This window comes from Enterococcus sp. 5B3_DIV0040, from assembly GCF_002140755.1.
GTDB classification, from domain to species: Bacteria; Bacillota; Bacilli; order Lactobacillales; family Enterococcaceae; genus Enterococcus_D; species Enterococcus_D casseliflavus.
In genome coordinates this window covers 1,663,573-1,721,243 of the sequence record NZ_NGLC01000001.1, presented here as the reverse complement: position 1 = coordinate 1,721,243, position 57,671 = coordinate 1,663,573, and the positions used below count along the sequence as shown (strand labels likewise).

Below are 57,671 nucleotides of genomic sequence, written 5' to 3'. Positions count from 1 at the left end.
TGAAGCGCACCATTTAAACCCGATTTTTCAAATCGGCAAAGGCGGCTTGAATGACGCGATGATGGCGCAAATTGAAGAAGCGCTAGAAAAACGAGAATTGATCAAAGTCTCATTGCTCCAAAATACCGATGAGGTTGCTGACGAAGCAGCTGAAACGATCCGTGAGAAAGTCGGCTGTGAAGTGGTACAGATCATCGGACGAGTGATCGTTTTATTCAAACCGTCAAGCAAAGAAAAATACCAAACGATTTCAAGCAAAGTTCGTTCAATTTAGGAGGGAGAAGGCATGCAAGGACAAACATTTGGAAAGGTACAAACGGTTTTAGAGACACAAACACAAGAACTTGTACCGAAAAAGCAAGTGGGCATTCTTGGTGGGAATTTTAATCCAGTACACTACGCACATCTGGTTATGGGTGAGCAAGTAGGGCAAGCATTAGGGCTGGATAAAGTTTATTTCATGCCTGAGTATTTACCGCCTCATGTTGATGAGAAAAAGACGATCCCAGCTGAGCACCGCTTGGCGATGTTGGAGTTGGCGATCGCCGATAATCCGCGATTTGCTGTAGAGACCATTGAGTTGGAACGAAAAGGTAAGAGTTATACGGTTGATACGATGCGGGAATTGACAGCTAAGAATCCAGATACCAATTATTATTTTATCATTGGCGGGGATATGGTGAACTATTTACCAAAATGGCATCAAATCGATGAGCTGATGGAATTGGTGACTTTTGTGGGGGTTCGTCGTCCAGAAGTGCCGATCGATAGCCCATACCCGATTATTTGGATCGATATCCCGCTAATGGATGTCAGCTCAACAACAATTCGTAAAAAAGTGCAACAAGGTTGTTCGGTTCGCTACTTATTGCCAGATAATGTGTTACACTATATTCAAGAAAAGGGGTTGTACTTGGATGAAGAGTGAACACTACACACAAGCAGAACGGGAACTTTTGATGCAAAAGGTCCAAATGCAGATGAGTCAAAAGCGCTTTGAGCATGTGTTAGGTGTCGAAAAAACGGCCGTTGCCCTTGCGGAAAAATATGGTGCTTCACCGGTCAAAGCCAGCATCGCCGCCTTGACGCATGATTATGCGAAAGAACGCAGCGATGAAGAATTTCAATTAGTCATTCGTAGAGACGGATTCGACTTGGATCTCTTGAACTGGAACAATGCCATCTGGCATGGACTTGTCGGTGCTGATTTCGTTCAACGAGAATTAGAAATCGATGACGAAGAAATCTTACAAGCGATCCGTTTGCACACCACCGGAGCTGCTAAGATGAGCCTGTTAGATAAAATCATCTATGTGGCAGATTATATCGAACCCGGACGTACGTTTCCTGGAGTCGTTGAAGCCAGAGAGATCGCAATGATTGACTTAGATGCCGCTGTTGCTTACGAAACGAAACATACCTTGCTTCATTTGATCGAAACAGAAGCAGTTATTTACCCAAAAACGATCGAAACCTACAATTTTTGGGTAGCCAAATATAGGAGGGAATTACCATAGATAGTCAGAAAATATTAGAAATTGCTGTAAAAGCCGCCGATTCAAAACATGCCGAAGATATTATGGCATTAGATGTGCGGGAAATCTCTTTGCTAGCAGATTACTTTGTGATCTGTTCAGGAAATAGCGAACGTCAAATCAATGCGATCATTGATGAAGTCATCGATAAAGAAGAAGAAAATCAAGTATCTGTTCGTCGTGTCGAAGGAAAAGATGGTGGAAAATGGGTCTTGATCGACTTAGGTGACGTGATCGTTCACGTATTCAGTGCCTCAGAACGTGCTTTTTACAACCTAGAAAAATTATGGTCTGATGCGCCGCTTGTGGATCTTAATGAATGGGTCGTGGCGTAATGGCTTACGAAACCTTCGCATTTGTCTATGACGAAGTAATGGATTCCAGTCTCTATAAAAAGTGGCTGGATTTTTCTTGTCGTCATTTAGGAAAAAGAAAACAGCTGTTAGAATTGGCTTGTGGAACTGGTGCGTTAGCCGTTGAGTTTGCCAAGGCTGGTTTTGACGTGACTGGGTTAGATCTTTCAGAAGAGATGCTGATGATCGCTAGTCAACGGGCTGAAAAAGAAGAGGCGGCTGTGCAATTTGTTGCGGGTGACATGCTGGATCTCGTAGATGTTGGCACCTATCAAGCAATTACCTGCTATTCTGACTCCCTTTGCTACATGGAAGACGAGCAGAGTGTGCAGCAAGTGTTTGATGGTGTTTACAGTTGTTTAGAAGAAGATGGCGTCTTTTTATTTGATGTGCATTCCTTATATCAAATCGATGAAGTCTTTCCTGATTATAGCTATCATTACCAAACCGATGAATTTGCCTTTCTTTGGGAAAGCTATCAAGGCGAAAAAGACCATAGCATTGAACACTTCTTGACCTTTTTTGTTGCACAAGAGAATGGGTTGTTTGAACGCTTAGATGAGCTTCATCAAGAAAGAACCTATCCTCTTGAAAGCTATTTAAGAATGTTAGAAAATGCTGGTTTTGCTAATGTTGAATGCTATGCTGATTTTATCGATACGAAGCCAAATGAAAAAAGCCGTCGCTGGTTTTTTGTCTGCCATAAGTAACCGTTATGTAAAACAGGAGGGATGTCGATGAAGGCTTGCGGACTAGTCGTAGAATACAATCCTTTTCACCATGGACACCAATACCATGTGGAAAAAGCACGGCAAGTAACGAATGCTGATGTCGTCGTTGCGGTGATGAGTGGAAATTTTTTACAGCGTGGCGAACCATCAATCATCGATAAATGGCAGCGAGCTCAAGCAGCACTACAACATGGGGTAGACTTGATCGTCGAATTGCCCCCCGCTTGGGCCGTCCACTCTGCTGATTTTTTTGCATCGGGAGCGATTAGGATTCTGCAGGATCTGCAATGTGAGTTGTTATGCTTTGGCACAGATACGAAACACCCCTTCGACTATGCCAAGTTTGCTCACTTTGAAAAAGAAAATCAACTAATGATCGATGACGCATTTCAACGCTTAGCTAGGCAAAATGCTACCTATAGTCAAAAAATGAGTGCGGTCCTCAGTGAGCTATATCCTGAGTACCATGCAGAAAAAGACCAGCCCAATCATCTGTTGGGTATGGCGTATGCACGGGAAGTGCTGCATTATGAAAAACCAATGCGCTTGGTCCCCATCCAACGCGTTGCGGCGTCTTATCATTCAGAACAATTCGATCATCCCACGATCGCCAGTGCAACAGCCATTCGCCAAGCAATCAAACAAGGTGCAGCTGTTGCGGATTTTGTTCCTGAAGCAACACAAACCTTTCTTTCACAAGCAACAGTCGATTGGGAAGCCTTTTGGCCGTATCTTCAATACCAGATCATCTCTGCCCCAATCGAAAAATTAGCTGCTATTTACCAGATGGAAGAAGGATTAGAATATCGACTAAAACAATATGTGACGGCGGCGGATTCTTTTGCAGATTTTATCAAGTTGTTAAAGACGAAACGTTATACCCAAACGCGGCTGCAGCGTCTTGCTTGTTATGTATTGTTCCAAGTGACAAAAGCTGAAATGAAGGAAGCTCAAGAACATTCCTTTATTCGAGTCTTAGGGTATACGAAGCAAGGGCAGCACTATTTAAAAGAGATCAAAAAAGAGCTGACCCTGCCGCTGATCGCTAAATTTGGTAAGCAAGAAGCACAGCGCTATGGCTTGTCATTGCGGATCGACCAGATCTATCAGCAAGGGAATCCTCAAATCACAGAACAAAATTTTCGAAGAATTCCGCTTTTTATTGATAAATAAGTGAAAATTACTTCACAGAACGCCATTTGACAAGTATAATGAATAAGGATTTTTAAAAACAAGAAAGCGAAGTGAAATCATGGGTCGTAAATGGGCAAATATCGTAGCGAAAAAAACTGCTAAAGATGCAAACAATAGCCGAGTTTATGCAAAATTTGGAATCGAAATCTACGCAGCAGCAAAATCGGGTGATCCTGATCCTCACGCGAACCAAAAATTACGCTTTGTTATCGAACGTGCGAAAACCTACAATGTGCCAAAACACATTATTGACCGTGCGATTGAAAAAGCCAAAGGTTCTGGCGATGAACAATACTCAGAACTTCGATACGAAGGATTTGGACCAAATGGATCAATGGTGATCGTCGATACGTTGACAAATAACGTCAACCGTACCGCAGCCGATGTTCGGGCCGCTTTTGGTAAAAACGGCGGGAATATGGGTGTTTCAGGGGCCGTTGCTTATATGTTTGATAACACGGCACTCTTTGGCTTTGCCGGTGACGATGCGGATGAAATCTTAGAATACTTGATGGACAAAGAGATCGATGTTCGTGATGTTGTTGAAGAAGATGGACAAATCATCGTTCACGGTGAACCAAGTGACTTCCATGCCATTCAAGAAGCCTTGAAAGAAAAAGGAATCACTGAATTCTCAATTGCAGAAATGCAAATGATTCCTCAAAATGAAGTAACCTTGACGGGTGACGATCTAGAAAAATTCGAAAAAATGATCGATGTGTTAGAAGATCTTGAAGACGTACAAAACGTCTATCACAATGTGGCAGACGCGGAAGAATAAGTGTCACTTGGCAGCCTAGAGACAATCTGGCTGCCATTTTTTTAGTATGTTTTTTTATGTAGAGGCTTTGTCGCTTATGCAAGAGAAATAATGAAGCGGTAGCGTTGCTCATTTAATGAAAATTCTTCTGTGTTGATCATCTTTTCAGTTGGTTTCTATACATTTTATGTGTTATGATTTACTACATAAGCAAACAAATCGTTAGGGGGGCAGACATGGAAGAAAAAATCGTTTTAGAGCCATTTAATCGAATCTTAAGTGGTTTTGAAAAGCTAGCAGAAGTGTCTGTATCGATTTCTGACTGCTCGGCTCTTTGTCGGAAATATCAAAAGTATGGGGTGGAAGGGTATCGTCTAGGTGATTATCGCGGCTCTTCTTATTTGAATCGTTATTTAAATGTCGTCGTTGATCGCGCACCCTTATTAATATATAAAGAGCGATTCTTGATTCCTTTAGTCTTTCGCATGTCGGAATACTCTGAACGGCTCTTTATCGATGAGTATCGAATGGAAGGGTTCTTCTTGCTGTTGGATTGGCTTTTAGAGCACCGACCAGAAAAAGCAATTATTGATTATAAACGAACGCGTGCTTTGCCTCATAAAAAAGAATTTGTCATCGACAGTTCCTATGTACTTTTTCGATTGACAGAAATTCTAGATGGCGCTGGCTTTCCTCTTAGTCGCTTTACGACGATTGAAGAATTTAGTGAGTGGAATCGTACCCATCGCTTGATCGATAACGGCAGTATTGGACGACATACAAAATTATTCGTTCCAGAAGATCCCGAACACGTTTCTGAGCTGCAAATGATTTTAACCATCGTAGGGATGCGCTATCCAGAAACCCGTTTATTTATTGGCGAGTTAAAAGGCTAAAAAAACATCACGATCGGCTTGTTTCCTTTGGGAACTCGCCGAAAGTGATGTTTTTTGTTATCCGATCGTTGATGCTTCTTGGAACTGATAAGTGGTAGGATCAGCTTTTGCTAGCAGCGGCAATTCCTCTTGGGTGAGGACGGTCAACTGATGCATCGCCCGTGTCGCCATTGTATAAAAAATCAATTGGTCTTGTTCAGTCACGAAAGTGGCACCTGGTGTCCAGACAAATACTTGGTCAAACTCTAGCCCTTTTGCTAAAAAGGCCGGGAAGATCATCACATTGCGTTTCATGAAGTCTTCTTCAGAGGTGATCAGCTGCACTTGTTCCTGCATTGTTTCCGCCAGCTGGGCATATAACTGCTGGCAATCCTTTGCGGTTTTACAAATGATCGCGGTGCGCCAACGCTGATTCTCAGCTGCGTCACGAATACTGGTTTCTAGGAAAGCCAGATTTTCAGTTGCAGTTCCTTTAACAATTGTTGGTACCGCCCCTTTACGAGCCGTCAATTCCACTTGATCACTACCAACTAAAAATTGATTGGCGAAATCTGTGATTTCCTTAGTCGAACGATAGCTGGTTTTCAATTGATAACGTTTCACACTTTCGTGGGGGAATAATTCTGCTAATGCCCCGACGATCGTTTCATTGCCATACACTTTTTGATTCAAATCGCCGCACAGGGTGATGCCAGCCTTTGGATAAAGCTGACGCAGTAGAGCCACTTGTGCTGGTGGAAAATCCTGCATTTCATCGATAAAGATAAACCGAGCTTTTTCTTCGACATGAACAGGATAAAGCTGTTTGATCAGTAAGAAAAACAAAACGGCGTCTTCTTGTTTGATCTGTCTTTGGCGCATGCCTTGTCGAATATAGGCAATACTTTGCTGCCAAGCCGCAGGCTCGATGCCAGTTTCTTTGACTGCAGCAGACTCAACCGATTGTAAAAAGTGTAAGTATTGCTTGGCTTGGTTGATAAACTGAAAGTTTTTCACTCCCCGCGTCAAGGAACGGAACTTCTTGCGGACGATCTGCTGTCTAAGTTTCTTCCGCAAACGGCGTTCGTTTTCTTCGCTGTATTCTTGATGAGGATCATTGGCAAATACTTGTTGCAATTGTTCTTCGGTCGCTTCTTTGACCCAGTCTTTTTTGGCTTCATCTTTTTCCAAGCCGCCGATTTTTTTTAATAATTTCGTTTGAAGCAGTTGGGTTCTTTGGTAAATCGGCAGTTCGTTATTGGTTTCTTGATACCAGCGGCGAATCTGTTCTTTTGTCAAATAGGTTTGCCCTTGGATTTTTAGATCACGGAACAAGGGACCGATCGGTGCAATCGAACGGACATAACGGTTGATTTTTTCCACCAAGAAAAGACTACTTTTGATTTTTTCAATGGCATCATCGTCGCCACTTAAAAAGGTTTCTTCTTGTTGGGTTTCTTTCGTCACTTCATAGCCAGTCAGAATCAATTGGATAAAGTGGTGGAAGGTTCTTGTGGGCACTTCACTTTCACCTAAAGAAGGCAGGACCATGGAAATATAGTCAGAAAACAAATGATTGGGTGAAAACAGCAAGACTTGTTTTTCGTCCAACCATTTGCGATTCCGATAAAGTAAAAAGGCGACCCGCTGCAACAAAGCAGAGGTTTTCCCACTTCCAGCAATTCCTTCGATCAGTAAGAATTTATTGGTGGTATCACGAATGATTTGATTCTGTGCTTTTTGGATCGTCGAAACGATGTTACGCATTTGAGAAGAAGAGGCTTCATCCAATATTTCCAACAAAAATTCGTCATTGATGATCTCCGAAGTATCGACCATCGACAAGATTTCACCATTTTGAATTTTAAATTGGCGTTTCAAAAGCAATTCTACCGTAAACCGATCAGTGTCTGTTTCGTAGAAGGTTTCACCAAGCTCTCCTTCATAATAAAGATTGGCGATCGGTGCGCGCCAGTCAATGACGATCGTTTCTTCATCTTTGTCTCGCAATGAAGCGATCCCCAAATAGAGGGTCTCGGTTTCTTGTTCTTCTTTGAAATCGATTCGAGCAAAATACGGATTGCCCGCCATCGTTGTTAAGATTTTGACGCGTTTTTCTTGTGATTCTGCGGTTTGGTATTTTATCAGCAATTCTTGTTCATGCTGCTGGTACTCGATAACTGATTCATAAAAGGCTTCACTGTCGCCCCCGCGAATTTTCTTATCGGCGATTTCTTTTAATTGATCATCCATTTTAGCGGCTAACTCTTGTTTTTGCTGCGAAAGGATCGCTTGTTCTCTGTGGATCAGAGCAATGGTTTCATTAACATGTTGTTGTTCTTTTTGACGTTCGTTCACGAAGGATCCTCCTTAAAAAATTGCGACATAAAATTATAGCATATTTTCCCTGCGAATGTCGTGGAAAAAAAGAAACTATGCTAATATTTATAAAAAGAGCTTAGGTGTTCAAAAACGAAACGAAAAAGAGGTGGAGACGGTGAGGGAAGAAGCAGAATTGCACCAATTGATCCTGTCTGTGGGGCAACGTGTTGGGGCACGTGCCATCGGTTTATCTGGTTCACGGACCGATCCACAGGCGCCAAAAGATTTTTTACAAGACTTTGATGTGGTTTACGTAATGGATGATATTCAGCCCTTGGTCGATGATCCTTCATGGTTAGAAGCCTTTGGACCGATCATGATCAAGCAAACACCGGAAGCTAGCACCATCTATCCGCCGAGTCTGGGCGGGTGTTTTACGTACTTGATGCATTTTTTAGACGGAGTAAGAATCGATCTCATGCTATGTCCTCTTGCACTGGTCGATCGTCTGGCTAACGAACCAGGCTTGCAGCCGCTGCTTGATCCAGACCAAATACTAAGTTTTGCTAATCAAGCAAATCATTCGCATTACTGGATCAAGCGCCCGACCCAAGCCGCTTTTCAGGAACACTGCAACGAATTTTGGTGGGTAAGCACGTATGTCGTGAAAGGGCTGCTTCGAAAGCAGCTGATTTATGCTGCGGATCATTTATACACTATTTGTTGGCAAGAATTGTTATGGATTGAAGATTTGTTCGTTGCCAAAGCTCAGCAATTTCAGGTGAGTACAGGGAAAAATCATAAATACCTACAGTCGTTTCTAACGGAAAAGGAGTGGCGGGAATTGACCTCATTGCTTGATTTTTCCACGATCACTGCCTGCGGTCAGTCCCTCTTGAAGATGCAAAAACGTTTTGATAAGCAAGCAAAGAACATCAGCGAGAAATTAGGGCTGGCCTATGATTGGCAAGAAGCTGAGAATGTCCAAACATATACGAAGTATTGGAGTGAAAAAAATTGGCAGATGAAACCAGAGAATCAAAAATAAAAGACTGTCAGATTCAGGCGTTTTGGCAGCGGTTTTTAAAAGAAAATCCAAGAAATCAATCTCCTTTGACCTATGAAGATGCTTGGTCCTTTGGCGATACACCACAAATGGCCGATGAACTGGCAGCACTGGTTTTAGCTGGCAAAAAGACGGCAACGACATCTGCCGCTGCGCTCTATGAAATCGAGCAAGAAGCATTGCCGCAATCAGGAACCTATAGTGTCCTTTTAAATGGGTCGGATGTACCAAAAGCTGTTCTTTACTTAGAGTCAGTGTCGATCGTGCCTTTTGATGAGGTGACAGCAGACTTTGCCTTTTTAGAAGGCGAAGGAGATCGCACTTTGGCTTATTGGCGCCGTGTTCATGAAGCTTTTTTTCGACAAGCTTATGCCTCAGCGGGGTTGTCTTTTCACGATCAAATGCTGTGTGTTTGCGAAAAGTTTTGTGTCGTTTATCAGGAAGAATAAAGTCATGGTTTTCTTTGGAAACCAAGGTAATAGTTTTTGTCTTTTTGAAAAAGGTGTATAATCAAAAGCAAACAAAGGAGGAAGTCGTATGCCATTTATCCATGTCGAACTAGTTGAAGGACGTTCGCAAGAGCAACTGACGAATATGATGAAAGAAATCACTGAGGCGGTCCATAAAAATACAGGCGCCCCTAAAGAGCATATCCATGTTATCATCAATGAAATGAAGCAAGGAACCTATGCTGTGAATGGCGATTGGAAATAATTCTCTTGCTTTTTTATCAAGAGAGTGGTTTAATTGAGCCATAATCGATCAATAAAAAAGACACCTGAATTTGAGAGTCTTCGATAAGAGAGGGAAATCTTGGCTGAAAATTTCCTAGAAGAAAACCAAAGGATGACCACTTTTTTAAGACCTCTGTTGAAACGGAGGCGGTTGAACCGTTATCTCATGAAGAGGAAAACAGACTTTTTCTGTTTTTGAAGAATAGGTGGAACCACGAGTGATCGTCCTAGTATCGTAACCGATACTAGGACTTTTTTTATTGATTGAAATCATCAAAGGAGGACATTCATATGTCATTATTTATTACATTTCCTGATGGCGCAAAAAAAGAATTTGCTGTTGGGGTAACAACCAAAGAGATTGCTGAAAGTATCTCGAAAAGTCTTGCAAAGAAAGCCTTAGCTGGAAAAGTCAATGGACAACTGATCGATCTTTCACGTCCGATCGAAGAAGATGCAACGATTGAGATCGTGACACCCGATCATGAAGACGCCTTAGGCTTACTTCGTCATTCGACAGCTCATTTAATGGCTCAAGCCATGTGCAGACTCTATCCATCGATCCATTTTGGGGTAGGACCTGCAATTGATTCTGGTTTTTACTATGACACAGACAATGGGGAAAACCCAGTAACTGCAGAAGATCTACCAGCAATCGAAGCAGAGATGATGAAGATCATCAAAGAAAATCTGCCAATCGAACGCCGCGTGTTAACAAAAGAAGAAGCGTTGACCCTTTTTGCCGAAGATCCATACAAAGTAGAGTTGATCACTGAATTACCAGCTGATGAAACGATTACTGCCTATCAGCAAGGTGAATTTGTCGATCTTTGCCGCGGTCCTCACGTCCCATCAACTGGTCGTATCCAAGTGTACAAATTATTATCAGTGGCAGGTGCTTACTGGCGTGGAAGCTCTGACAACCAGATGATGCAACGGGTATATGGAACAGCCTTTTTCGATAAAAAAGACTTGAAGGAATTTATCCGTTTACGGGAAGAAGCAAAAGAACGCGATCATCGCAAATTAGGAAAAGAATTAGAATTGTTTATGTTATCACCTGAAGTCGGCGCTGGTTTGCCTTTCTGGCTGCCAAAAGGAGCTACGATCCGTCGTACGATCGAACGGTATATCGTGGACAAAGAAATCAGCTTAGGGTACCAACATGTGTATACACCAATCATGGCAAACGTGGATCTATACAAAACCTCAGGGCACTGGGATCATTACCATGAAGACATGTTCCCGCCAATGGATATGGGGGATGGGGAAATGTTAGTATTGCGACCAATGAACTGTCCGCATCATATGATGGTTTATAAAAATGACATTCATTCGTATCGTGAGCTACCGATTCGGATCGCTGAATTAGGCATGATGCACCGCTATGAAAAATCAGGGGCATTATCTGGATTGCAACGGGTTCGGGAAATGACTTTAAACGATGGGCATACATTCGTCCGTCCGGATCAAATCAAAGAAGAATTCAAACGGACACTTGATTTAATGATCGGTGTTTATGAAGACTTTAATATCACCGATTATCGTTTCCGTCTAAGTTATCGTGATCCACAAAACAAAGACAAATATTTTGATGACGATGCAATGTGGGAAAATGCGCAAACGATGCTAAAAGCCGCTATGGATGAATTAGAATTGGATTATTTTGAAGCAGAAGGCGAAGCAGCTTTCTATGGACCAAAACTAGATGTCCAAGTGAAAACAGCTTTAGGCATGGAGGAAACCTTGTCAACGATCCAATTAGATTTCTTGTTGCCTGAACGGTTTGACCTAACGTATGTTGGTGAAGATGGTGAAAACAACCACCGTCCAGTGGTGATCCACCGCGGCATCGTTTCAACGATGGAACGCTTTGTGGCTTATCTAACGGAAGCCTATAAAGGCGCATTCCCAACTTGGTTGGCGCCGATCCAAGCATCGATCATTCCAGTTTCAGTCGAAGCTCACAGTGACTATGCTTACGAAATCAAAGAACGCTTGCAGGCACAAGGACTGCGGGTAGAAGTGGATGACCGCAACGAAAAAATGGGGTATAAGATCCGCGCATCACAAACCCAAAAAATTCCTTACCAAATCGTTGTTGGGGATCAAGAAGTCAATGACGCGACAGTCAATATCCGTCGCTACGGCAGCAAAGAGACCCAAGTCGAAGAATTGAATCTGTTTGTTGATGCAATGGCTGCAGAAGTAAAAAACTATAGTCGAAAATAGTTTTATGATGGATGAAGCGAAAAAGCACCTTCTTTAAGACGGTGCTTTTTTGTCTAAATTCATAAAAATAAATAAATAGGTTTTGTTATGATGATTAGATTGTAGTATAATTGATAAGTGGCAAAAATGAAAAAAAAGAAAAGGAGTTTGTGATGAATTATAATTACGGAGTTAGAAAGAAATCGGTTGTATCGGTCATTTTATTAACATTTATTACTTGTGGCATTTATACATTCTTTTGGATGTACCAAACAACCAAAGAGCTAGCAGAGTACAGCGGGGATAATCGTCTTTCGCCAGAAACGTCGATTTTACTCACGATCCTTACTTGCGGATTGTACCAAATTTATTGGTGGTATCGAATTGCGGATATCTTTATGAGTGCACAACAACGAGCGAATATGCCTCGTCTGAGTGACAACAAAATCCTTTTTGTCGTCTTGAGCCTTTTTGCTTTTGATTTCATCAACATGGCGATTTTACAAGGTGATATGAATCAAATGTGGGAAGCTGCTGATCAAAATGCCATGATGTCATCTGCTACATCAAACGATTCGTCTGATTCAGATGATTGGGTCGATTATTGATTTGTCCGTTTAAATGGTTAACGGGGTTTCCTTGTCCAGGTTGTGGCATGACGCGCGCCTACTTGCACTTATTTCAGGGTGATCTTGAAGGTGCGCTGCATTTTCATCCCTTGTTTTGGTTGGTGCCGATCGTATTCGGAATCGTTTTGTTCAAAAATAATCCGAAAATCAGCAAACTTTACCACAGTCACAACCTGTGGCTGACCTTGACACTTTTGGTATTAGTGGTTTATGGTGGTCGGCTCTGGCTTCATTTCCCACATGACGCGCCAATGGACTTTGATCCAGAGAGCATTTTCCCACAACTACTACGCCGGATTGGACAAGTGATTCACTAACAGCCCTTCACCCAAGCATTAAAAATCTTTAAGAAAATGCTTTGTTTTTTTCTGAAAGCGAAGGGAACATGCGACAGTAGTTGAATCTTTATGAAAATTGTGTTATATTTACAATGTAATGATACTTAGAGTGAGTGAGCGGTTTTTTCGCTCACTCTTTTTAATGGAATGAAGTTCGTTTCGTTGAGAAATAAAGGAGGCGATGTTGTGAGTACGGTAGTGGAAACTGTTACAGATATAGTGACCCCTATTCTGGATGCGCAAAAATTTGAATTAGTTGAAGTAGAATTCGTGAAGGAAGGGAAAAATTGGTTTCTTCGTGTGTTCATCGATAAAGAAGGCGGAATCGATATCGAGGAATGTGCCTTTGTCAGTGAACAACTTAGTGAACAATTAGACCAATGCGAACCTGATCCTATTCCACAGGCCTATTTCTTGGAAGTTTCTTCCCCTGGCGCCGAGCGTCCATTGAAGAAAGAAGCAGATTATCAACGGGCAGTCGGCGAGTACATTCATGTTTCTTTATATCAACCGATTGATGGAGAAAAACAGTTCGAAGGCTTTTTACAGTCATTCGACGAAAATCAGCTAGTTATTAAGACCCGAATCAAAACCAGAGAAAAAGAACGAACGATCGACCGGAAAAATATTGCCAAAGCTCGTTTAGCCATTCAATTTTAAACACGGAGGAATGAAAGAATCATGAGTAAAGAAATGTTGAATGCATTGGATGCATTAGAAGCAGAGAAAGGCATTTCAAAAGAGATTGTCATCGATGCCTTGGAAGCGGCATTGGTTTCAGCCTACAAACGTCATTACGGGCAAGCACAAAATGTGGAAGTTGAATTTGATCAGAAAAAAGGCAACATCCACGTCTATGCAGTCAAAGAAGTGACAGAAGAAGTCATGGACTCGCAACTAGAGGTTTCATTAAAAGAAGCGATGACAATCAATCCCGCTTATGAAATCGGCGACAAAATCCGTTTTGAAGTAACGCCTAAAGACTTTGGTCGTATTGCGGCGCAAACGGCAAAACAAGTCATTTTGCAACGGGTCCGTGAAGCAGAAAGAAACATTATCTATAACGAATTTAGTGCGTACGAAAAAGACATTCTGCAAGGAATTGTTGAACGCCAAGATAATCGTTATATCTATGTAAACTTAGGCAAAATTGAAGCCGTGCTTTCAAAACAAGACCAAATGCCAAATGAGTTTTATCAACCCCATGATCGGATCAAAGTATTCGTTTCTCGTGTTGAAAATACTTCGAAAGGCCCTCAAGTATTCGTTAGCCGTAGCCATCCAGATTTGCTACGCCGATTATTTGAACAAGAAGTGCCAGAAGTATATGATGGTACTGTAGAGATCGTAAGTATTGCTCGTGAAGCAGGGGATCGTGCCAAAGTCGCTGTTCGTTCCTTTGATGCCAACGTCGATCCAGTCGGCACTTGTGTCGGCCCTAAAGGTCAACGGGTTCAAGCGATCGTCAATGAACTAAAAGGCGAAAACATGGACATCGTGGAATGGAATGAAGATCCAGCGATCTTTATCGCCAATGCGTTGAATCCAGCAGAAGTCAGCGACGTTATTTTCGACGTTGATAATCCGAAAGCATGTACTGTTGTCGTTCCTGATTACCAATTATCATTGGCGATCGGTAAACGCGGACAAAATGCTCGTCTAGCAGCCAAATTGACTGGCTTCAAAATCGATATCAAATCAGAAACAGACATGGAAGAGTTTTATGCGAAGCTGGATGAAGGCGACTATATCGATGAGTATGATGCAACTGCTTCAGAAGCTGCTGAAGAAATCAGCACAGAAGCAACGGAATCTACAGAAACGCTCGATGAAGCAATCCTTTCATCAGACATGACTGCAGATGATTACGAAAATGTTGAGTTTGACGAAAAATAGTTGAGGTGAGATCGTGATGAAAAAACGAAAAATTCCTTTACGAAAATCAGTGATTTCAGGTGAAATGTTGCCTAAGAAAGAAATGCTTCGTATCACTCGTTCAAAAGAAGGCGTTGTTTCTATTGATCCAACCGGAAAAATGCCTGGTCGTGGTGCCTATATAGCGATCGAACCGGCTGAAGCCCAGAAAGCTTGGGATAAGCGTATTTTAGATCGAGTGTTGGAAACGAAATTGACAGATGAATTTTACCAAGAACTATTGGACTATGTAACGCACCAAAAAGCGCGAAAAGAGTTATTTGCAAATGAATAAAACCAAAGCATTAAATATGTTAGGACTAGCCATGCGTGCTGGGAAATTAGTGACTGGTGAAGAAATGACCTTAAAAGAGATTCGCAATGAGAAAGCTGCTTTGGTCATTGTCGCCAGTGATGCTGGTAAAAATACACAAAAGAAAATTAAGGACAAAAGTTCTTATTACGAAATTCCGCTCCTAGATGCATTTTCTGCTGATGAAATCAGTGCGGCCATTGGGAAACCAAGAATGGTCATTGGCATCTTAGATCAAGGATTTGCAAGGAAGGTGCAGGAATTAATATTAGGTTAGGAAGGTGATTGCATGGGGAAAAAAAGAATTTATGAACTTGCAAAAGAATGGAACAAATCGAGCAAAGAGGTTGTTGAAAAAGCACAATCTTTAGGCTTTGATGTCAAAAATCATATGGGCGCGATCTCAGATGGAGAGGCGCAGAAATTGCAGCAGTCATTAGGCGGCAATCCAAATGGTAAAACATCTGCAAACTCAAATCCCGCAAATCAGAAACCAGCCAACCAGCCGGAAAAACAAGAACAAAAGAAATTTAAAACGCAAAGAAATAATCCTAACTTCCAAAACCGTCATAACAATCAAAGTCAACAGCGAACTACGCAAAGCAATAACCGTCCTGCTGGTCAAGGACAAGTAGAGCGCACGAACAGTCAAGGAAGTAACAGACCAAATAACCAAGGAAGTCATAATCGAGTGAATAACCAAGAGAATCGTAACAATCAAGGGCAACAAAACCGCCCAACAAACCAAGGACAACAAAACCGTCCGAATAATCAAGGACAGCAAAACCGTCCGAACAATCAAGGGCAACAAAACCGTCCGAACAATCAAGGGCAACAAAACCGTCCGAATAATCAAGGGCAACAAAATCGCCCAAACAATCAAGGACAACAAAATCGTCCGAACAATCAAGGACAACAAAACCGTCCAAACAATCAAGGACAACAAAACCGTCCAAACAACCAAGGGCAACAAAATCGTCCGAATAACCAAGGACAGCAAAACCGTCCAAACAACCAAGGACAACAAAATCGTCCGAACAATCAAGGGCAACAAAACCGTCCAGCCGCTCAATCTGCAGGAAATACGCAAGGGGCAGACCGCAACAACAACCGTACGCAAGGCTCGAATGATTCCCGTGGAGGAAATCAAAACCGAGGCAAGTCAAATTATGGTGGACGCAATAACAATTTCAACAACAACAATCGCAATAAATTTAACAAAAAAGGGAAAAAAGGCCGTCAGCAGACGGAAAAGAAACCGCCAGTTCCAGCACGTAAATTCCGTGAACTGCCAGAAGTATTGGAATATACAGAAGGCATGAACGTAGCGGATATCGCGAAAAAAATCTACCGTGAACCAGCAGAGATCATCAAGAAGCTCTTTATGATGGGGGTTATGGTCAATCAAAACCAACCTTTAGATAAAGATACGATTGAACTGCTTGCTACCGATTACGGAATCGAACCACAAGAAAAAGTTCAAGTGGATATCGCAGATATCGATAAATTCTTCGAAGCAGAAGAACAAATTGAAGAGAATTTAGTATCACGACCACCTGTTGTTACCATCATGGGTCACGTTGACCACGGGAAAACAACATTGCTTGATACATTACGTCATTCACGCGTAACAAGTGGTGAAGCTGGAGGAATCACGCAGCATATTGGGGCTTACCAAATCGACATCAATGGCAAACCAATCACTTTCTTAGATACTCCTGGACACGCGGCGTTCACCAGTATGCGTGCACGGGGAGCAAGTATCACTGATATTACGATTTTAGTTGTCGCAGCTGATGATGGTGTCATGCCGCAAACGGTGGAAGCGATCAACCATGCGAAAGCAGCAAAAGTGCCAATCATCGTTGCAGTTAACAAAATCGATAAACCAGGTGCTAACCCTCAACATGTGATGCAAGAATTAAGTGAACATGAGTTGATCCCAGAAGCTTGGGGTGGGGATACGATCTTCGTTGAAATCTCAGCGAAATTTGGGCAAAACATTGAAGAATTGCTTGAAATGATCCTCTTAGTAGCAGAAGTCGAAGATTTGAAAGCTGATCCTACCCAACGAGCGATCGGTACCGTTATTGAAGCGCGCCTTGATAAAGGCAAAGGTCCTGTAGCAACACTATTGGTACAACAAGGAACTCTTCATGTTGGTGATCCAATCGTTGTAGGGAACACTTTCGGTCGTGTCCGCGTGATGACGAATGATTTAGGTCGTCGTGATAAAGCAGCTGGACCTGCAACGCCAGTCGAAATCACAGGATTGAACGATGTCCCTCAAGCAGGTGACCGTTTCGTTACCTTTGAAGATGAAAAAACGGCTCGGGCAGCAGGTGAAGAACGTGCAAAACGTGCCTTGATGGAACAACGTGCATCAAGCAGTCGTGTGACATTGGATAACTTGTTTGAAAGTCTAAAAGAAGGCGAACTGAAAGAAGTGAACGTCATCATCAAAGCAGACGTACAAGGTTCAGCCGAAGCGTTAGCTGCGTCATTGAAGAAAATCGATGTTGAAGGTGTGCGAGTAAACATCGTCCATTCAGCCGTTGGTGCCATTAATGAAAGTGACGTAACGCTAGCAGCAGCAAGTAATGCCATCATCATCGGATTCAACGTCCGCCCTACACCGCAAGCCAAACAGCAAGCGGAAGCAGAAGAAGTCGATATTCGTTTGCATCGCATTATCTACAAAGCGATCGAAGAAATCGAAACAGCGATGAAAGGGATGCTTGATCCTGAATTTGAAGAAAAAATCACCGGTCAAATGATCGTTCGTGAAACCTACAAAGTTTCTAAAGTTGGTACGATCGCTGGTTGCTATGTGACGGAAGGCAGCATTCGCCGTGACAGTGGTGTACGGGTGATTCGTGACGGTATCGTCATCTATGAAGGCAAACTTGCCAGCTTGAAACGCTTCAAAGACGATGTCAAAGAAGTGAAGCTAGGATTTGAATGTGGCGCGATGATCGAGAAATTCAACGACGTAAAAGTCGATGATGTGATCGAAGGCTATGTCATGGAAGAAGTACCAACAAAATAAACGAAATGACAACTATACAAGGAGGCTTTTTGAATGGCTAACTATCGAGATCGCCGAGTGGCGCAAGAAATCTTAAAAGAAGTCAATCAAATTCTTCGTAAAAAAGTTCGTGATCCTCGCGTGCAAGATGTGACGATCACAGATGTACGAGTAACTGGAGATTTGCAGCAAGCAACGATCTTTTACAGCACCTTGACGGACTTGGCTTCAGATAAGCAAAAAGCCCAAGCAGGACTGGAAAAAGCAACTGGGTTGGTTCGTCGTGAACTAGGCCAAGCGCTAACGCTCTACAAAGTTCCAGAAATCCAATTCGAGTTGGATGAATCTGTACAATACGGGAATAAAATTGATGAAATGATTCGCGCATTGCACTCAGAAGAATAAAAAAAAGAACAGCTTCCAGTCGAAGCTGTTCTTTTTTATTTGGAAAAAGCATCAGGAATTCATCAGTAAAGTAACCAGTCCAGCAACACCTGCCCCTAAGAGCCAACCACCGATCACATCTGTTAAAAAATGGATTCCTAAGTAGACTCTGCTAAAGCCAATCATAAAGCTAAGCAAAATTGCCAGTAAGGTCATCGGGATGACAGCTGAGGGAACCAATTGTCCAAGATTCAAGGCGATCGTTCCATACATGGCAGCGGATGTGGCAGCATGAGCACTAGGAAAGCTGTGATCTTTTTCTTCAACTAAACGATGATCAATAGGACGATCTCGTCGGACGATTCGTTTGATCAAGTAAGCAGCTGCTGATACTATGAAGATACTGACTGCTGTTTTTGGTGCAAGATCCGCCCGCGATGATGGAAAGGCAAACAACAGTAAAGCGATCGCAACTGTCGGAAAGGCTTTTCCTAAATTGGTAAAAAAGTGCATCATGCGCGTCAAAGAGGGCGTACGGCTTTGGATGATTTGCAAAGCAAACGCTTCTTCCCAACGCTGCATCGTGCCGAGCTGAATCATGATCAAAAAAATGGCAAATCCAATAAATGACCCTATCGTTAAAACAACCATTTTAGGACCTCCTTATATGCTTAGTTTATCATGTAATGAGAAAGAGCGAAAAGGATTTTGTCGTGCAATGAATTTTTTTTATATGTTATAATAAGCAAGTTGAAGTGAAATGGAGGAATACGATGGACGGGATTTTACCATTATGGAAAGAGCGTGGACAAACAAGTCACGACTGCGTGTTTAAATTACGAAAAATATTAAAGACAAAAAAAATCGGACACAGCGGCACACTAGATCCTGACGTGGATGGTGTCTTGCCCATTTGTATCGGAAAAGGAACGAAGATCGTCGAATACTTGGTTGATTCTGGAAAAGTCTACACCGGGGAAATCACCTTGGGCTTCAGTACCACTACAGAAGATCGATCTGGGGATATCGTTGAACAACAAGCACTAACTCGTCCGTTTACGAAGACAGAAATCGATCAGGCAATGAAACAGTTGACGGGGACGATTACCCAGATCCCGCCGATGTATTCGGCGGTCAAAGTCAATGGCAAACGACTTTACGAATATGCTCGCAACAATGAAACTGTCGAGCGACCACAGCGCAAAGCAGAAATTTATTCCTTCAAACGAATTTCAGAGCCGGTTTTTCATGAGGACAATACGCAAAGCTGGCGTTTTGAAGTTTCTTGTGGAAAAGGGACTTATGTTCGCACGTTAGCGGTCGACACAGGGAAATTGCTGGGTGTACCCGCGCATATGTCTGATTTGACTCGCTTAAAAAGCGGTGGTTTTTCTAAAGAACAATCTTACACGATTGCAGAGGTGCAAAAGGCAGTCGATGAACAACGTGTTTCGGAACTACTGCTACCGGTGGAATATGGGGTATCGGAGTTTGTTCAAGTGACGATCGATGCGGACCTCTGGCAGAAAGTAAAAAATGGCATGCGCTTGCCTTTCAGCGTGTTTGGATTACAAGAGCGCCCAGAGGAATTAGTGGCGATTTTTTATCGAGAACAATTGATCAGTATCTATAAAGCTCATGACAAATACCAAGATATGATGAAACCGGTAAAAGTCATCCGTACAGAAATAGGAGAATGAATATGGAAATCATTGAAATAAGACACCCTTATGATCACGCAGCGATTCCTGATGAGGAGATCGTCTTAGTGTTAGGCTTTTTCGATGGCGTACATCTAGGTCATCAGAAAGTCATTGAAACAGGACGAAAGATCGCAGAAGAAAAAGGGTTAAAATTGGCATTAATGACCTTTAATCAACATCCCTCGATCGTTTTTCAAAAAGTCGATCCTGAAAAAATGCAATACCTGACCAGCTTGGCTCAAAAGGAAGCGCATATGGAAAAGCTTGGAGTAGATATTCTTTATATCATTGAGTTTACTTCTGCTTTTGCAAATCTGGCACCACAGGTGTTTGTGGATGAATACATGATCGGTCTGCATGCAAAAGTTGTTGTTGCAGGTTTTGACTATACCTATGGCAAGAAAGAGATAGCCAACATGGCGCTTTTGCCAACCTATGCAGAAGGACGTTTTGAAGTCGTGACTGTCGCGCAAGAATCGTTTCATGAGGAAAAGGTCAGCTCCACACGCATTCGCTCTGCACTACAAAATGGTGATATGGCGCAAGTCAATCGCTTGTTAGGGTATATTTATGAATTTGAAGGAACCGTCGTTCACGGTGATGCTAGAGGACGAGAACTTGGGTTTCCAACCGCAAATATCAAAGTGAAGAGCACCGTTCGGTTGCCAAAAGAAGGCGTCTATGTGACGGAAATCAAAGTTGGTGACAAGTGGTATCCATCGATGGGATCGATTGGTCACAATGATACGTTTGGTCAAGGTCGCCAGTTAACAGTAGAGATTTATATTCTCGATTTTCACCAAGATATCTATGGTGAAACCGTGGCGATCCGTTGGCATCATTTCTTACGTGATCAAGTCGCTTTCAATGGCGCACAAGCGTTGATCGAGCAATTAAAGCAAGATGAACGAGACACTGAAGCTTATTTTGATGGGCTTTCTGAAGAAAACTAGTCATTCGTAGTGAAAAGAAGCGTTTCTGGCTTCTTTTCACTTTTTCTTTTTCTTTCTTTTTATAACGTAGTTTATTTGAATTCTAATGCTTTCCCCATGAGGAAAAAACGTTTTTTCGATATACTAAAAAATAGGCAAAAATGATAATTTATGCAGAATGCTGCAAAGGGAAAGGGAGAGAAAAAGTGACAATTGGAAAAAAAGCAAAAAAGGGGAAAGAAAAGAAAGATTTAACTAAAATGAAAACGCCTCATACGTATGTCATCATCTTTGGGGTCGTATTGTTGGCGTGGTTGCTGACTTTCTTAGTTCCCGCTGGGAAATTCAGTACACAAGAAATCGAGTATACCGATGCAAATGGGGAAATAAGTACCAGAACGGTCTTGATGCAAGATTCGTTTCGTTATGCCTACCCGTTAGATAACGAATACGTCTATCAACAGTTGAATCAATTGGAAGACGATCCACAAGAGTTGGAAGAATTAGATGTCGATCCTGAGGCTTTAGCAGCTGTTCTAGCTGAAGGGCCTAAAGAGTTGTCCCAGAGTCAATTAGATGAGGTGGGACTGACCGATGACACGCTTTACAGTCTTTACGGCGAAAAAATGTATGATACTTCTGAAAAACTGCACAAAACAGCCAAGGTTTGGGGAACTGATGACTTTAACGGTTTCGGCTTCTTAAATTTTGTTTTTGAAGGATTGGTTTCTGGTGATAAATACGGCTCAGCAGTTGGGATCGCAGCACTGATCCTAGTGGTCGGTGGTGCGTTTGGTATTATCATGCAAACCGGAGCGATTGATGCGGGGATCTTTGCATTTATCAGCAAAACTCGTGGATTAGAACGCTTGGCATTGCCGCTGTTGTTCTTTGCTTTTTCATTTGGGGGCGCTACCTTTGGGATGGCAGAAGAAGTCATTCCGTTTTCGATGGTCATGGTGCCTTTCGTGATCGCATTGGGGTATGATTCGATCGTGGCGGTCACCGTCACCTATGTCGCCTCTCAGATTGGAAATGCCACCTCGTGGATGAGTCCATTTAGTGTGGCAGTAGCTCAAGGGATCGCAGGTATTCCCGTTCTTTCAGGCGCAACGTTCCGAATCATCATGTGGGTCGTGGTTACCGCACTATCCGCAGGGTACCTAATGATCTATGCCGAAAGAATTCGCAAGAATCCTGAGAAATCGCTAACGTATCAATCGGATGCGTATTTTAGAAATCATCTTGAAAAAACCTCCAGTGAGCAAAAACCATTTTTATTAGGTCATAAATTGATCTTGGTTGAAATGCTGGTGGTTTTGATCTGGATCGTATGGGGTGTGACGCAGAAAGGCTACTATATTCCCGAGATTGCTTCTCAATTCTTTGTTATGGGCTTAGGGGCAGGAATCATAGCGGTTCTTTTCAAATTAGAAAATATGGGCTTGAATGATGTGGCGAGTGCCTTTCAATCTGGTGCCTCAGAATTGGCAGGAACTGCAATCGTTGTAGGGATGGCCAAAGGGATTCTTCTGGTTCTCGGCGGTTCTGATGCCAACGTGCCGTCAGCCTTGAATACGATTTTGCACAGCATCGGTGGTTTGTTAAGCAATGTTCCAGCATTTATTGGGGCATGGTTCATGTACATTTTCCAAAGCTTCTTCAATTTGATCGTGACCTCCAATTCAGGTCAGGCTGCATTGACCATGCCGATCATGGCGCCATTAGCTGATCTTTTAGGTGTTTCAAGACAGATCGCTGTATTGGCTTATCAATTAGGCTCAGGCTTCATGGATGCCTTCACTCCAGTATCGGCAAGTCTGATCGGTGTGCTAGGTGTCGCAAGAATCGAATGGGTGAAATGGGCGAAATTCCAGATCAAAATGCAAGGGTTCTTATTTGTATTAGGAACGATCTTCATCTTTATTGCAGTCGCGATCGGCTTGCAATAAGAAGCAATCAGACACGAGGAGGAAGCACTCATGAAGGTGATACGACAAGCGGAGGTTTATGCGCCTGACTATTTAGGAAAAAAAGATATTCTTTTAAGCGAAGACAAGATCATTGCTATTGAAGATTCGATCGAAGGAGGATTCTCAGGGGTTCCTCTTGAAGAAATCGATGGCACAGGGTTACTTGCTGTTCCCGGCTTTATTGACTGCCACTTTCATATCTTAGGAGGTGGCGGGGAAGGCGGCTTTCAGAACCGGACACCAGAAGTGAAATTGTCTCAGCTGACCTCAGCGGGGGTAACGACAGTGGTTGGGTGTTTGGGTACTGACGGAGTAGGCAGAGATATGACTGCCTTGATCAGTAAGGCCCGTGGACTAGAGGCAGAAGGCATCACGACGTACTTGTATGACGGTTCTTATCGATTGCCATTGACTCCGGTCACCGATTCTATCATTCAAGATTTTTTGACTATTGACAAAATCATTGGTATCGGTGAAATTGCCGTTTCTGACCATCGTTCTTCACAACCGAGTTTCGAAGAATTTACCCGCGCGGTGGCGGATGCCCGTGTTGGTGGGATGCTTTCTGGAAAAGCAGGCATCGTAAACGTCCACTTAGGTGGAGGAAAGAGAAAATATGAGCTACTTTTACGAACCATCGAAGAAACAGAGATTCCAATCAGCCAATTTTTACCGACACATGCCAATCGGACCAGCGAGCTTTTCGAAGCAAGTATTGCTTTTGCAAAAATGGGTGGAACGATTGATTTTACGGCGAGTGAGGATCCTGATTTCTGGGAAAAAGAAGACGATGAGGTTCGCTTCAGTAAAGGATTGAAGCGTTTGTTAGCAGAAGGGATCGGGCTGGATCAATTTACCATGACCTCTGATGGGCAAGGTAGCCTCCCGTACTTTGATGAAAACAATCAATTCATAGGTCTGGGTGTCGGTAGTTCGCGAGCCTTGATGGTAGGCATTAAAGAAGCAGTCCAAAAAGAGCAGATTCCATTGGAGATCGCCATTCGAGCAATCACTTCTAATCCAGCGAAAGTATTGAAGCTTGATCAAAAGGGACGTCTTGCAGCAGGGATGGATGCTGATATTTGTTTGCTGAACAAAGAAACATTAACAGTAGAAACGGTTCTAGCGAAAGGCAGAACGATGGTAGAAAAACAAGAAGTAAAAGTGTGGGGTACCTTTGAGCAACTAACATAAGAAGATTCTAGCTTTGACAAACTAAGAAATGGTTGTTTTTCTAAACAGAGTTGTAGAAGAAAATAAGCAGCCCGATCCATGACCAGTATTTACTGGACTTGATCGGACTGCTTTTTTCAATTAAACGCAAGCATTCTTAAGCTTGCAGCTCATCCAATTTCTTCATGTCTTCTTCAGAAATTTCAAAGTCAACTTTAGCATTGTCAGCAATGTATTCTTCATGAACGGATTTTGGCAATGGCAGAATGTCTTTTTGTAGCAAGTAACGAATTGAAAGTTGTGGAATAGATTTTCCATAAGCTTCCGCAATCGTCTTCACTGCATCGTTATCGAGTAAACGACCAGTGGCGATTGGAGAATAGCCTTCCACTAAAATTTCGTGGTCTTTACAAAATGCCAATAACTCTTCATTTGTACGTCCAATATGGTAAACAAACTGGTTGACCATCGGTTTCACATCGCAATGATCAAAAATATTCTGTAAATCTTTTTGATCGAAGTTGGAAACACCAATTGATTTTACTTTCCCACTTAAGTAGGCTTCTTCTAGTGCTTTCCAAACATCGATGTTTTCAAGATGAAAATCTTTGTTTTCTGGATTGTTTCCCATGATTTTCCAAGGACGAGGAGCGTGGATCAAAATCAAATCGATATACCCTAAGTCAAGTTTTTTTAGAGAAGCATCAATGCTATCAACCGCTTCTTGATAGGTCTTCAACTCAGCAGGTACTTTCGTGGTAACAAAAATTTCTTCGCGGGCAACGCCTGAATCGCGCACAGCTTTCCCAACCGCTTCTTCGTTTTTGTAAGCTGCCGCTGTATCGACATGTCGATAACCGTTTTGAATGGCAAATTTTGTGGCGTTGTAAGCATCTTCTGGAGAAGATTGCCAGGTTCCAAGGCCAATCTTAGGAATCGTCAGTTTGTTCTGCAAGGTAAATGTTTCTTGTAATATCACGTATCTCAACCTACTTTCATCGCTTTTTTTTGTTACATCTTCCATTATAAAACGTTTTCTTGTTTGAAACAAATCAGACGCTGAAACTTTTTCGGTAAATTGACTTTCAAAAGGATCTTTGATACATTATCAGCAACCTAAACGCAGAAAGATGTGGAAAAAATGGATTTTGTAAAAGAAGATTTTGCCTATTATCGGCGCTCTTTTGAATTGATGTATCGCAGTTATTTCCGTAGAAGAATGATTGCCCTAGGTGTGGCGATTTTGATTATCTTAGGTTATTTATTTTTGTTACAAGAAAGTTTGCTTTTAAATATCATCTTGCTAGGTATTTTGCTAGGGATGATGGCGTGGCTGGTTTCACTTTCTCAGAAAGCGAGTGAGGTCGTACGTGCTTTTGAAGAAGAAAATCAGGTGCCGCAAATTCATCAACTGACAGAATTCGAGGATCATTATGCGTTCCCAATGAACGATGGAACAACGATGCGCGTGAAGAAAAACGGCAATCGCAACTTCCCTTCCAATAATAAGCAGTACACGTTGATGGCAGGCTATAAAAAAGTTTTCTTTGTGCAACAACCCTTGATGATTTTTTACTATGACCTCTTGGAAATGAAGTATGATGAAGCGTATCGTTTGAAACGAAATCGCCAAAACGGGTTCAATCGTTGGTCGCGTTATTTCAGCTTTCGCTCCTTTAAGGGATCGATCGGCAATGTTTTTCAATTCTTGCTGGGAAATATTTTCTTCTTATTTATTGCGTATCGGTTGATCCGCTATCTGATCGATATTTTGCTGCACATTCTATAACGGTCGCCAAGGGGATGATTCTCATCGTTTTCATAGACTGGTGAAAAAGATGATAGGACTTAATTTTTTAAAAAAGGTATACTTAAGTCAGATAAGACAAGCAATTGTCTTTCAAGAATAAGAGTCCTGCTCTTGTTAAGTAAGCCGTCAGCAACAGCTTATCTATTGTGGCGCTAACAGTTTGGGGGAAGTGTTAGTTCTTGTAACAAACAGATTTTTTTCTGGGTGGGATAAGAACAAAAGCGGTATTTTACCGTACTTAATAAGAGTAGTGCTCTTAATTTTTGCTATGACTATTTGAAGACATCACTTCTTGGAAGTGGTGTTTTTTCTTGCCCAAAATAGTCCAAGTGATAGGAGAATTCTAAGAACTATGCTACAATGAGTGCCGATGCTCTCAGCGATGGGAGTAAAAAGAAGATAGAGGAGAATCACTTAGGAATGCCTGAAGGTCAAACAATAAACGATCCATCTACAAAAAGCGCGCAAAATATTTCTGCGTATATACATATACCATTCTGTGAACATATCTGCTATTACTGTGACTTCAACAAAGTGTTTTTAGAAGGGCAGCCAGTGGATGAGTACATCGAAGCGTTACTAAAAGAAATTGAGCTGACCCTCTTGCGTCAGCCTATCAATGAGGCGGAAACAATTTATATCGGCGGCGGGACGCCAACGTCGCTTTCGGCGAACCAGCTGGATCGATTGCTTTCAGGTGTGCATGAATTGCTGCCGACCCACACAACCAAAGAGTTTACCGTGGAAGCAAATCCTGGTGATTTGAGTGAAGAAAAAATGCTGGTTTTGAAAAATCATCAAGTCAATCGCTTGTCGATGGGGGTCCAAACCTTTGATAATCGCTTGCTTAAAAAAATTGGCCGCAAGCATACCGCTGAAGATGTTTATTCAACCATTCAGCTGCTGGAAAAACATGATTTTCAGAATGTGACGATCGATTTGATTTATGCACTTCCGGGACAAAGCATAGAAAGCTTCCGTGATACACTGACGCGAGCGATTGATCTCGGGTTGCCTCACTATGCGATGTATTCCTTGATTTTAGAAAACAAAACCATGTTTATGAACTGGGTTCGCCAAGGGAGAATGGCGCTGCCTTCTCAAGAAGCTGAAACGCAGATGTTTGATGAGGCGATCGCTGCGATGACAAAAGCTGGCTTGAATCAATATGAAATCAGTAATTTTGCACGACCAGGGTATGAGTCCTTGCATAATCTAGTGTATTGGAACAATGAACATTATTTTGGCTTTGGGGCAGGCGCCAGCGGGTATCTTGGACAGACCCGCTACAAGAATAAAGGTCCAATCCAGCATTATTTGAAACCATTACAGGAAAATCAATTGCCAATCCATGAAACCGAAGAATTGACAACCAGTAATCAAATGGAAGAGGAACTGTTTTTAGGCCTTCGTAAAAAGGCTGGCATTTCAAAAATACGCTTTGCAGAAAAATTCGGGAAGTCTTTTCAGGAAATCTATGGTTCAACTAGCGAACAGTTGATTCAAAAAGGCTGGTTGGCTAGTCAAGGTGATCGTGTCTTTTTAACGAAAGCTGGGATGTTCATTGGCAACGAAGTGTTTGAAGCATTTCTCTTGGATGGAGAAAAATAAGAAAGAACAAGGAAGAGAAGTAGCCATTTCGCGCTGCTTCTTTTTTTGATTTCTTTTTTTAGCACTCTCTTAGAAAGAGTGCTAAAAAAGTGATGCAAATACTTGACATTCCTAGCAAATATGGTATATTTATAATCGTGTTAGCACTTAATAGGAATGAGTGCTAACGGAGGAGTGGATAAAATGTTGACACCTAGACAACAAATGATTTTACACCTCATCATCCAAAACTATACGAATACTGGTCAGCCCACGGGCTCGAAGCGATTGATGGAAGATGGGGTTGAAGCTAGCTCTGCCACCATTCGTAATGAGATGAAGGCGCTGGAAGAAGCTGGACTTCTGCTAAAAACACATTCATCTTCAGGGCGTGTGCCATCAATAAAAGGGTATCGCTATTACGTTGATCACTTATTGAAGCCATCTGAAGTTGACCAAAACGAAATTCAAACCATTCGTCATTCTTTTGGAAAAGATTTTCATGAAATCAATGAAATCATCCAGCAGTCTGCCACGATCTTGTCCAACTTGACTAGCTATACAGCGTTGTCTCTCGGACCAGATATGAAGGAAAGGAAATTGACGGGCTTTCGAATCGTCCCTTTGAATGCACGACAGATCATCGCGATCATCGTGACGGATAAAGGAAATGTCGAAAATCAAGTCTTTACTCTTCCTGAATCGATGAGCAGCGAAGATTTGGAAAAAATGGTAAGGATCATCAACGACAAATTGATCGGTGAACCTCTAATGACGGTCTACCATCGATTAAGAACCGAGATTCCTATGATTCTGCATAAGTATTTTCAAACGACTGACGGAATCGTTGATCTCTTTGATACGATGCTGAGCCATATTTTTGAAGAAAAAATCTTCGTCGGCGGGCGAATGAATCTTCTGGATTTTGAACCGACGCAAGATGTTAGTCAGTTCAAATCGATGTATTCATTTATGAAAAACGCAGATCAGCTGACACAGCTGCTGGCGCCAAGAGATTCTGCGATTCAAATCAGAATCGGCTCTGAGCTTGGCAACGACTTGTTACAAAATATGAGTTTGATCCAAGCCAGCTATGAAATCGAAGGTCATGGACAAGGAACGATCGCTTTATTAGGTCCATCAAGTATGCCGTATTCACGGATGTTTGGATTGATGGAAGTTTTTCGAGGCGAGTTAGCAAAAAAATTGGCCGATTATTATCGCGCATTAGACGCTGCCAATGAATAAGCGGCAATGAAACAAATCGTAGAAGGGATGGTTGAAACGTGACGGAAAAAGAAGAGCGTTTAGATGAAGAATTAGATAAAACTGCTGAAGAAACCGCAGAAACAACTGAATCTTCAAATGAATCAACTGAAACTGAAGCACAGACTCCTCAACCAGAGGAAGAAGCAGTGGAAAAAAGCGAATTGGAACTTTTGCAAGAAAAGAATAACGAATTGGAAGATCAATTCCTGCGTGCTCGTGCAGAGATCGCAAATATCACTTCACGTAACCGCAACGAGCGGGAACTTTTACAAAAATACCGCTCGCAAGATCTTGGCAAAAAACTGTTGCCAGCAATCGACAATTTGGAACGAGCGATGGCAGCAGATGTCGATCAAGACCAAGCTGCGAATTTGAAAAAAGGCGTTGAAATGGTTCTTGAAAGTCTGCGTCAAGCCTTAAAAGAAGAGGGAATCGAAGAGATTCCTGCTGAAGGTGCAATGTTCGATCCGAACTTGCATCAAGCGGTGCAGACTGTACCTGCCTCTGATGAAACACCGGCAGACACAATCGTTACTGTCTTGCAAAAAGGGTATAAATTGCATGATCGTGTCTTGCGTGCAAGCATGGTCATCGTTGCACAATAGTTCTTTCTATCTATAAGTAGATGTTTAAATTAAAAAAGGGAGTGTATTACTTATGAGTAAAATTATCGGTATCGACTTAGGAACAACAAACTCAGCTGTTGCTGTCCTTGAAGGCGGCGAAGCAAAAATCATTACGAATCCAGAAGGAAACCGTACCACACCTTCTGTTGTCTCATTCAAAAACGGTGAGATCCAAGTAGGGGAAGTTGCAAAACGCCAAGCAGTAACAAACCCGAATACGATTTCTTCTATTAAACGCCATATGGGTGAAGCTGGATACAAAGTAGAAGTTGAAGGCAAATCCTATACACCACAAGAAGTTTCCGCAATGGTTCTTCAATACATCAAAGGATTTGCTGAAGACTATTTAGGTGAAAAAGTTGAAAAAGCAGTCATTACTGTTCCTGCATACTTCAACGATGCACAACGTCAAGCAACCAAAGATGCTGGTAAAATTGCCGGTCTTGAAGTAGAACGGATCGTCAACGAACCAACTGCTGCAGCTTTAGCTTATGGGTTAGACAAAACAGATAAAGATGAAAAAATCCTAGTCTTTGACTTAGGTGGCGGTACTTTCGACGTATCGATCCTTGAATTAGGGGATGGCGTCTTTGACGTATTATCAACTGCTGGGGACAACAACCTAGGTGGGGATGACTTTGATAACAAAATCATCGATCACATGGTAGCAGAATTCAAAAAAGAAAACGGCATTGATCTTGGAAAAGACAAAATGGCCTTGCAACGTTTGAAAGATGCTGCTGAAAAAGCGAAAAAAGACTTGTCAGGTGTAACAAGTACTCAAATCAGCTTGCCATTTATCACAGCTGGTGATGCTGGACCATTGCACTTGGAAATGACCTTGACTCGTGCGAAATTCGATGAATTGACCGCAGACCTAGTCGAACGGACAAAAATTCCAGTACGCCAAGCTTTGAAAGATGCTGGCTTATCACAATCAGAAATCGATGAAGTCATCTTAGTTGGTGGTTCAACACGTATTCCAGCAGTAGTTGATGCTGTTCGTAAAGAAACCAATAAAGAACCAAACAAATCAGTAAACCCAGATGAAGTGGTAGCGATGGGTGCTGCGATCCAAGGTGGCGTGATCACAGGTGATGTGAAAGATGTCGTCTTACTAGACGTTACACCATTATCATTAGGTATCGAAACAATGGGTGCCGTCTTCACAAAACTGATCGATCGTAACACAACGATCCCTACAAGTAAATCACAAGTCTTCTCAACTGCAGCAGACAATCAACCAGCCGTTGATATCCATGTCTTGCAAGGAGAACGCCCAATGGCAGCTGACAACAAAACATTAGGTAGATTCCAATTGACGGATATTCCACCAGCACCTCGTGGCATTCCTCAAATCGAAGTAACATTTGATATCGATAAAAATGGGATCGTCAATGTTTCTGCAAAAGATTTAGGTACACAAAAAGAACAAAAAATCACGATCAAATCATCTTCAGGTTTATCAGATGAAGAAATCGAACGCATGGTAAAAGATGCTGAAGCAAACGCTGAAGCCGACAAACAACGCAAAGAAGAAGTTGATCTACGCAATGACGTCGATGCTTTGTTGTTCACTGTTGATAAAACATTGAAAGAGCTTGAAGGCAAAGTGGATGCAGACGAAGTCAAAAAAGCGGAAGAAGCTCGTGATGAGTTGAAAGCTGCACTTGAAGCAAACAACTTAGAAGAAATGAAAACGAAACGTGATGCTTTGAATGAAATCGTACAAAACTTAACTGTTAAATTATACGAACAAGCAGCACAACAACAAGCACAAGAAAATCCAGAAGCTGCACAAGGCGGCGCAGACGATGTGGTTGACGCCGACTTTGAAGAAGTAGACGGTGACGATAAATAATCGCTGTTTGTGAAAAAGCCAAAGTCACCGCTTTGGCTTTTTCTTATGAATTTGCGAAACGTATTTTTCTAGAGCGAATTATATGCTAAAATACGAGAGACGCAAGAATATAGTGGAGGGAAGCCAATGGCAGACAAAAGAGATTATTATGAGGTCTTAGGTCTACAAAAAGGGGCTTCGGATGACGAAATCAAAAAAGCTTATCGTAAGCTTTCAAAACAATATCATCCAGACATCAATAAAGAACCTGATGCAGAAGCAAAGTTTAAAGAGATTTCTGAGGCCTATGAAATATTAAGTGATTCCCAAAAAAGAGCTGCTTATGACCAGTATGGTCATGCTGGTACCGATCCGAACTACGGAGGCGGTTATGGCGGTGGATTCGGCGGCTTTAACAGTGGCGGATTCTCCGGTGGCGGTTTTGGTGGATTTGAAGACATTTTCGAATCGTTTTTCGGTGGTGGAGGCGGCAGAGCAGCCAATCCTAATGCACCTCGACAAGGAGCGGACTTGCAATATGCGGTTGATCTTTCCTTTGAAGAAGCGATTTTCGGAGTGGAAAAAACTGTTCAATACAATCGTGAAGAAACCTGTCATACCTGCGGTGGGAACGGGGCAAAACCAGGTACTTCACCAGAAACCTGTCATAAATGTCATGGTGCAGGTACCATCAATGTTGAACGTCAAACACCGCTTGGTCGTGTGATGAGCCGTCAAACCTGTGATGTTTGTCATGGAACTGGGAAAGAAATCAAAGAACCATGTACAACATGTCATGGTACTGGCCATGAAAAGAAAAAACACAGTGTGAAAGTCAACGTACCTGCAGGTGTCGAAGATGGACAACAAATGCGCTTGTCTGGTCAAGGAGAAGCTGGCACCAATGGTGGTCCTTATGGTGATCTGTACGTTGTTTTCCGAGTGGAAGAAAGTGATATTTTTGACCGTGATGGGTCGGAAATTTATTACGAACTGCCGTTAAACTTTGTCCAAGCTGCTTTAGGCGACGAAGTCAATGTACCAACGGTTCATGGGAATGTGAAATTAAAAATTCCAGCTGGTACGCAAACAGGCACAAACTTCCGCTTACGCGGTAAGGGAGCCCCTCGCTTACGGGGAGGCGGCAATGGCGATCAACAGGTCAAAGTGAAGCTGATCACACCTAAAAACTTAAATGAGGAACAAAAAGAGGCATTGCGGGCTTATGCAAAAGCCAGTGGCCATGAAACGAACGAACAACAACCAGAAGGATTTTTTGATAAAATGAAAGATGCTTTTGGTGGGAAAAAGAAATAACCATGAAAAAATCCAACTCATGCCCTTATAAAACCATCCGTTTTATAAGGGCATGAGTGTTTGTATGGCTATAAATGTGCAGTATGGGCAAGAATCGAATCTTCTTGGCCATCTTTTTTTCTTTTCCTTTGAAATCGCTTGCTTAGTGTGTCACAATAAAAGTAGACCAATTAAAGGAGGAGATACAATGGAAAGAATATTTGCGAGTCCGTCACGATACGTTCAAGGAAAAGGGGTCTTGAAGCATGGGTTATCCCATATCAAAGATTTAGGAAAGAAAGTGCTTCTTTTGACCGATGAAACTGTTTGGAAAATTGCCGGTGAAGAACTATTTGAGAATCTGAAAGCAGCCGAGTTAGAACCGGTAAAAGAAATTTTTGGTGGAGAAGCTTCTGCAAATGAAATCGATCGTATCGTCTCTAAAGCTAAAAGTGAATCAATCGAAGTGATTGCCGCATTAGGTGGTGGGAAAGCCATCGATACTGGGAAAGCTGTTGCGGATGAATTGAAAATACCGATTGCTGTTTTGCCAACGATTGCCTCCACTGATGCACCAACTTCGGCACTTTCTGTTATTTATACTGATGAAGGTCGTTTTGAAAAGTATCGTTTTTATAACAAAAATCCTGAACTTGTCTTAGTGGATACCGCTGTGATTGCCAAAGCGCCTGCCAAATTGCTAGCCGCTGGTATTGCGGATGCACTCGCAACCTATGTCGAGGCACGTGCTGTTGCTCGAAGCCATAGTAAAAATATGGTCGGCGGGGTGCAACCAATTGCCAGCATGGCGATCGCTGAAAAATGCGAAGAGATCCTTTTTGAGAATGCCTTAAAAGCCTATCAAGCGAATAAAAAACAAGTCGTTACCGAAGCTTTTGAACAAATCGTGGAAGCCAACACTTTGCTTAGTGGATTAGGCTTTGAAAGTGCAGGTCTGGCAGCAGCTCATGCGATTCATAATGGCTTGACAGCCCTTGAAGGAGACGTTCATGATCTGACCCATGGTGAGAAGGTTGCTTACGGAACACTCACTCAATTGATGCTGGAAAATGCAGATCCTGAAGAGCTCGACCAATATATAGAATTGTATCAGGCATTAGAATTACCGACGACATTATCCGACATGCATCTTGCGGAAGCCAGCGATGCAGACCTATTAAAAATTGGCGAGCAAGCAACCATCGAAGGGGAAACGATCCACAATATGCCATTTCCGGTTTCTGCAGAAGATGTTGCAGCAGCGATCAAAGCCGTGGATGCCTATGTGAGTGCTTACTATCCTCTATGATGTTATTTTATTAAAGATCATCAATGTGTGCTCGGTGATTTCAAAAAACGTTTGACAATAAAAAAGAGTCGTGCTATTTTGATAACAAGCAAATTAAAGGAGGGAACAAGACATGACAAACGTCAACACACAAACTACCTGTTGTTGTTGTATGGTGCAAAAAGCAGCATACCGATTTGTCATGCCTATTATTAGTTCCTTTGTCGCAGAAGATCGCTGAAGTTTCTTCAGTGATTCACTTCTATCCGGATAAGACGACATTTTTTTGGGGTACTGATGTAATAGTCAGTACCCCTTTTTGTTTGCTGTTTTTTACCGCTTTCATTGGCGACGGCTGATGATTGCAAATGAAAATGAGTACATGAAGCATACGAGTTGTGCCAAACAAAGTTGAGCGAGGAGTCGAGCGATGATCGTTAATAATATAAAAGCATTGATTGGGCACACCCCATTCTTTGAATTTGATGCCGCAGCATTTGGCGGCAAAAAGGGAAGTACCATCTATGCGAAACTTGAGTATTTAAATCCTGGTGGAAGTATCAAGGACCGCTTAGGAAAGTATTTGATCGATGAAGCGTTTCGCGAGCATATGATCGATCATGAGACAACCGTTATCGAACCGACAGCGGGAAATACTGGAATTGGTTTAGCTTTAGCTGGAATCGAGTATGGCTTAAAAATGATTTTTGTCATTCCTGAAAAATTTAGCCTTGAAAAGCAGCAACTGATTGAAGCGTTGGGCGGGACCATCGTTCATACGCCCACTGAAGCAGGCATTCAAGGGGCGATTGAAAAAGCAAAGGAAATAGCAAAACAGCTACCAAATAGTTATATGCCAATGCAATTTCACAATCAAAACAATCCTGCAGCCTACCAAGCAACCTTAGGCCCAGAGATCTTTCAGGAGTTATCTGGAAAAATTGACAGCTTTGTTGCTGGAGCTGGCAGCGGGGGGACCTTCGCGGGTGTCGCAACATACTTAAAGAAGCAAAAATCAAGCACTCGACTTGCTGTCGTTGAACCAGAAGGATCGATATTAAATGGCGGGCCTGCCCATGGACATGAGATTGAAGGGATCGGTGTTGAGTTCATTCCACAATTTTTTGACGATTTGCTTATTGATCAAATTTATACGATCAGTGATGCGGAAGGCTTTGCTTTTACTCGTTACTTGGCAAGAAACTATGGTTTGCTTGTTGGAAGTTCAAGTGGAGCGGCGATGGCAGCAGCAGTAAAAGAAAGCCTCGAATTACCAACTGGAAGCTCGATCGTTACCGTCTTTCCAGATGGAGGCGATCGCTATCTATCAAAACAGATTTATGCGGGTGAATCAGCAATCACCCCATTCATAGGAGGAGTAAACCATGCATTTTAATACAAAAGTAATCCACGGCGGTATCAGCGAAGACGAAATGACTGGTGCGGTTAGTGTGCCAATTTACCAAACATCAACCTATCGGCAAAATGCTCTTGGTCAGCCAAAGCAATATGAATACAGTCGTTCAGGCAATCCAACTCGATTTGCCTTAGAAGAATTGATTGCGGATCTGGAAGAAGGCGCCCAAGGGTTTGCTTTTGCCTCTGGATTAGCAGCCACCCATGCGGTCTTCTCGCTGTTTCAGACTGGAGATCATGTCATTTTAGGGGATGATGTATATGGCGGGACGTTTCGTTTGCTCCATCAAGTATTAGAAAAAAGCGGATTGTCTTATACACTTGTCAAAACAAATGAGCTAGCTGCCGTTGAAGCAGCCATCCTTCCAGAAACCAAAGCGATCTTTCTGGAAACGCCGACTAATCCATTATTGAAGATCACGGACATCGCAATCGTTGCCCAACTAGCTAAAAAACAGGACATTTTGACGATCGTGGATAATACCTTTGCGACCCCTTACTTTCAAAAGCCGCTACAATTAGGCGCAGATATTGTGATTCACAGTGCTACCAAGTATCTCGGTGGACACAGTGATGTAGTAGCTGGGTTAGCGGTTGCCAAAGAGCCAAAAATCGCCGAAAGAATTGCTTTTTTACAAAACGCCATTGGTGGTGTATTGGGGCCTCATGATAGCTGGTTGATTCAACGAAGCATCAAAACTCTTGCTTTGCGGATGGAAGCACATCAAAACAACGCGATGAAAATTGCTCACTACTTACAAGCACATCCAGCTGTCGCAAACGTGTATTATCCAGGATTGATTGCCCATGAAGGACATGAGATCGCCAAATCACAGATGTCTGGGTATAGCGGTATGATATCTTTTGAACTAAACGATGAATCGAAAACAGCAGAATTTGTTGAATCATTAAAGATTTTTACTTTAGCAGAAAGCTTAGGTGGCGTGGAAAGCTTGGTAGAAGTGCCAGCCGTGATGACCCATGCCTCGATCCCTAAAGAAATTCGTGAGCAATCTGGGATCAAAGATGGCTTGATTCGGTTGTCTCTCGGCATCGAAGACGGTGAGGATCTGCAGGCAGATTTAGAACAAGCGTTTGAAAAGGCAGGTAGCTAGTGATGGGGAGAGAGTTTATTCCAATTTTTTCTGACTGGGCAGCTGAGTACGATGAAACAGTTGCAGGTAAGGATGAAGAATATCGAGCGGTTTTTTTCAAATATGAACAGTTACTCGCTGAAATAGCTGAAAAAGCAGGGCAGTCTGTGGTAGAATTTGGTAGTGGAACTGGAAATCTAACACAAGCTCTGCTTGATCAAGGAAAAAACGTGCTGGCAATCGAGCCATCGCCAGAGATGCGGCGAATCGCCAAGTCAAAACCCAGTCTTTCTAAAGTGACTTTTGTAGATGGTGATATGGAGGTTTTTCCTGAGATCACGGATGTGATTGATACGATCGTTTCTACCTATGTTTTTCATCATCTTACGGAGGACGAAAAACAACGGGCAATCGGCAAATATGCTGCGATGCTGCCCAAAGGCGGGAAAGTGCTTTTCGGGGATACGATGTTTCTTTCTCTAGCCCACAAAATGGAACGAATCGATGAAGCACGGCAAGCTGGTTACCAGCGACTAGCCGCTGATCTGCAAAGAGAGTACTATCCAGTCACAGCGGATATCGAACGGTACTTTCGTCAGCATGGGTTTACCAGTCGTTTTAAGCAGATCAATGAGTATGTTTGGCTTGTGGAAGCACTAAAAGAGTAGGAGAGAAGTACAATGAAAATGAATGTTGAAAGCTTTAATTTGGATCATACGAAAGTCAAAGCACCTTATGTACGGGTTGCCGATAAAAAACAAGGAACGAATGATACCATCATCAAATATGATGTCCGTTTGAAGCAGCCGAACCAAGCGCATATGGATATGGCAAGTCTGCACTCGCTAGAACATTTGACGGCAGAATTGATTCGTAATCATGCGGATTATATCGTGGACTGGTCGCCAATGGGCTGCCAAACCGGCTTTTATTTGACTGTCTTGAATCATGACGATTATGAAGAGATTTTGACCGTCCTAGAAAAAACCATGAAGGACGTTTTGCAAGCAACTGAAGTACCTGCCAGCAATGAAGTGCAATGCGGTTGGGCGGCGAACCATACCTTAGAGGGTGCGCAAAAATTAGCGCAAGAATTTCTTGATGAACGTGACAATTGGTCGACCGTTTTTGCCTAAATAAAAATAGAAGTAGAAAAAAGGTGCCTGCGTTTGGATTCGCAGACGCCTTTTTTGTTAAACCCGCAAAGTGACGGGGATTCACTATTTTTTTGTTTATGGTTCTACTGCTTGGACGGTGATGCCGACTCCGTTTGGATTATAGGTATGACTAATGTAAAACTCAAATCCTTTATGAACAAAGAAAAGTCTCCGAATGGCGCTAACGTCTCTGATGTGAGCATCTAAACCATACTGTTCGATCAATGTCTCTTTGATCTCCTCAATATCATCCTCTTTCCCGAATTGTGAGAAATCAATACCGAAAAATTCTGGGACATCAACCAATGTGATTCTAGATAAATGTTCATTTCCCGCGTTATCCGAGTCAAAATCAAAGCTGATTTTGGACAGTTTGTCCCTTGAACCTAAAGGAACTCTTTTTGTCTCGAGAGCGCTGCTGTCAGCCATCGTTGATAACAAATCAATGGCTGAAGCAGGCAAACGAGTGGTTACTTTTCTTACTTCATCAACCATTGCTCCTTGATCGGGAGAAAAAACTTTTCTAGTCTCTTCCGTGACGATCACATTTTCGCGGCGCCGCTTTCGGTTAATGGCACTGCGCTCTTGATTTACCCGATCACTACGTTTGATGAGAGCGAGGCCAAGATCGCTGATAGATTCAGGGGAAGGTCTTTCTTCCAGTAAAGCAGTTAAGTAATCGATCTCTAAAAACTGCTCGTAGGCTGCTGCTGGCTGATTTTCGCTGTAGAAGAGGACAGCTCCGAGTAAAAAACAACTAATGCCCAAACAAAGAAAAAGACTTCTTCTGCGATGCTCCCGGATTTTTTTCATAGGACGATTCAGTTTCATTTTATCCTTCAACTCCTAAGTTTTTTAGACGACTCATGATAATAGAGGTGTTTGAATTTCATGACGCATTTTGCCAATCTTAGTTACGAGAGGTCGCTTAATGGATTACTCAATTTCTGATTCAGAAAACTGATCATGCCAGGTAACGCCAGTAACGGTTCGATTGGAAAGGGTAACGATGATCGCTTCGCCCTCTTGATTGATCCAGGCATTGGATTCCACGCCTAGAATCGCTAGTCGCCAAGAAGGCAGTCCACCCATGATCTCTAATACTTGATCGCAGGACATTCCTTCTTGCAATTGGTGGAGCAAATCTTTGGTGACGGTTCTATTCCAACGTCGTGGCAATCCAATCTGCAATTGCTCGCAATAGGAGAAGTGAGAGGTGGATTCTTCGGTACTTACTGACTGTTGATCAAGGCTGTCAGAAGAGCTGCTTATGTCAATTGTAGTAGACGTTGTTTGCTTTTCAGTAGAGGAAGAGCTGCTAACTTCCGAATCCATTGACAATGATTGAGAAGTCACCGCTGTTTCTAATGAAGAACTGCTTTGTCGCGTTTCATCCAGGAGTTCGTCAATCAGGGTACAGCCTGTGAGTGATAAGGAAAGGAAAATCAGTAAGGGAAAGAAATAGATGGTTTTCATACGATGTATGCCTCCAAAGTAATTTTCTGCATTTTCTTTTATTGTTATTTTAAGGTTGGTTTTTTATAAGAAGGGTTCTAACCGATGTTTAAACAAAAGAATCAATGTATTTATACAGCTTATGCAGTTATGGAGGGAGTGTTCTTTAATAAGTGTAACATGCCACTCCTGATCTGACTACTCGATTTCAAATTGCATTTCATAGTTTTAATAAAATTTAGTCTCAATTCCTGATGATTATGAAATTCACGTGATATACTATAGTCAACTACAAGATAAAAAAATACGGCTTCAGTGGCAAAGGGCATTTGACGCAAACAGATCGTTGGGAATGTTTTCGAGCATTTGAATGTGGCATTGTTTTAATAGGAAAGAGAGGAAGAGGGAATGAAGATCTTAAGGGATTGGCAAGCAAAACATCAAGCGAAAAAAGAAGCAAAAAAACAGGCATTACGGTTAAAAAATGCCAAGCTTCGTGCAGCGGGGAAAGAGCCGTTGAAGGGCTGGGGGAAAATGGTTGATACTGGCATCGGTGGGGCGAACAAAGCAAACCCCATCGATACAAAAGTGTTTTTGGGGGAAAATCAAAAGCGGATCGCAGATGAAACGAAACGGAACAAGCAATAAAGAAAACCTCTGCAACAGTTCCTTCGTCGGACTGTTGCAGAGGCTTTTTTAAATATTCAATACTTTGTCTAAGAAGTCTTTGGTACGCTCATGCTTAGGATTGGTAAAGATTTGCTCAGGGGTACCGTCTTCCAAGAAGTTCCCGCCGTCAATAAACATCACACGGTTTGCTACTTCTTTGGCAAAACCCATCTCGTGAGTTACGATCACCATGGTCATTCCTTGTTTTGCCAAATCCTTCATAACATTGAGTACATCGCCAACCATTTCTGGATCGAGTGCGGAGGTTGGTTCATCGAACAACATCACATCGGGATTCATTGCTAAAGCTCTAGCGATCGCCACCCGTTGTTTTTGTCCTCCAGACAGATTGTCAGGGTACATGTCTTTTTTATCTGCCAAACCGACCGTTTCTAATAAACGAATTGCGTTCTTTTCCGCTTCTTGCCGAGAAGCATTTTTTAGATCCATCGGTGCTAAAATGATATTTTCTAAAACCGACAAGTGAGGGAAGAGATTGAAATGCTGAAACACCATGCCGATATGTTGACGAACAGCATTGATATTGGTGTTTTTATCCATCAGATGTGCGCCGTCAACGATAATATCACCGCTGGTTGGTTCTTCTAAGCGGTTCAAACAGCGTAAGAACGTCGATTTCCCGGATCCTGAAGGACCGATCACACAAACGACTTCTCCTTCAGCGATTGAAACATTGATATTGTTCAATACGGTATTGTCGCCGTATTTTTTTACAAGGTTTTCAACTAAGATTTTTTCTTTCATGCTATTTCACCTTCTTTTCTAAAACTTTTGCAAGTTTCGTTAAAGCTGTGATCACGACTAAGTAAATAATCGCGATGATCAAGTAAACATAGGTACTTTGCGTAGTCCGAGCAACGATGATTTTCCCAGTTTGCAATAATTCTACGACTCCGATAACCGAGATGATCGTTGTATCTTTCAACGAGATAACGAATTGGTTAACGAAAGATGGAATCATGATTTTGATCGCTTGCGGTAAAATAATTTTCTGCATTGTCCGAGTGTAGGTCATCCCCAAACTACGAGAGGCTTCCATCTGACCTTTTGGCACCGCATTGATCCCGCCACGGACGATCTCAGCGATATAGGCACTGGCATTTAAAGTCAATGTAATGACCCCGGCTGCAAAGTCGGGAATCGTGATACCAATGGCATCGGAAAGGCCGAAGAAGATGAAGAAAGCCAATACCATCATAGGAATACCACGAATGATATCAACATAGATCCCTGCAAAAACCCGCAATGCTTTGATTGGAGCAACACTAAATAGTCCAAAAATGATGCCGATCACTAATGCTAAGGCAAAAGAAATCAATGCTAGTAAAAGGGTATTCCATAAACCTTTTAATAAGACGTTATAGTTGTTGCTGATCAAACCAGTGATCGTTGATTCATCCACTCGTTTTTCTGTGGCAGAGCCATCTTCAATGTATTTATTGATGATTTGATCGTACTCGCCAGTCCGTTTCATTTCTTTCAATGCTTCATTGAACATTTGGATCAGTTCAGGATTTTGGCCTTTTTTCACCGCAAAACCGTACTGACCACCAGATTCTTTTTCAATCGGTGTCACTAGTTTTTGACCTTGGCTGATGGCATAACCGATCACTGGATAATCATCCATCATGGCATCGATTTGTCCGCCGTTAACAGCCGCATATAATTGATCGGCCGCATCATAATATTTGATCGAATAGCCATATTTTTCTTCGTTGGCGATCAAGAAGTCTGCACTTTCTGTTCCCACTTTCGCACCAACGGTTTTTCCATCTAAATCTTCATAGGAATTAATGGAATCATTGCCTTCTTTTACAGCGATCTGAATGCCGCTTTCAAAGTAAGAGTCAGAGAAGTCATAGGATTGACGACGCTCATCAGTGATCGTCATCCCAGCGATCATCCCATCTGCTTGGTTACCATCCAAGGCTTGCAAAGCTCCTGAAAAACCGATGAAATTGAATTCAATGTTGAACCCTTGCAATTCTGCGGCCCGGTTCATTAAATCAACATCGATCCCTACATACTCATTGTCTTCATTTTGGAATTCAAAGGGAGCGAAGGCGGAGTCACTGGCAATTCGGTAAACATCTTTCTTTGGTTCGACTTTCACCATTTCACTGGTGTCTGCATCTGAATCAGACGTTGTGATGTAAGTATTGACGATTTCGTCGTATTTGCCAGAAGCTTTCATGTTGGCTAAACCAGCATTGAATTTTTCAAGTAGTTCTTGATTTTGGCCTTTTCTGACAGCGAATCCGTAAGAAGCACCTTTTTCAGGTTCGCCGACAAGTTTCATCGGTTCGCCGTTGTTGATGGCATAGCCAAGCACTGGATAATCATCAAAAGCGGCTGCCACAGTAACATTGCGTACAGCGCCATACAACCCAGTAGCGTCATCATAAAGTTTGATGTCGTAGCCATACTGATCTTTATTTTCTTCTAAAAAGCGGGCACTTTCGGTACCAACCTTTGCACCGACCGTTTCGCCCTCAAGATCTTCGTAGCTAGTAATGCTGTCATTGTCAGCAGCTACCGCCATTTGAATCCCACTATCAAAATAAGGATCTGAGAAATCAAACGTTTCTTTACGTTCATCAGTGATGCTCATCCCAGCAATCATGCCATCTAACTGATTTGATTGCACGCCTTGAATGGAGGCGTCAAAACCTAAAGGACGTAAATCAACTGCAAAACCTTGATCTTCAGCGATCGCGTTTAATAAATCTATATCGATCCCAACGTATTCATTATTTTCATTTTGGAATTCGAAAGGAGCAAATGTTAAATCTGTTCCTATCTTATACGTAGTTTCCTCCGCACTTGCTGACTTTACTGATAGCGTAAAAATGCTGATAATCAGCGCGATTAAAGCGAAGGACATGTGTTTTCTTTTCAAGAAAATTCCCCCTTTAGATATAACGTATTTATAGATTATATGGATTTTTTCTTCAACACACAAGTCTTTCTCTTTAAAAATATGACAAAATTGCTTAAACCTCACATCAGATGTTAGAAAATCAAACATGTTAAGTTATGCTTAATCGCATGAAACTTTCATAGCAAATGATGGCGAAAGTATGTTCGCTATGATATACTTATTTATGGAAAAGCGGCAGCGAGTTTTTCTTTTTTTGTTGTCGTTTAGAATAATCGAGGGGGAATGAAGATGATCGAAAGAACAACTTCCCATGAATTTGACTTAGTATCAAAATATCAACCAGCTGGGGATCAACCAGAAGCGATCCATCAATTGGTTGACGGGGTGGTCGGTGGAAAAAAAGCACAGATTTTGTTGGGAGCCACTGGGACCGGTAAGACTTATACGATTTCTAATCTAATTAAGGAAGTCAATAAACCGACATTGATCATTGCCCATAATAAAACACTGGCTGGACAATTATATGGCGAGTTCAAGGACTTTTTCCCAAATAATGCGGTCGAGTACTTTGTCAGTTACTATGATTACTATCAACCAGAAGCGTATGTTCCTTCCAGTGATACATACATCGAAAAAGACTCCAGTGTCAACGATGAAATCGATAAGCTGCGTCACTCGGCCACAAGTTCTTTATTAGAGAGAAACGATGTGATCGTTGTAGCTTCTGTCTCTTGTATTTTCGGTTTAGGTTCGCCGATCGAGTATGCCAGACAGGTTGTTTCTTTACGAGTAGGGATGGAAAAGTCTCGCGATCAACTATTAAAAGAATTGATCGAGATCCAATTTGAACGAAACGACATCGATTTTCAACGGGGGCGTTTTCGCGTACGTGGCGATGTTGTGGAGATTTTCCCAGCTTCTCGTGATGAGCGAGCGTTACGCATTGAGTTTTTTGGCGATGAAATCGATCGGATTCGTGAAGTCGATGCCTTGACGGGCGAGATCATGAGTGACACCGAACATGTGTCGATCTTTCCGGCAACTCACTTTGTGACCAATGAAGACCATATGGAACATGCGATCGCTTCGATACAAAGTGAACTCGATGAACGACTGAAAGTTTTGCGAGCAGAAAATAAGCTGCTGGAAGCACAGCGTTTAGAGCAGCGAACCAACTATGATATTGAAATGATGCGAGAAATGGGGTATACCTCAGGAATCGAAAACTACTCTCGCCACATGGATGGACGAAAAGAAGGCGAACCGCCTTATACGTTATTAGATTTCTTTCCTGATGACTTTCTGATCGTTATTGATGAATCCCACGTGACCATGCCGCAAGTTCGTGGGATGTATAATGGTGACCGTGCTAGAAAACAAATGTTAGTGGATTATGGCTTCCGTTTGCCTTCTGCACTGGATAACCGTCCGTTACGCTTGGAAGAATTTGAGAAGCATGTCAATCAAATCGTCTATGTTTCAGCAACACCTGGACCATATGAATACGATCAAACCGATACCGTCATTCAACAAATCATTCGTCCGACTGGTCTGTTAGATCCGGTGATCGAAGTACGACCGATCATGGGTCAAATTGACGACCTAGTAGGAGAAATCAATGAGCGAGTCGAGCGAAATGAACGGGTCTTTGTCACGACCTTGACGAAAAAAATGTCTGAAGATTTGACGGATTACTTTAAAGAATTAGGGATCAAAGTCAAATACTTGCACAGTGACATCAAAACATTGGAACGAACAGAGATCATTCGCGACCTGCGTCTCGGTGAATTTGATGTACTGGTCGGAATCAACTTACTGCGAGAAGGGTTAGACGTCCCAGAAGTTTCCCTGGTTGCGATCCTTGATGCCGATAAGGAAGGCTTCTTGCGCAGCGAGCGTTCATTAGTCCAAACCATCGGACGAGCAGCTCGTAACTCAGAAGGAAAAGTAATCATGTACGCCGATAAAATGACCGATTCGATGCAGCGAGCGATCGACGAAACAGCGCGACGCCGAAGTATTCAAGAAGCCTATAACGAAGAACATGGAATCGTACCGAAAACCATCATCAAAGAGATTCGCGATCTGATCGCAATCACGAAAGTGGCGGAAGAAACTGGCGAATACACCACGACTTCTTATGAAGAGCTGAGTCGTGAAGAAAAAGCAACCTTGTTGTTGAAATTAGAAAAAGAAATGAAAGATGCTGCGAAAGCACTGGATTTTGAAACGGCTGCTACCTTGAGAGATACTATTCTTGAGCTAAAAGCTGCTGATTAGAAGGAGAAACAATATGGCAAATGATAAAATCGTGATCCATGGGGCACGGGCCCATAATTTAAAAAATATCGATGTGACGATTCCCAGAGACCAGCTCGTTGTTGTAACTGGTCTTTCGGGTTCAGGGAAAAGCTCCTTAGCATTTGATACGTTGTATGCCGAAGGACAGCGCCGATATGTCGAAAGTCTATCGGCGTATGCCCGTCAGTTTTTAGGGCAAATGGATAAACCCGACGTAGATAGCATTGATGGACTTAGTCCAGCGATTTCTATCGATCAAAAAACCACCAGCAAGAACCCGCGATCAACAGTGGGGACGGTTACTGAAATCAATGATTATCTGCGGCTTCTTTACGCCAGAATCGGTCACCCAATCTGTCCCAATGATCATATTGAGATTACTAGTCAGTCGGTTGAGCAGATGGTGGATGAAGTTTTGGCATTACCAGAACGCACCAAGATCCAATTGTTGGCACCTATCGTTTATCAAAAGAAAGGGCAGCACAAAAAAGTCTTCGAACGTATCCAAAGAGAAGGTTATGTTCGGATGCGGGTGGATGGCGAAGTCTATGATGTCTCCGAAGCGCCTGAATTAGAAAAAAATAAAAAGCATGATATTGCCATCATCATTGACCGAATCGTTGTAAAGGAAGGCATCCGTTCTCGTCTGTTTGATTCCTTTGAAGCGGCATTACGTTTAGCTGATGGCTATGCGGTAGTCGATGTGATTGGTCAAGAAGAGATGCTTTTCAGTGAACATTATTCTTGCCCGTATTGTGGCTTTACAGTTGGTGAATTAGAGCCACGGCTCTTTTCATTCAATGCGCCTTTTGGTGCTTGTCCAGACTGTGATGGTCTTGGTGTGAAGCTAGAAGTCGATGTCGACCTAGTGATTCCCGATCAAAGCAAAACGTTGCGTGAAGGCGCACTATTACCTTGGAACCCAATCAGTTCACAGTACTATCCGCAAATGCTGGAACAAGCCTGTCAAGAGTTCAATATCGATATGGACACACCCTTTGAAGAGCTGCCAGAAGAACACAAAGACATTATTTTGAATGGTTCGAATGGCGAAATTTTCCATTTCCATTATGAGAATGATTTCGGTGGCGTGCGTGATGTTGAGGTAGCTTTTGAAGGAATCTTACCAAATATTAAACGCCGTTATCATGAAACCAACTCTGATTTCACCCGTGATCAAATGCGTTTGTATATGACGGAATTGACTTGTAAAACTTGTCATGGCTATCGTTTGAACCCTCAAGCGCTGTGCGTGCAAGTCAACGGAAAACATATTGGTGAAATGAGCGAGATGGCAATCAACAATGCGTTGAACTTTGTCGAAGAATTGAAACTATCGGAACAAGAGAAAATGATCGCACGTCCGATCGTGAAAGAAGTCGATGATCGTTTAAGCTTCTTGAAAAATGTCGGATTGGACTATTTGACCTTGAGTCGTGCATCAGGCACACTCTCTGGTGGGGAAGCGCAACGGATTCGTTTGGCAACACAAATCGGCTCCAATTTGTCTGGGGTGCTCTACATTCTTGACGAGCCATCGATCGGTCTTCACCAACGGGATAACGATCGCTTACTAGATTCATTGCGGAAAATGCGTGATCTTGGGAATACGCTGATCGTCGTTGAGCATGACGAAGACACGATGCGGGCAGCGGACTACTTGATCGATGTCGGTCCAGGTGCAGGACACGCAGGTGGCGAGATCGTCGCTGCAGGCACTCCTGATGAAGTCGCAGCCAATGCGTCTTCCTTAACAGGTCAATACTTATCAGGAAAACGACAAATCCCGACACCAACGGAACGCCGCAAAGGCAATGGTGAAAAGATTCGTGTGACCGGTGCTTCTGAGAATAACTTGAAAAACATTTCGGTCGATTTTCCATTAGGAAAGTTCGTCGCCGTTACTGGGGTCTCTGGCTCTGGTAAATCGACATTAGTCAACGAAATTTTGAAAAAAGCCTTGGCGCAAAAAATCAATCGGAATTCGAACAAGCCTGGTCGCTTTAAAACCATTACTGGTTATGAAGCTATTGAGAAATTAATCGATATCGATCAAAGCCCTATCGGTCGGACGCCTCGAAGCAATCCAGCAACGTATACCAGTGTCTTTGATGACATCCGCGATTTATTTGCTAAAACCAATGAGGCGAAAGTCCGTGGTTACAAAAAAGGCCGCTTTAGTTTTAATGTGAAAGGTGGACGCTGTGAAGCATGTAAAGGGGACGGAATCATCAAGATCGAGATGCACTTCTTACCTGATGTCTACGTACCTTGTGAGGTTTGTCATGGCAAACGTTATAACTCAGAAACGTTAGAAGTTCATTACAAAGGAAAAAATATTTCGGAAATCTTAGATATGACCGTGGAAGATGCAGTGGAATTTTTCCAACATATTCCTAAAATCCATCGAAAATTGCAAACGATCGTTGATGTCGGTCTAGGTTATGTCACGATGGGACAACCAGCGACTACTTTGTCTGGTGGGGAAGCGCAACGGATGAAGCTTGCCAGTGAACTGCACAAAAATTCCAATGGCAAGAGTTTTTATATCTTAGATGAACCGACGACTGGTCTGCATACAGATGATATTGCCCGTTTGTTGAAAGTTTTGGAACGATTTGTCGACGCTGGCAATACCGTTTTAGTGATCGAACACAACTTGGATGTCATCAAATCAGCGGACCATGTGATTGATCTAGGTCCAGAAGGTGGCGAAGGCGGTGGAACGATCATTGCAACTGGTACACCAGAAGAAATTGCTGCGGTTTCTGAAAGCTACACCGGTCATTATTTGAAAAAAGTCCTTTAAGCAAGGAAAAGAGCACTCACTTTTTTACTTGTCTGTCAATAGGTTTCGCTAAAGTTTAAGGAAGCGTGAAATATCTGCAAATTTCATGATAAGGGCTTGAAATCAAAATTTTATTTGATAGAATAGCAATAGGTATACGTATATTCGCATTGAATAAACTGCCTATAAGTTCTATCCGTTCAAAGTGGGAGAAAGCAATCAAAGATAGATACTTTGATTGCTTTTTTCTTTGTGGTATTATAATTCTATTGTAATTAAACGAAACGAGAGAGGTCGTTTTTCGTATTCAAAAGAGAGAGTGATTTTTGATGAGTCAGGAAAATTTTCTTCCCATATTATTAGGAAGCGATATGAATGTTTATGGTATGGCCAGAGCATTCCACGAAGCATATGGCATTCAATCAGTTGCTTATGCTGGTGCGGAACTTGCGCCAACCCGCTTTAGTAAAATTGTTACAATCAATCAAGTGGAAGGTTTTGACCATGATCCAGGATTCACTGAGACGTTGATCAAGTTAGGAAAAAATACTTACAACGATCCTGCCATGAAATATTTATTGATTCCCTGCGGCGATGGCTATGCAGAACTGTTAGCGAAGCATAAAGAAGAATTGAAGCCTTATTATACCTTTATTGCCAATGACTATTCCTTATTAAAACGGTTGATCAATAAAGTCAGTTTTTACGAAGTTTGCGAGGAATATGGCTTGCCTTATCCTAAGACCTTCATTTTAACACCTGAACTGTTGACGGAAGGAACGTTCAAAGGAGAGCTGCCTTTTGATTTCCCTGTGGCTTTGAAACCAGCAAATAGTGTCGCGTGGCTGTCAGTTGATTTTGAAGGGCGCAAAAAAGCCTTCATTATTGACAATCGAACAGAATTTGAAGAAATCGTTTCTCGCATTTATCAAGCGGGTTATCAATATGAAATGATCGTCCAAGATTTTATTCCTGGCGATGACAGCAACATGCGGGTCTTAAATGCCTATGTTGATGAGAATCACGAAGTTCGCGTGATGGGCTTAGGTCATCCTTTATTAGAGGATCCAACGCCTGGAGCTGTTGGGAATTATGTCGTGATCATTCCAGATGAAAATGATCAAATCTATCAAATGATCCGTAAGTTTTTAAAAGAGATCGAATATGTTGGATTTGCCAATTTTGACTTGAAATATGATGCGCGAGACGGTCAATATAAATTATTTGAAATCAACTTGCGTCAAGGAAGAAGCAGTTTCTTTATTACCTTAAGCGGATTGAATCTGGCGAAGTTCATCACAGAGGATTTAGTCTTCGAAAAACAATACACAGAAACGGTTTATGGCAAAGCTGACGCACCTGAAGCGAAATTATGGCTAGGGGTACCAAAAAATATTTTCTTGACTTATGCAAAAGAAAATCCTGCGAAAGAACGAGCAAAAAAATTATTAGCAGAAAATCGCTGGGGAACGACTGTCTTTTACAAAGAAGACTTATCTCTAAAGCGTTGGATTCTATTAAAGAGAATGTTCCATCTGTACAACAAACGATTCAAAACGTATTTCCATACGAAAGAAGGCTAGAAGATGGAGAATTTTTTTAGTATTTTAGGCGGCATGGGAACGTTAGCGACGGAAAGTTTTGTCCGCATTTTAAACCGACGGACACAGACCCATAAAGACCAAGATTACTTGAACTATGTTTTATTCAATCATGCGACAGTCCCAGATCGGACGGCATATATTTTAGACAACACGTTAGAAAACCCTGTTCCATATTTAATGGACGACATCGAAAAACAAAATTTGTTAAAGCCAAATTTTATTGTGTTGACTTGTAACACCGCCCATTATTTTTTTGATGAGCTGCAAGCTGCCACTGAGATCGAGATTTTGCATATGCCTCGTGAGGCTGCGAAAGTCGTTTTTGAAAAAGGCGTCACTGGAAAAGTGGCCTTTCTTGGGACAGAAGGCAGTGTCAAAGCCGGCATCTATGAGAAAGAATTGCGGAAGTTCGGACTTGACGTCTATCTTCCAGAGCCGACGATCCAAAAAAAGGTCAATACATTGATCTATGATCGAATCAAAGAAAATGATCATTTGGATCAAGAACTTTACTTTGAGATACTGGAAGAAGTCACCGAACGTATCGGCTGTGAAAGCGTAGTGCTTGGATGTACCGAGTTGTCCTTGATGGATGAATTTGTGACTGATAATCCGTATCCAGTCGTCGATGCCCAATCGATTTTAGTTGATCGGACGATCGAAAAAGCATTGGCAAATCGCCAAGCAATCTAAAGCTGATAGCGACGTTAGCGGCATTTTTTGAGCTAACGTCTTTTTTTATGCCAGTGTTCCAATGATACGCCCGGCATGATATAATAGAGTTGTTTCAGAAAGGAGTTTTACCTATGACTGAAGTGGATCATTTAGAATTGGTCATTATTACTGGGATGAGCGGAGCCGGCAAAACGGTCGCGATCCAGAGTTTTGAAGATATGGGGTACTTTTGTATCGATAATATGCCCCCAAGCTTGATCCCTAAATTTTGGGAACTGATCAAAGAATCAGGAAAAGTGACAAAAATTGCCTTAGTTGTCGATCTGCGTTCAAGATCGTTTTTTGAAGAAATCCAAAGTATGCTGATCGATATTGAAAACACGAATTTTATCGACACACGGATGCTCTTTCTAGATGCATCGGACAATGAATTGGTGTCAAGATACAAAGAAACGAGAAGAGCACATCCATTAGCGATGGATGGCTTAGTTACGGAAGGCATTCGCAAAGAGCGAGCGATCTTAAACGATTTGAAGACGCGTGCCAGTATTGTTATCGACACAACGACCCTGACCCCACGGCAATTGAGAGAAAAAATCAATCAAGAATTTCGTGCTTCTCATGAGACAGGGTTTCGTATTGAAATACTTTCGTTTGGCTTCAAGTATGGCTTGCCGATCGATGCTGATATTGTGATGGATGTTCGTTTCTTACCGAATCCCCATTACATTCCAGAGTTGCGTCCCTTAACAGGCAAAGATGAACCCGTGTATGAGTACGTCATGTCTTTTCCAGAAACGGAAGAATTCTATCAGCAATTTAGTACACTGTTGCAAACGATCATGCCAGGCTATGTCAAGGAAGGCAAAAGCAGCTTGACGGTGGCTATCGGCTGTACTGGGGGCCAACACCGTTCAGTTGCATTATCTGAGCGCATCGGTGCGGTTTTGGCAGAAGACTATCGCGTCAATATTACTCATCGCGACAAAGATAAGCGTAAAGAGACGGTGAATCGTTCATGAAAATGAAAACGTACCGGATCAGAAAGCCGAAGATCGTTGTGGTAGGTGGCGGAACTGGGTTACCAGTCATCCTGAAGAGCTTGCGGAATCAGGGTGTCGACATCACAGCGATCGTCACGGTCGCTGATGATGGCGGTAGCAGCGGCGAGATTCGCAATTTGGTTTCCTCTATCTCGCCACCGGGGGATCTGCGCAATGTTTTGGCGGCTCTATCTGATATGCCGCAACTGTATAATGATATTTTTCAATACCGTTTTAAAGCCGAAGACAAATTTTTAGCCAATCATGCCCTGGGGAACTTGATTATTGCGGCGATTGCTGAAATGCGCAGCAGTACCTATGAAGCCATTCAAATTTTGTCAAAAATCATGCATATCGATGGACGAGTTTATCCTTCGTCAGATCTGCCATTGGTGTTGCACGCTGTTTTTAAAGACGGCACCGAAGCGGTAGGAGAGTCCAAGATCGCGGTTGATCGCAAAACGATCGATCGGGTCTTTGTTCGTAATCAAGAAAATAATGATGAGCCGAAAGCAGCTCGTAAAGTTGTTTCTTCAATTATGGAGGCAGATATGATTGTCTTGGGTCCTGGTAGTCTCTTTACTAGTATTTTGCCCAATCTCATGATTAGCGAGATCGGCCAAGCAATGTTGGAAACACAAGCTGAAACGGTTTATATTTGTAATATCATGACCCAAAAAGGTGAAACTGAACACTTTAGTGATGCCGACCATGTGCGGGTCCTGCATAAGCATTTAGGCAAACCCTTTATTGATACGGTGTTAGTCAACACCGAGAAAGTTCCAGAAGGGTATATGGACCCAGAGATTTATGATGAATATCTTGTACAAGTGAAACACGATTTCCAAGGACTGCGAGAAGAAGCCAGCCGTGTCATTTCAGCTGACTTTCTGGAGCTTAGAGATGGCGGAGTTTTTCATGACGGAGATAAAGTGATTGAAGAACTTCTACGTATCGTTTACGGGGCCAAAATCTAAGAAAGGAGGGATTTTTTTATGTCCTTTGCAGCAGAAGTAAAAAAAGAATTGACCGCATTAGAAGTTCATCGCGAACATGCCAAGGCAGAATTGGCCGCTTTGATTCGGATGAATGGGTCATTAAGTATCAACAACCAACAATTTGTTTTAAACGTTCAAACAGAAAACGCGGCGATCGCCAGACGCATCTATTCGTTACTAAAAGATCATTACGACGTGCGCAGCGAATTGCTGGTCCGTCGTAAAATGAAATTAAAAAAGAACAACGTTTACATCGTTCGTTTGAAGCAAGATACACAGCGCGTGCTTTTGGACTTAGATATCATGGACGGGCTGATGTTTCAAAGCCATGTTTCTGATGAGATCATGGGCAATACTCAAAAAATGCGTTCCTATTTACGAGGCGCTTTCATGGCATCTGGGTCCATCAACAATCCAGAAACCAGCCGCTATCATTTAGAGATCTATTCCATCTACGAGGAGCATAACCAAGATATTTGCGATATGCTAAACGCATATGGATTGAATGCCCGTGCATTAGAACGCAGAAATGGGTATATCTCTTACTTGAAAGGCGCTGAGAAAATCGCTGATTTTTTGACACTGATCGGTGCCACCAATTCCATGCTGAAATTCGAGGACGTGCGGATCGTGCGTGATATGCGTAACTCAGTCAACCGTTTGGTGAATTGCGAAACCGCCAATATGAACAAAACGATCGACGCTGCTTCGAAGCAGATCGACAATATCGAATTTATTCAAGATCGAGTTGGCTTGCAAGCTTTACCTGAAAAGCTGCAAGAAATCGCCGAATTACGTTTGGAACATCCCGAGGTCAGCTTGAAAGAGCTAGGAGAAATGATTCCATCAGGAGCGATCTCGAAATCAGGAATCAATCATCGCATTCGCAAAATCAATGAATTTGCGGATCATCTTCGGGAACAAGTCAGCTAGTCGAATGGAATAAAAATGAATCAAAAAACAGGAGCCGATTTGACGTGGAAGTTCGCGTCAAATCGGCTCCTGTTTTTTGTTAGTGGTTATTCATTGATCAATGCAGTTAATTCCTCAGCAGAGATCGATTCATCAAAAATGTGCCCATCTAAGATAATCGTTGGCACAAATTGAATGTTGGCGTTTTTCGCTTCTTCCACAATTTCTCCTGCGATCGAAGGATGGTCTTGTTCAGATAGCCCTAAGGTATTTTTCGCATATTCTGCCACTTCAGGTAAAGATAAATGACCCCATTCGTCTTGTGTTTGATAAATTTTTGTGATCTCAGCGATCGTTGCCTGAGGATCTGTACTGGAAACAAAGCGGTGCATTACATTGCCTCGTTGCAATGATTCTTTTTCTTTGTCGAATAGTTTGATGACACGGCGTAGTTTCCCAGCTGCGACAGCTTCACCTAAGATCAGTAATGATTCCTCAAACCATTGCCGACAGTAAGGGCAGCGCAAATTCATAAATTCGACGATCGGCTTAGCTGATGGATCTCCGATATGTATCCCTGTTACCGCATTTGTTTCTTGTGCTTTAATGATTGAAATATCCATTAAGATTCCTCCTTTTCTTTTAGTTTACCGAAGTTTCTGCTGAAAGAAAAGCCTCAGGTCTTTTGATTTAAGTCTGTGAAAAGAGGGGGAGAATGAGCTGAATACTATGTATTTCGTTTCACGAAATTATAAAAAATCCCCTGACTGTGCTTTTATATTCCTTGATTTTCAGCTATAATGAATTGTGTTTTATTGTGCAAAATGATGATTAAAGGAAGTTATATAGATGAGAAAAAGAAAAACAATGGATGGCAATACGGCAGCAGCCTATATTTCCTATGCCTTTACGGAACTTGCGGCGATCTATCCGATAACCCCTAGTTCAACCATGGCTGAATTAGTGGATCAGTGGTCTGCTCAAGGAAAGCATAATCTTTTTGGGCAGCCGGTGAAAGTGGTTGAAATGCAATCTGAAGCAGGGGCGGCCGGTGTGGTTCACGGCTCATTAAAGACGGGCGCCTTAACGACGACCTATACGGCATCCCAGGGACTTTTATTAATGGTACCAAATATGTACAAGATTGCTGGGGAAATGCTGCCAGGCGTCTTTCATGTCGCCAGCCGAGCAGTGACCACCAATGCTTTGAATATTTTTGGAGATCATACCGATGTAATGGCTACCCGACAAACAGGCTTTGCTATGTTAGCGGAAAGCAGTGTCCAAGAAGTAATGGATTTAGCGCCAGTCGCTCATTTAGCAGCTATCGAAGCCAATATCCCATTTTTAAACTTTTTTGATGGGTTTCGAACCAGTCATGAGATTCAAAAAATAGAGGTCTTAGATTATGAGGAATTGGCGCAGTTGGTCAATCATGAAAAATTGGCTACCTTTCGACAAAAAGCCATGAACCCGAATCACCCGACGACGAGTGGAACGAATCAAAATCCTGATATCCATTTTCAACAGCGGGAAACGATCAATCAGCATTATCAAACATTGCCTGAGATCGTTCGTTTTTACATGAAAAAAATCAATGCTTTAAGAGGAACCAACTATGATTTAGTGGATTATTATGGTGCTTCGGACGCCGAAGAAGTCATCGTTTCGATGGGGTCCTCGACGCAAACGATCCAGCAAACGGTGGATCATTTATGCGCTTCAGGCCGCAAGGTGGGGGTCTTGTCGATCCATTTGTATCGACCATTCCCACTAGAAGTCTTCTTAGAAAAACTGCCTGCTACCGTTAAAAGTATCGCTGTATTGGATCGCAGCAAAGAACCTGGTGCCAATGGCGAGTCTTTGCTTTTGGATGTGCAAAGTGCCATGTATGATGCAGCGATTCGGCCGACGATCATTGGTGGACGCTATGGTCTTGGGTCAAAAGATGTGACGCCTGATCAAATCGTTGCCGTTTATGACGAATTGCTCAAGCCAAAAGCGAGCCAAAAGAAACGCTTCACCATTGGGATCACGGATGATGTGACGCAATTGTCGTTGCCATCAAAGGGCACGCTAGATCTAACTGATCCATCCACCTTCCAAGCAAAATTCTGGGGATTCGGCTCTGACGGGACCGTCGGGGCAAATAAGTCAGCAATCAAAATCATCGGTGACCATACCGAAAAATATGTACAAGGCTATTTCCATTATGATTCGAAAAAATCTGGTGGTCTAACGGTTTCCCATCTGCGATTTGGGGATACCCCCATTCGTTCTACCTATCTGATCGAACACGCGGATTTCGTTGCATGTCATACGCCTGCGTATTTGCATACGTATGATTTGCTGAAAGGACTCAAAAAAGGCGGAACCTTTTTATTAAATACGACCTGGTCACAGGAGCAAATCTTAAAAAATCTACCGAAGAAAATGAAACGTTATCTTGCTGAAAACGAGATCCGCTTTTATACCATCAATGCCATGCAGTTGGCAATGGAAGTCGGCTTAGGTGGGCGGATCAATACCGCGATGGAAACAGCCTTCTTTTACTTGGCAAACATCATTCCGACCGGGGAAATCTTGCCGATTTTAAAAGAAGAGGCGCTGAAAAGTTATCGGCACAAATCGATGGCGATCGTTGAAAAGAACCAAGCAGCCATCGATCGCACCATCGAATTATTACAAGAAATCCCTGTTCCAAGCAAGTGGGCAACGATCGAAGTACCGAAGAGGACATCCACTGCTACAACACAATTTGTGCGAGAAATCGTGGAACCCATCAACCGTCAAGAAGGCAACCAACTAAGCGTGGGTACCCTCGTACGAAATCAAATGACTGAAGGGGTGATCCCTGTCGGGACAACAGCGGTTGAGAAGCGGGGCATCGCTGTTGAAGTGCCCGAGTGGCTATCAGATCGCTGTACCATGTGCAATGAGTGTGCTTTTGTCTGTCCTCATGCGGCGATCCGTCCGTTTTTGGCAGATGAAGATGAATTAACCGAAGCACCTGAAGGCTTTATCGTCAGAGAGATGCGAGGCGCGAATGGGCAAAAATATCGAATTCAAGTTTCCGTTGAAGATTGTACAGGTTGCGGCCTTTGTGTGGAAGCATGTCCCGCCAAAGGGAAAGCTTTGACGATGCGTCCTTACGAAGAACAAAAAGAACAAGCTTTAAATTGGGCTTTTGCGATGACTTTACGTCAAAAAGAAAATCCAGCAAAACCAGGAACTGTTTGGGGCTCTCAATTCAATAAACCTTTGTTGGAGTTCTCTGGTGCTTGTGCGGGCTGTGGGGAAACCCCCTATGTGAAACTATTGACCCAAATGTTTGGTGATCGCATGATGATCGCCAATGCGACCGGCTGCTCTTCGATTTGGGGTGGAACCTCACCAGTATCCCCTTATACAACCAATCACTTAGGACAAGGGCCAGCTTGGTCAAACTCGTTGTTTGAAGACAATGCCGAATATGGCTATGGCATGTTCTTAGCCAACCAAACCCGACGGGAGAAATTAGCGGCCCAGCTGCAGTCGTTGAAAGCCAATGTATCAGAAGAATTGCAGGCTTTGATTAATGATTGGGACCTTCATCGAGAAGAAAGTGCTGGGACGCAACAGCGAGCAGCAAAATTGATCGCCGCCTTAGAAGCTGAAGCTGCCACAACACCTCAGCTGAACAAAATCTTGCAGGAGAAAGATTTGTTTGTTAAGCCAAGCCAATGGATGATAGGCGGTGACGGCTGGGCATATGATATTGGGTTTGGCGGTATCGATCATGTTCTCGCTTCTGGTGCAGACGTCAATATTCTCGTGTTAGATAATGAAGTCTATTCTAATACAGGGGGGCAAGTCTCTAAAGCGACACCGACTTCGGCCATTGCTAAATTCGCTGCAAGTGGCAAGTTTGTTTCCAAAAAAGATTTAGGAATGATGGCGATGACCTACGGACATGTCTATGTCGCACAAATCGCATCTGGTGCAAATCAAATGCAAACGATCAAAGCCTTTGAAGAAGCCGAGCGGTTCCCAGGACCGTCAATCATCATTGCCTATACGCCATGCATCACCCACGGTCTTGCAGGCGGAATGCGTCAATCCTTGAAAGAAGCACAAGAAGCAGTTGCATCGGGGTATTGGAGTCTCTACCGCTATAACCCGCTGTTGACAGAAAAAGGGAAACAGCCAATGACACTCGACTTCAAAAAGCCAGCATTTGATCAAATGCCTGCCTTTATGCAGACACAAGTTCGATTTGCATCCTTGCAGTCTGCCAATCCGAATGCGGCGCAAGCATTGTTTGAAAAAACCGTTTCAGATGCGAAAACTCGTTTCTACAACTATGCCCGCTTAGCAGGTCAAGAAGAAAAAATACGAGAAAAGCTTGAAAAAAAGGTAAGTACTTATGCAGAACAATCAACGGCAGTAAAAACGGAGCGTGTACGAAGAGAAAAACAGCCGTTAAGCGAAGAGCAGCTCGCTGAAAGAGCAGCACGGCGTGCAACGCGCGCAAAGCGCCGTCAGCAAGAGTAATCGCTCGCTGAGGAATGACCCTGAAAAACGGTTTGACCCGTTTTTTAGGGTCATTTGTTGTTTTTCCTAAGAAATGAGTGCAAGAAGCTCGTTTAGATGAAATCTTCTAAGACCTTTGACAAACAATGATTTCAGGATAATGGTAAACTAAGTAAAAGAGCTGTTTATTTTTTCAAAACTTTTTCATAAATTTGTTTTTTTTCAAATCTTTGAAGAGGTCCTATGTTATACTATTAT

52 protein-coding genes (1 of these 52 running past the window's edge) are annotated in these 57,671 nt (G+C 42.5%); 44 read left to right on the top strand and 8 right to left on the bottom strand.

All coding sequences use genetic code 11. The features are described 5' to 3' along the window. The 8 genes from yhbY to A5883_RS08100 form a co-directional block, all read left to right on the top strand. Window positions 1-274, top strand: the 3' portion of a protein-coding gene (gene yhbY, locus A5883_RS08135; protein ID WP_005225905.1) for a ribosome assembly RNA-binding protein YhbY. The gene continues 38 nt to the left of window position 1, outside the view; only the last 274 of its 312 coding nucleotides appear in the window; its start codon lies beyond the left edge, outside the window; the stop codon is at window positions 272-274. A 12-nt stretch (window positions 275-286) separates the two neighbouring features. Continuing rightward, entirely contained in the window at window positions 287-928 is a 642-nt protein-coding gene (locus A5883_RS08130) for a nicotinate-nucleotide adenylyltransferase (protein ID WP_005225906.1), read from the top strand. Then, entirely contained in the window at window positions 918-1,517 is a 600-nt protein-coding gene (gene yqeK / locus A5883_RS08125; RefSeq protein WP_005225907.1) for a bis(5'-nucleosyl)-tetraphosphatase (symmetrical) YqeK, read from the top strand. Before A5883_RS08130 ends, yqeK begins: the two co-directional genes overlap by 11 nt. A gap of 11 nt (window positions 1,518-1,528) precedes the next feature. Then, window positions 1,529-1,870 (top strand): ribosome silencing factor, encoded by a 342-nt coding sequence (gene rsfS / locus A5883_RS08120; protein ID WP_034695537.1) that lies wholly within the window; start codon window positions 1,529-1,531, stop codon window positions 1,868-1,870. After that, window positions 1,870-2,598, top strand: coding sequence for a class I SAM-dependent DNA methyltransferase (locus tag A5883_RS08115; protein WP_016610179.1), 729 nt, complete (start codon window positions 1,870-1,872; stop codon window positions 2,596-2,598). Before rsfS ends, A5883_RS08115 begins: the two co-directional genes overlap by 1 nt. 27 nt (window positions 2,599-2,625) lie before the next feature. After that, on the top strand, window positions 2,626-3,792 hold the full coding sequence (locus tag A5883_RS08110; RefSeq protein ID WP_086338293.1) for a nucleotidyltransferase: 1,167 nt from the start codon (window positions 2,626-2,628) through the stop codon (window positions 3,790-3,792). Between the two features lie 79 nt (window positions 3,793-3,871). Then, entirely contained in the window at window positions 3,872-4,594 is a 723-nt protein-coding gene (locus tag A5883_RS08105; protein WP_005225911.1) for a YebC/PmpR family DNA-binding transcriptional regulator, read from the top strand. A gap of 215 nt (window positions 4,595-4,809) precedes the next feature. Beyond that, window positions 4,810-5,469, top strand: coding sequence for a hypothetical protein (locus tag A5883_RS08100; protein WP_034857991.1), 660 nt, complete (start codon window positions 4,810-4,812; stop codon window positions 5,467-5,469). A gap of 57 nt (window positions 5,470-5,526) precedes the next feature. On the opposite strand, the gene helD is transcribed toward A5883_RS08100, so the two are convergent. Then, window positions 5,527-7,806 (bottom strand): RNA polymerase recycling motor HelD, encoded by a 2,280-nt coding sequence (gene helD, locus A5883_RS08095; RefSeq protein ID WP_086338292.1) that lies wholly within the window; start codon window positions 7,804-7,806, stop codon window positions 5,527-5,529. 139 nt (window positions 7,807-7,945) lie between these two features. Between helD and A5883_RS08090 the strand changes: the two genes are divergently transcribed. From A5883_RS08090 to rbfA, 12 genes are all read left to right on the top strand, one after another. Then, entirely contained in the window at window positions 7,946-8,818 is an 873-nt protein-coding gene (locus A5883_RS08090) for an aminoglycoside 6-adenylyltransferase (RefSeq protein WP_086338291.1), read from the top strand. Next, window positions 8,788-9,285 (top strand): ASCH domain-containing protein, encoded by a 498-nt coding sequence (locus tag A5883_RS08085; RefSeq protein ID WP_016610174.1) that lies wholly within the window; start codon window positions 8,788-8,790, stop codon window positions 9,283-9,285. Before A5883_RS08090 ends, A5883_RS08085 begins: the two co-directional genes overlap by 31 nt. Before the next feature lie 88 nt (window positions 9,286-9,373). Further along, window positions 9,374-9,550 (top strand): 2-hydroxymuconate tautomerase, encoded by a 177-nt coding sequence (locus A5883_RS08080; protein WP_005225916.1) that lies wholly within the window; start codon window positions 9,374-9,376, stop codon window positions 9,548-9,550. Between the two features lie 311 nt (window positions 9,551-9,861). Next, entirely contained in the window at window positions 9,862-11,802 is a 1,941-nt protein-coding gene (thrS, locus tag A5883_RS08070) for a threonine--tRNA ligase (RefSeq protein WP_086338290.1), read from the top strand. 152 nt (window positions 11,803-11,954) lie between these two features. Continuing rightward, window positions 11,955-12,389, top strand: a complete 435-nt coding sequence (locus tag A5883_RS08065) for a DUF4234 domain-containing protein (protein ID WP_034857985.1) — start codon at window positions 11,955-11,957, stop codon at window positions 12,387-12,389. Continuing rightward, the gene (locus A5883_RS08060; RefSeq protein ID WP_034857982.1) at window positions 12,374-12,727 is read left to right on the top strand and encodes a DUF2752 domain-containing protein; all 354 of its coding nucleotides are present in this window, start codon (window positions 12,374-12,376) and stop codon (window positions 12,725-12,727) included. The genes A5883_RS08065 and A5883_RS08060 overlap by 16 nt, the downstream gene beginning before the upstream one ends. 207 nt (window positions 12,728-12,934) lie before the next feature. Beyond that, complete coding sequence (gene rimP, locus A5883_RS08055) at window positions 12,935-13,408, top strand: ribosome maturation factor RimP (RefSeq protein WP_005225920.1); 474 nt, start codon at window positions 12,935-12,937, stop codon at window positions 13,406-13,408. 21 nt (window positions 13,409-13,429) lie between these two features. After that, window positions 13,430-14,644 (top strand): transcription termination factor NusA, encoded by a 1,215-nt coding sequence (gene nusA, locus A5883_RS08050; RefSeq protein WP_016610167.1) that lies wholly within the window; start codon window positions 13,430-13,432, stop codon window positions 14,642-14,644. A 16-nt stretch (window positions 14,645-14,660) separates the two neighbouring features. Next, window positions 14,661-14,957, top strand: a complete 297-nt coding sequence (gene rnpM, locus A5883_RS08045) for an RNase P modulator RnpM (RefSeq protein WP_005225922.1) — start codon at window positions 14,661-14,663, stop codon at window positions 14,955-14,957. After that, a complete protein-coding gene (locus A5883_RS08040; RefSeq protein WP_015509584.1) occupies window positions 14,950-15,252 on the top strand; it encodes a YlxQ-related RNA-binding protein in 303 nt (100 codons plus the stop codon). Before rnpM ends, A5883_RS08040 begins: the two co-directional genes overlap by 8 nt. 12 nt (window positions 15,253-15,264) lie before the next feature. Then, on the top strand, window positions 15,265-18,024 hold the full coding sequence (gene infB / locus A5883_RS08035; protein WP_086338289.1) for a translation initiation factor IF-2: 2,760 nt from the start codon (window positions 15,265-15,267) through the stop codon (window positions 18,022-18,024). Between the two features lie 33 nt (window positions 18,025-18,057). Further along, window positions 18,058-18,408 carry a 30S ribosome-binding factor RbfA gene (gene rbfA, locus A5883_RS08030; RefSeq protein WP_005225925.1) on the top strand — a complete coding sequence of 117 codons (351 nt, stop codon included), beginning with the start codon at window positions 18,058-18,060 and terminating at the stop codon, window positions 18,406-18,408. A 51-nt stretch (window positions 18,409-18,459) separates the two neighbouring features. Here the strand turns inward: rbfA and A5883_RS08025 are convergent, their stop codons facing one another. Beyond that, window positions 18,460-19,038 carry a phosphatase PAP2 family protein gene (locus tag A5883_RS08025; RefSeq protein ID WP_015509588.1) on the bottom strand — a complete coding sequence of 193 codons (579 nt, stop codon included), beginning with the start codon at window positions 19,036-19,038 and terminating at the stop codon, window positions 18,460-18,462. 122 nt (window positions 19,039-19,160) lie between these two features. Between A5883_RS08025 and truB the strand changes: the two genes are divergently transcribed. From truB to iadA, 4 genes are all read left to right on the top strand, one after another. Beyond that, window positions 19,161-20,087, top strand: a complete 927-nt coding sequence (truB, locus tag A5883_RS08020; RefSeq protein ID WP_016610162.1) for a tRNA pseudouridine(55) synthase TruB — start codon at window positions 19,161-19,163, stop codon at window positions 20,085-20,087. A 2-nt stretch (window positions 20,088-20,089) separates the two neighbouring features. Beyond that, window positions 20,090-21,043 carry a riboflavin biosynthesis protein RibF gene (gene ribF, locus A5883_RS08015; RefSeq protein WP_176323960.1) on the top strand — a complete coding sequence of 318 codons (954 nt, stop codon included), beginning with the start codon at window positions 20,090-20,092 and terminating at the stop codon, window positions 21,041-21,043. A gap of 239 nt (window positions 21,044-21,282) precedes the next feature. Beyond that, window positions 21,283-22,974, top strand: a complete 1,692-nt coding sequence (yfcC, locus tag A5883_RS08010; RefSeq protein WP_176323998.1) for a putative basic amino acid antiporter YfcC — start codon at window positions 21,283-21,285, stop codon at window positions 22,972-22,974. A 30-nt stretch (window positions 22,975-23,004) separates the two neighbouring features. Next, window positions 23,005-24,189 carry a beta-aspartyl-peptidase gene (gene iadA, locus A5883_RS08005; RefSeq protein ID WP_086338286.1) on the top strand — a complete coding sequence of 395 codons (1,185 nt, stop codon included), beginning with the start codon at window positions 23,005-23,007 and terminating at the stop codon, window positions 24,187-24,189. Window positions 24,190-24,325: 136 nt separating this feature from the next. On the opposite strand, the gene A5883_RS08000 is transcribed toward iadA, so the two are convergent. Next, entirely contained in the window at window positions 24,326-25,192 is an 867-nt protein-coding gene (locus tag A5883_RS08000) for an aldo/keto reductase (RefSeq protein WP_086338285.1), read from the bottom strand. Between the two features lie 117 nt (window positions 25,193-25,309). Here A5883_RS08000 and A5883_RS07995 point away from each other — a divergent pair, with 117 nt between their 5' ends. The 11 genes from A5883_RS07995 to A5883_RS07945 all read left to right on the top strand — a co-directional run bounded on the left by A5883_RS07995 (window position 25,310) and on the right by A5883_RS07945 (window position 37,533). After that, window positions 25,310-25,957: a hypothetical protein gene (locus A5883_RS07995; protein WP_015509594.1), complete on the top strand. Its 648-nt coding sequence runs from the start codon at window positions 25,310-25,312 to the stop codon at window positions 25,955-25,957. A 441-nt stretch (window positions 25,958-26,398) separates the two neighbouring features. Beyond that, the gene (gene hemW, locus A5883_RS07990; RefSeq protein WP_086338284.1) at window positions 26,399-27,589 is read left to right on the top strand and encodes a radical SAM family heme chaperone HemW; all 1,191 of its coding nucleotides are present in this window, start codon (window positions 26,399-26,401) and stop codon (window positions 27,587-27,589) included. Between the two features lie 183 nt (window positions 27,590-27,772). Next, the gene (gene hrcA / locus A5883_RS07985; RefSeq protein ID WP_005225934.1) at window positions 27,773-28,816 is read left to right on the top strand and encodes a heat-inducible transcriptional repressor HrcA; all 1,044 of its coding nucleotides are present in this window, start codon (window positions 27,773-27,775) and stop codon (window positions 28,814-28,816) included. Between the two features lie 38 nt (window positions 28,817-28,854). Further along, window positions 28,855-29,442 (top strand): nucleotide exchange factor GrpE, encoded by a 588-nt coding sequence (gene grpE / locus A5883_RS07980; protein ID WP_005225935.1) that lies wholly within the window; start codon window positions 28,855-28,857, stop codon window positions 29,440-29,442. 52 nt (window positions 29,443-29,494) lie between these two features. Further along, a complete protein-coding gene (dnaK, locus tag A5883_RS07975; protein WP_005225936.1) occupies window positions 29,495-31,324 on the top strand; it encodes a molecular chaperone DnaK in 1,830 nt (609 codons plus the stop codon). A 126-nt stretch (window positions 31,325-31,450) separates the two neighbouring features. After that, window positions 31,451-32,620, top strand: coding sequence for a molecular chaperone DnaJ (dnaJ, locus tag A5883_RS07970; protein WP_005225937.1), 1,170 nt, complete (start codon window positions 31,451-31,453; stop codon window positions 32,618-32,620). A 187-nt stretch (window positions 32,621-32,807) separates the two neighbouring features. Continuing rightward, window positions 32,808-33,908, top strand: coding sequence for a glycerol dehydrogenase (locus A5883_RS07965; RefSeq protein WP_034857973.1), 1,101 nt, complete (start codon window positions 32,808-32,810; stop codon window positions 33,906-33,908). A 409-nt stretch (window positions 33,909-34,317) separates the two neighbouring features. After that, entirely contained in the window at window positions 34,318-35,283 is a 966-nt protein-coding gene (locus A5883_RS07960) for a PLP-dependent cysteine synthase family protein (RefSeq protein WP_086338283.1), read from the top strand. Next, window positions 35,273-36,418, top strand: coding sequence for a cystathionine gamma-synthase (locus A5883_RS07955; protein ID WP_074934015.1), 1,146 nt, complete (start codon window positions 35,273-35,275; stop codon window positions 36,416-36,418). Before A5883_RS07960 ends, A5883_RS07955 begins: the two co-directional genes overlap by 11 nt. A gap of 2 nt (window positions 36,419-36,420) precedes the next feature. After that, entirely contained in the window at window positions 36,421-37,065 is a 645-nt protein-coding gene (locus tag A5883_RS07950; protein WP_086338282.1) for a class I SAM-dependent methyltransferase, read from the top strand. A 12-nt stretch (window positions 37,066-37,077) separates the two neighbouring features. Beyond that, complete coding sequence (locus A5883_RS07945; RefSeq protein ID WP_008382180.1) at window positions 37,078-37,533, top strand: S-ribosylhomocysteine lyase; 456 nt, start codon at window positions 37,078-37,080, stop codon at window positions 37,531-37,533. 96 nt (window positions 37,534-37,629) lie between these two features. On the opposite strand, the gene A5883_RS07940 is transcribed toward A5883_RS07945, so the two are convergent. Next, on the bottom strand, window positions 37,630-38,385 hold the full coding sequence (locus A5883_RS07940; protein ID WP_086338281.1) for a Tat pathway signal sequence domain protein: 756 nt from the start codon (window positions 38,383-38,385) through the stop codon (window positions 37,630-37,632). Window positions 38,386-38,490: 105 nt separating this feature from the next. Further along, window positions 38,491-39,030 carry a hypothetical protein gene (locus tag A5883_RS07935; RefSeq protein WP_086338280.1) on the bottom strand — a complete coding sequence of 180 codons (540 nt, stop codon included), beginning with the start codon at window positions 39,028-39,030 and terminating at the stop codon, window positions 38,491-38,493. A gap of 387 nt (window positions 39,031-39,417) precedes the next feature. Between A5883_RS07935 and A5883_RS07930 the strand changes: the two genes are divergently transcribed. Continuing rightward, entirely contained in the window at window positions 39,418-39,657 is a 240-nt protein-coding gene (locus A5883_RS07930; RefSeq protein ID WP_074934010.1) for a hypothetical protein, read from the top strand. 48 nt (window positions 39,658-39,705) lie between these two features. On the opposite strand, the gene A5883_RS07925 is transcribed toward A5883_RS07930, so the two are convergent. Both A5883_RS07925 and A5883_RS07920 read right to left on the bottom strand, forming a co-directional pair. Further along, a complete protein-coding gene (locus A5883_RS07925; protein WP_005225946.1) occupies window positions 39,706-40,443 on the bottom strand; it encodes an amino acid ABC transporter ATP-binding protein in 738 nt (245 codons plus the stop codon). Window position 40,444: 1 nt separating this feature from the next. Then, window positions 40,445-42,598: an amino acid ABC transporter substrate-binding protein/permease gene (locus A5883_RS07920; protein WP_086338279.1), complete on the bottom strand. Its 2,154-nt coding sequence runs from the start codon at window positions 42,596-42,598 to the stop codon at window positions 40,445-40,447. Between the two features lie 270 nt (window positions 42,599-42,868). Here A5883_RS07920 and uvrB point away from each other — a divergent pair, with 270 nt between their 5' ends. From uvrB to whiA, 7 genes are all read left to right on the top strand, one after another. Beyond that, a complete protein-coding gene (uvrB, locus tag A5883_RS07915) occupies window positions 42,869-44,860 on the top strand; it encodes an excinuclease ABC subunit UvrB (protein WP_010748162.1) in 1,992 nt (663 codons plus the stop codon). Window positions 44,861-44,873: 13 nt separating this feature from the next. Then, entirely contained in the window at window positions 44,874-47,690 is a 2,817-nt protein-coding gene (gene uvrA, locus A5883_RS07910) for an excinuclease ABC subunit UvrA (RefSeq protein ID WP_086338278.1), read from the top strand. 308 nt (window positions 47,691-47,998) lie between these two features. Then, window positions 47,999-49,252, top strand: coding sequence for a carboxylate--amine ligase (locus tag A5883_RS07905; RefSeq protein WP_086338277.1), 1,254 nt, complete (start codon window positions 47,999-48,001; stop codon window positions 49,250-49,252). Window positions 49,253-49,255: 3 nt separating this feature from the next. After that, window positions 49,256-49,966: an amino acid racemase gene (locus A5883_RS07900; protein WP_005225951.1), complete on the top strand. Its 711-nt coding sequence runs from the start codon at window positions 49,256-49,258 to the stop codon at window positions 49,964-49,966. A 113-nt stretch (window positions 49,967-50,079) separates the two neighbouring features. Further along, window positions 50,080-50,970, top strand: a complete 891-nt coding sequence (gene rapZ, locus A5883_RS07895) for an RNase adapter RapZ (protein ID WP_005225952.1) — start codon at window positions 50,080-50,082, stop codon at window positions 50,968-50,970. Further along, complete coding sequence (locus tag A5883_RS07890; RefSeq protein ID WP_010748165.1) at window positions 50,967-51,968, top strand: gluconeogenesis factor YvcK family protein; 1,002 nt, start codon at window positions 50,967-50,969, stop codon at window positions 51,966-51,968. Before rapZ ends, A5883_RS07890 begins: the two co-directional genes overlap by 4 nt. An 18-nt stretch (window positions 51,969-51,986) precedes the next feature. Then, on the top strand, window positions 51,987-52,922 hold the full coding sequence (gene whiA, locus A5883_RS07885; RefSeq protein WP_005225954.1) for a DNA-binding protein WhiA: 936 nt from the start codon (window positions 51,987-51,989) through the stop codon (window positions 52,920-52,922). 86 nt (window positions 52,923-53,008) lie between these two features. Here the strand turns inward: whiA and A5883_RS07880 are convergent, their stop codons facing one another. Next, window positions 53,009-53,524: a DsbA family protein gene (locus A5883_RS07880; RefSeq protein ID WP_086338276.1), complete on the bottom strand. Its 516-nt coding sequence runs from the start codon at window positions 53,522-53,524 to the stop codon at window positions 53,009-53,011. Window positions 53,525-53,750: 226 nt separating this feature from the next. Here A5883_RS07880 and nifJ point away from each other — a divergent pair, with 226 nt between their 5' ends. After that, complete coding sequence (gene nifJ, locus A5883_RS07875; RefSeq protein ID WP_086338275.1) at window positions 53,751-57,434, top strand: pyruvate:ferredoxin (flavodoxin) oxidoreductase; 3,684 nt, start codon at window positions 53,751-53,753, stop codon at window positions 57,432-57,434. Window positions 57,435-57,671: the final 237 nt, after the last annotated feature.

Coding starts and splice junctions, on each gene's coding strand:
- uvrB (WP_010748162.1), top strand. CDS start 42,869: ATGATCGAAAGAACAACTTCCCATGAATTTGACTTAGTATCAAAATAT.
- A5883_RS08110 (WP_086338293.1), top strand. CDS start 2,626: ATGAAGGCTTGCGGACTAGTCGTAGAATACAATCCTTTTCACCATGGA.
- hrcA (WP_005225934.1), top strand. CDS start 27,773: ATGTTGACACCTAGACAACAAATGATTTTACACCTCATCATCCAAAAC.
- rbfA (WP_005225925.1), top strand. CDS start 18,058: ATGGCTAACTATCGAGATCGCCGAGTGGCGCAAGAAATCTTAAAAGAA.
- A5883_RS08000 (WP_086338285.1), bottom strand. CDS start 25,192: ATGGAAGATGTAACAAAAAAAAGCGATGAAAGTAGGTTGAGATACGTG.
- uvrA (WP_086338278.1), top strand. CDS start 44,874: ATGGCAAATGATAAAATCGTGATCCATGGGGCACGGGCCCATAATTTA.
- A5883_RS07905 (WP_086338277.1), top strand. CDS start 47,999: ATGAGTCAGGAAAATTTTCTTCCCATATTATTAGGAAGCGATATGAAT.
- A5883_RS07890 (WP_010748165.1), top strand. CDS start 50,967: ATGAAAATGAAAACGTACCGGATCAGAAAGCCGAAGATCGTTGTGGTA.
- A5883_RS07880 (WP_086338276.1), bottom strand. CDS start 53,524: ATGGATATTTCAATCATTAAAGCACAAGAAACAAATGCGGTAACAGGG.
- A5883_RS08040 (WP_015509584.1), top strand. CDS start 14,950: ATGAATAAAACCAAAGCATTAAATATGTTAGGACTAGCCATGCGTGCT.
- thrS (WP_086338290.1), top strand. CDS start 9,862: ATGTCATTATTTATTACATTTCCTGATGGCGCAAAAAAAGAATTTGCT.
- A5883_RS07900 (WP_005225951.1), top strand. CDS start 49,256: ATGGAGAATTTTTTTAGTATTTTAGGCGGCATGGGAACGTTAGCGACG.
- A5883_RS07925 (WP_005225946.1), bottom strand. CDS start 40,443: ATGAAAGAAAAAATCTTAGTTGAAAACCTTGTAAAAAAATACGGCGAC.
- A5883_RS08065 (WP_034857985.1), top strand. CDS start 11,955: ATGAATTATAATTACGGAGTTAGAAAGAAATCGGTTGTATCGGTCATT.
- iadA (WP_086338286.1), top strand. CDS start 23,005: ATGAAGGTGATACGACAAGCGGAGGTTTATGCGCCTGACTATTTAGGA.
- A5883_RS08025 (WP_015509588.1), bottom strand. CDS start 19,038: ATGGTTGTTTTAACGATAGGGTCATTTATTGGATTTGCCATTTTTTTG.
- A5883_RS08115 (WP_016610179.1), top strand. CDS start 1,870: ATGGCTTACGAAACCTTCGCATTTGTCTATGACGAAGTAATGGATTCC.
- hemW (WP_086338284.1), top strand. CDS start 26,399: ATGCCTGAAGGTCAAACAATAAACGATCCATCTACAAAAAGCGCGCAA.
- rnpM (WP_005225922.1), top strand. CDS start 14,661: ATGAAAAAACGAAAAATTCCTTTACGAAAATCAGTGATTTCAGGTGAA.
- rapZ (WP_005225952.1), top strand. CDS start 50,080: ATGACTGAAGTGGATCATTTAGAATTGGTCATTATTACTGGGATGAGC.
- A5883_RS07960 (WP_086338283.1), top strand. CDS start 34,318: ATGATCGTTAATAATATAAAAGCATTGATTGGGCACACCCCATTCTTT.
- dnaJ (WP_005225937.1), top strand. CDS start 31,451: ATGGCAGACAAAAGAGATTATTATGAGGTCTTAGGTCTACAAAAAGGG.
- A5883_RS07935 (WP_086338280.1), bottom strand. CDS start 39,030: ATGAAAACCATCTATTTCTTTCCCTTACTGATTTTCCTTTCCTTATCA.
- A5883_RS07930 (WP_074934010.1), top strand. CDS start 39,418: ATGAAGATCTTAAGGGATTGGCAAGCAAAACATCAAGCGAAAAAAGAA.
- A5883_RS08105 (WP_005225911.1), top strand. CDS start 3,872: ATGGGTCGTAAATGGGCAAATATCGTAGCGAAAAAAACTGCTAAAGAT.
- nusA (WP_016610167.1), top strand. CDS start 13,430: ATGAGTAAAGAAATGTTGAATGCATTGGATGCATTAGAAGCAGAGAAA.
- whiA (WP_005225954.1), top strand. CDS start 51,987: ATGTCCTTTGCAGCAGAAGTAAAAAAAGAATTGACCGCATTAGAAGTT.
- yqeK (WP_005225907.1), top strand. CDS start 918: ATGAAGAGTGAACACTACACACAAGCAGAACGGGAACTTTTGATGCAA.
- A5883_RS07945 (WP_008382180.1), top strand. CDS start 37,078: ATGAAAATGAATGTTGAAAGCTTTAATTTGGATCATACGAAAGTCAAA.
- A5883_RS07995 (WP_015509594.1), top strand. CDS start 25,310: ATGGATTTTGTAAAAGAAGATTTTGCCTATTATCGGCGCTCTTTTGAA.
- A5883_RS08100 (WP_034857991.1), top strand. CDS start 4,810: ATGGAAGAAAAAATCGTTTTAGAGCCATTTAATCGAATCTTAAGTGGT.
- A5883_RS08080 (WP_005225916.1), top strand. CDS start 9,374: ATGCCATTTATCCATGTCGAACTAGTTGAAGGACGTTCGCAAGAGCAA.
- ribF (WP_176323960.1), top strand. CDS start 20,090: ATGGAAATCATTGAAATAAGACACCCTTATGATCACGCAGCGATTCCT.
- A5883_RS08130 (WP_005225906.1), top strand. CDS start 287: ATGCAAGGACAAACATTTGGAAAGGTACAAACGGTTTTAGAGACACAA.
- A5883_RS07955 (WP_074934015.1), top strand. CDS start 35,273: ATGCATTTTAATACAAAAGTAATCCACGGCGGTATCAGCGAAGACGAA.
- truB (WP_016610162.1), top strand. CDS start 19,161: ATGGACGGGATTTTACCATTATGGAAAGAGCGTGGACAAACAAGTCAC.
- yfcC (WP_176323998.1), top strand. CDS start 21,283: ATGAAAACGCCTCATACGTATGTCATCATCTTTGGGGTCGTATTGTTG.
- A5883_RS07965 (WP_034857973.1), top strand. CDS start 32,808: ATGGAAAGAATATTTGCGAGTCCGTCACGATACGTTCAAGGAAAAGGG.
- A5883_RS07950 (WP_086338282.1), top strand. CDS start 36,421: ATGGGGAGAGAGTTTATTCCAATTTTTTCTGACTGGGCAGCTGAGTAC.
- nifJ (WP_086338275.1), top strand. CDS start 53,751: ATGAGAAAAAGAAAAACAATGGATGGCAATACGGCAGCAGCCTATATT.
- dnaK (WP_005225936.1), top strand. CDS start 29,495: ATGAGTAAAATTATCGGTATCGACTTAGGAACAACAAACTCAGCTGTT.
- infB (WP_086338289.1), top strand. CDS start 15,265: ATGGGGAAAAAAAGAATTTATGAACTTGCAAAAGAATGGAACAAATCG.
- A5883_RS07940 (WP_086338281.1), bottom strand. CDS start 38,385: ATGAAACTGAATCGTCCTATGAAAAAAATCCGGGAGCATCGCAGAAGA.